At 68.0% G+C, this 54,818-nt stretch carries 50 protein-coding genes and 1 pseudogene (1 of these 51 cut by a window edge); 21 read left to right on the top strand and 30 right to left on the bottom strand.

The window, feature by feature from the left end; genetic code table 11:
- Positions 1-395: 395 nt before the first annotated feature.
- From V7060_RS10165 to V7060_RS10115, 11 genes are all read right to left on the bottom strand, one after another.
- Complete coding sequence (locus tag V7060_RS10165; RefSeq protein ID WP_334179113.1) at positions 396-809, bottom strand: hypothetical protein; 414 nt, start codon at positions 807-809, stop codon at positions 396-398.
- Positions 810-1,824: 1,015 nt separating this feature from the next.
- On the bottom strand, positions 1,825-5,292 hold the full coding sequence (locus V7060_RS10160) for a PAS domain-containing hybrid sensor histidine kinase/response regulator (protein WP_334179112.1): 3,468 nt from the start codon (positions 5,290-5,292) through the stop codon (positions 1,825-1,827).
- A gap of 63 nt (positions 5,293-5,355) precedes the next feature.
- Positions 5,356-6,753 carry an FAD/NAD(P)-binding protein gene (locus tag V7060_RS10155; protein WP_334179111.1) on the bottom strand — a complete coding sequence of 466 codons (1,398 nt, stop codon included), beginning with the start codon at positions 6,751-6,753 and terminating at the stop codon, positions 5,356-5,358.
- Between the two features lie 50 nt (positions 6,754-6,803).
- Positions 6,804-8,213, bottom strand: a complete 1,410-nt coding sequence (gene cls, locus V7060_RS10150) for a cardiolipin synthase (RefSeq protein ID WP_334179110.1) — start codon at positions 8,211-8,213, stop codon at positions 6,804-6,806.
- 289 nt (positions 8,214-8,502) lie between these two features.
- Positions 8,503-8,667: a 50S ribosomal protein L33 gene (gene rpmG, locus V7060_RS10145; RefSeq protein ID WP_027070918.1), complete on the bottom strand. Its 165-nt coding sequence runs from the start codon at positions 8,665-8,667 to the stop codon at positions 8,503-8,505.
- A gap of 13 nt (positions 8,668-8,680) precedes the next feature.
- Entirely contained in the window at positions 8,681-8,917 is a 237-nt protein-coding gene (gene rpmB, locus V7060_RS10140) for a 50S ribosomal protein L28 (RefSeq protein ID WP_062351567.1), read from the bottom strand.
- A 355-nt stretch (positions 8,918-9,272) separates the two neighbouring features.
- Positions 9,273-11,045 (bottom strand): DUF885 family protein, encoded by a 1,773-nt coding sequence (locus V7060_RS10135; RefSeq protein ID WP_334179109.1) that lies wholly within the window; start codon positions 11,043-11,045, stop codon positions 9,273-9,275.
- A 217-nt stretch (positions 11,046-11,262) separates the two neighbouring features.
- A complete protein-coding gene (locus tag V7060_RS10130; protein ID WP_334179108.1) occupies positions 11,263-12,159 on the bottom strand; it encodes a ParB/RepB/Spo0J family partition protein in 897 nt (298 codons plus the stop codon).
- Positions 12,159-12,956 (bottom strand): AAA family ATPase, encoded by a 798-nt coding sequence (locus tag V7060_RS10125; RefSeq protein ID WP_334179107.1) that lies wholly within the window; start codon positions 12,954-12,956, stop codon positions 12,159-12,161. Before V7060_RS10125 ends, V7060_RS10130 begins: the two co-directional genes overlap by 1 nt.
- A gap of 186 nt (positions 12,957-13,142) precedes the next feature.
- On the bottom strand, positions 13,143-13,799 hold the full coding sequence (gene rsmG, locus V7060_RS10120; protein WP_334179106.1) for a 16S rRNA (guanine(527)-N(7))-methyltransferase RsmG: 657 nt from the start codon (positions 13,797-13,799) through the stop codon (positions 13,143-13,145).
- Positions 13,796-14,425: a 4'-phosphopantetheinyl transferase superfamily protein gene (locus V7060_RS10115; protein WP_334179105.1), complete on the bottom strand. Its 630-nt coding sequence runs from the start codon at positions 14,423-14,425 to the stop codon at positions 13,796-13,798. The genes rsmG and V7060_RS10115 overlap by 4 nt, the downstream gene beginning before the upstream one ends.
- Before the next feature lie 174 nt (positions 14,426-14,599).
- Here V7060_RS10115 and V7060_RS10110 point away from each other — a divergent pair, with 174 nt between their 5' ends.
- Positions 14,600-14,857 carry a GlsB/YeaQ/YmgE family stress response membrane protein gene (locus tag V7060_RS10110; protein WP_334179104.1) on the top strand — a complete coding sequence of 86 codons (258 nt, stop codon included), beginning with the start codon at positions 14,600-14,602 and terminating at the stop codon, positions 14,855-14,857.
- A gap of 239 nt (positions 14,858-15,096) precedes the next feature.
- Here the strand turns inward: V7060_RS10110 and xth are convergent, their stop codons facing one another.
- Positions 15,097-15,867 (bottom strand): exodeoxyribonuclease III, encoded by a 771-nt coding sequence (gene xth / locus V7060_RS10105; RefSeq protein ID WP_334179103.1) that lies wholly within the window; start codon positions 15,865-15,867, stop codon positions 15,097-15,099.
- Positions 15,868-16,233: 366 nt separating this feature from the next.
- Here xth and V7060_RS10100 point away from each other — a divergent pair, with 366 nt between their 5' ends.
- Positions 16,234-17,631, top strand: a complete 1,398-nt coding sequence (locus V7060_RS10100; protein ID WP_334179102.1) for a hypothetical protein — start codon at positions 16,234-16,236, stop codon at positions 17,629-17,631.
- Here V7060_RS10100 and V7060_RS10095 read toward each other — a convergent pair whose 3' ends face one another.
- Positions 17,632-18,096: a hypothetical protein gene (locus V7060_RS10095; protein ID WP_334179101.1), complete on the bottom strand. Its 465-nt coding sequence runs from the start codon at positions 18,094-18,096 to the stop codon at positions 17,632-17,634.
- Positions 18,097-18,102: 6 nt separating this feature from the next.
- Positions 18,103-19,629, bottom strand: coding sequence for a coniferyl aldehyde dehydrogenase (locus tag V7060_RS10090; protein ID WP_334179100.1), 1,527 nt, complete (start codon positions 19,627-19,629; stop codon positions 18,103-18,105).
- Between the two features lie 61 nt (positions 19,630-19,690).
- On the opposite strand from V7060_RS10090, the gene V7060_RS10085 reads away from it, so the two are divergent.
- Both V7060_RS10085 and V7060_RS10080 read left to right on the top strand, forming a co-directional pair.
- Positions 19,691-20,239: a gamma carbonic anhydrase family protein gene (locus V7060_RS10085; protein ID WP_334179129.1), complete on the top strand. Its 549-nt coding sequence runs from the start codon at positions 19,691-19,693 to the stop codon at positions 20,237-20,239.
- Between the two features lie 38 nt (positions 20,240-20,277).
- Entirely contained in the window at positions 20,278-20,655 is a 378-nt protein-coding gene (locus V7060_RS10080) for a VOC family protein (RefSeq protein WP_334179099.1), read from the top strand.
- A 13-nt stretch (positions 20,656-20,668) separates the two neighbouring features.
- Here V7060_RS10080 and V7060_RS10075 read toward each other — a convergent pair whose 3' ends face one another.
- Entirely contained in the window at positions 20,669-20,992 is a 324-nt protein-coding gene (locus V7060_RS10075; RefSeq protein WP_334179098.1) for a YkgJ family cysteine cluster protein, read from the bottom strand.
- 99 nt (positions 20,993-21,091) lie between these two features.
- Between V7060_RS10075 and V7060_RS10070 the strand changes: the two genes are divergently transcribed.
- The 7 genes and pseudogenes from V7060_RS10070 to V7060_RS10040 all read left to right on the top strand — a co-directional run.
- Positions 21,092-21,772: an RDD family protein gene (locus tag V7060_RS10070; RefSeq protein ID WP_334179097.1), complete on the top strand. Its 681-nt coding sequence runs from the start codon at positions 21,092-21,094 to the stop codon at positions 21,770-21,772.
- Complete coding sequence (locus tag V7060_RS10065; protein ID WP_334179096.1) at positions 21,769-22,767, top strand: stage II sporulation protein M; 999 nt, start codon at positions 21,769-21,771, stop codon at positions 22,765-22,767. The genes V7060_RS10070 and V7060_RS10065 overlap by 4 nt, the downstream gene beginning before the upstream one ends.
- Complete coding sequence (locus tag V7060_RS10060; protein ID WP_334179095.1) at positions 22,757-24,328, top strand: DUF4129 domain-containing protein; 1,572 nt, start codon at positions 22,757-22,759, stop codon at positions 24,326-24,328. The genes V7060_RS10065 and V7060_RS10060 overlap by 11 nt, the downstream gene beginning before the upstream one ends.
- Positions 24,325-25,524, top strand: coding sequence for a DUF4350 domain-containing protein (locus tag V7060_RS10055; RefSeq protein ID WP_334179094.1), 1,200 nt, complete (start codon positions 24,325-24,327; stop codon positions 25,522-25,524). The genes V7060_RS10060 and V7060_RS10055 overlap by 4 nt, the downstream gene beginning before the upstream one ends.
- Complete coding sequence (locus V7060_RS10050) at positions 25,521-26,522, top strand: MoxR family ATPase (protein WP_334179093.1); 1,002 nt, start codon at positions 25,521-25,523, stop codon at positions 26,520-26,522. Before V7060_RS10055 ends, V7060_RS10050 begins: the two co-directional genes overlap by 4 nt.
- Before the next feature lie 1,047 nt (positions 26,523-27,569).
- Positions 27,570-28,868 carry a DUF58 domain-containing protein gene (locus V7060_RS10045; protein ID WP_334179128.1) on the top strand — a complete coding sequence of 433 codons (1,299 nt, stop codon included), beginning with the start codon at positions 27,570-27,572 and terminating at the stop codon, positions 28,866-28,868.
- A 134-nt stretch (positions 28,869-29,002) separates the two neighbouring features.
- Positions 29,003-29,740 (top strand): annotated as a pseudogene (locus tag V7060_RS10040) (DUF4380 domain-containing protein); the annotation flags it as partial.
- Positions 29,741-29,914: 174 nt separating this feature from the next.
- Here the strand turns inward: V7060_RS10040 and V7060_RS10035 are convergent.
- The 4 genes from V7060_RS10035 to aroE all read right to left on the bottom strand — a co-directional run bounded on the left by V7060_RS10035 (position 29,915) and on the right by aroE (position 32,454).
- Positions 29,915-30,688: a ThuA domain-containing protein gene (locus tag V7060_RS10035; RefSeq protein WP_334179092.1), complete on the bottom strand. Its 774-nt coding sequence runs from the start codon at positions 30,686-30,688 to the stop codon at positions 29,915-29,917.
- Between the two features lie 79 nt (positions 30,689-30,767).
- Positions 30,768-31,118, bottom strand: a complete 351-nt coding sequence (locus V7060_RS10030; protein ID WP_334179091.1) for a hypothetical protein — start codon at positions 31,116-31,118, stop codon at positions 30,768-30,770.
- A 122-nt stretch (positions 31,119-31,240) separates the two neighbouring features.
- Complete coding sequence (locus V7060_RS10025) at positions 31,241-31,600, bottom strand: hypothetical protein (RefSeq protein ID WP_334179090.1); 360 nt, start codon at positions 31,598-31,600, stop codon at positions 31,241-31,243.
- Positions 31,601-31,605: 5 nt separating this feature from the next.
- Positions 31,606-32,454, bottom strand: coding sequence for a shikimate dehydrogenase (gene aroE, locus V7060_RS10020; RefSeq protein WP_334179089.1), 849 nt, complete (start codon positions 32,452-32,454; stop codon positions 31,606-31,608).
- 314 nt (positions 32,455-32,768) lie between these two features.
- Between aroE and V7060_RS10015 the strand changes: the two genes are divergently transcribed.
- Positions 32,769-33,506 carry an outer membrane beta-barrel protein gene (locus V7060_RS10015; protein ID WP_334179088.1) on the top strand — a complete coding sequence of 246 codons (738 nt, stop codon included), beginning with the start codon at positions 32,769-32,771 and terminating at the stop codon, positions 33,504-33,506.
- A 61-nt stretch (positions 33,507-33,567) separates the two neighbouring features.
- On the opposite strand, the gene V7060_RS10010 is transcribed toward V7060_RS10015, so the two are convergent.
- The 4 genes from V7060_RS10010 to V7060_RS09995 all read right to left on the bottom strand — a co-directional run bounded on the left by V7060_RS10010 (position 33,568) and on the right by V7060_RS09995 (position 36,455).
- Positions 33,568-34,026: a GNAT family N-acetyltransferase gene (locus tag V7060_RS10010; RefSeq protein ID WP_334179087.1), complete on the bottom strand. Its 459-nt coding sequence runs from the start codon at positions 34,024-34,026 to the stop codon at positions 33,568-33,570.
- Between the two features lies 1 nt (position 34,027).
- Positions 34,028-35,017: a porphobilinogen synthase gene (gene hemB / locus V7060_RS10005; protein WP_334179086.1), complete on the bottom strand. Its 990-nt coding sequence runs from the start codon at positions 35,015-35,017 to the stop codon at positions 34,028-34,030.
- Between the two features lie 97 nt (positions 35,018-35,114).
- Positions 35,115-35,363 carry a hypothetical protein gene (locus tag V7060_RS10000; protein WP_334179085.1) on the bottom strand — a complete coding sequence of 83 codons (249 nt, stop codon included), beginning with the start codon at positions 35,361-35,363 and terminating at the stop codon, positions 35,115-35,117.
- Between the two features lie 72 nt (positions 35,364-35,435).
- Positions 35,436-36,455 carry a pteridine-dependent deoxygenase gene (locus V7060_RS09995; protein WP_334179084.1) on the bottom strand — a complete coding sequence of 340 codons (1,020 nt, stop codon included), beginning with the start codon at positions 36,453-36,455 and terminating at the stop codon, positions 35,436-35,438.
- Between the two features lie 124 nt (positions 36,456-36,579).
- Here V7060_RS09995 and V7060_RS09990 point away from each other — a divergent pair, with 124 nt between their 5' ends.
- Positions 36,580-37,041 carry a hypothetical protein gene (locus V7060_RS09990; protein ID WP_334179083.1) on the top strand — a complete coding sequence of 154 codons (462 nt, stop codon included), beginning with the start codon at positions 36,580-36,582 and terminating at the stop codon, positions 37,039-37,041.
- Positions 37,042-37,097: 56 nt separating this feature from the next.
- Here the strand turns inward: V7060_RS09990 and V7060_RS09985 are convergent, their stop codons facing one another.
- The 3 genes from V7060_RS09985 to V7060_RS09975 form a co-directional block, all read right to left on the bottom strand.
- The gene (locus V7060_RS09985; protein ID WP_334179082.1) at positions 37,098-37,532 is read right to left on the bottom strand and encodes a cytochrome c oxidase assembly factor Coa1 family protein; all 435 of its coding nucleotides are present in this window, start codon (positions 37,530-37,532) and stop codon (positions 37,098-37,100) included.
- A 19-nt stretch (positions 37,533-37,551) separates the two neighbouring features.
- Positions 37,552-39,822, bottom strand: coding sequence for a DPP IV N-terminal domain-containing protein (locus V7060_RS09980; protein WP_334179081.1), 2,271 nt, complete (start codon positions 39,820-39,822; stop codon positions 37,552-37,554).
- 150 nt (positions 39,823-39,972) lie between these two features.
- Entirely contained in the window at positions 39,973-40,674 is a 702-nt protein-coding gene (locus V7060_RS09975) for a glutathione binding-like protein (RefSeq protein WP_334179080.1), read from the bottom strand.
- Positions 40,675-40,783: 109 nt separating this feature from the next.
- Here V7060_RS09975 and V7060_RS09970 point away from each other — a divergent pair, with 109 nt between their 5' ends.
- From V7060_RS09970 to V7060_RS09955, 4 genes are all read left to right on the top strand, one after another.
- Positions 40,784-41,413, top strand: coding sequence for a TIGR00645 family protein (locus V7060_RS09970; protein ID WP_334179079.1), 630 nt, complete (start codon positions 40,784-40,786; stop codon positions 41,411-41,413).
- Between the two features lie 6 nt (positions 41,414-41,419).
- Positions 41,420-41,923, top strand: a complete 504-nt coding sequence (locus V7060_RS09965) for a GNAT family N-acetyltransferase (RefSeq protein ID WP_334179078.1) — start codon at positions 41,420-41,422, stop codon at positions 41,921-41,923.
- Positions 41,924-41,972: 49 nt separating this feature from the next.
- Entirely contained in the window at positions 41,973-44,174 is a 2,202-nt protein-coding gene (uvrD, locus tag V7060_RS09960; protein WP_334179077.1) for a DNA helicase II, read from the top strand.
- A gap of 80 nt (positions 44,175-44,254) precedes the next feature.
- The gene (locus V7060_RS09955; protein ID WP_334179076.1) at positions 44,255-44,701 is read left to right on the top strand and encodes a universal stress protein; all 447 of its coding nucleotides are present in this window, start codon (positions 44,255-44,257) and stop codon (positions 44,699-44,701) included.
- A gap of 10 nt (positions 44,702-44,711) precedes the next feature.
- Here V7060_RS09955 and V7060_RS09950 read toward each other — a convergent pair whose 3' ends face one another.
- On the bottom strand, positions 44,712-45,008 hold the full coding sequence (locus V7060_RS09950; protein WP_334179127.1) for a DUF2782 domain-containing protein: 297 nt from the start codon (positions 45,006-45,008) through the stop codon (positions 44,712-44,714).
- 106 nt (positions 45,009-45,114) lie between these two features.
- On the opposite strand from V7060_RS09950, the gene polA reads away from it, so the two are divergent.
- Positions 45,115-47,898 carry a DNA polymerase I gene (polA, locus tag V7060_RS09945; RefSeq protein WP_334179075.1) on the top strand — a complete coding sequence of 928 codons (2,784 nt, stop codon included), beginning with the start codon at positions 45,115-45,117 and terminating at the stop codon, positions 47,896-47,898.
- A gap of 367 nt (positions 47,899-48,265) precedes the next feature.
- Positions 48,266-48,778, top strand: coding sequence for a YetF domain-containing protein (locus tag V7060_RS09940; RefSeq protein WP_334179074.1), 513 nt, complete (start codon positions 48,266-48,268; stop codon positions 48,776-48,778).
- A 59-nt stretch (positions 48,779-48,837) separates the two neighbouring features.
- On the opposite strand, the gene hemF is transcribed toward V7060_RS09940, so the two are convergent.
- From hemF to V7060_RS09925, 3 genes are read right to left on the bottom strand one after another with little or no spacing between them, the layout of a single operon-like run.
- Positions 48,838-49,767 (bottom strand): oxygen-dependent coproporphyrinogen oxidase, encoded by a 930-nt coding sequence (hemF, locus tag V7060_RS09935; RefSeq protein ID WP_334179073.1) that lies wholly within the window; start codon positions 49,765-49,767, stop codon positions 48,838-48,840.
- 10 nt (positions 49,768-49,777) lie between these two features.
- Positions 49,778-50,347: a hypothetical protein gene (locus tag V7060_RS09930; RefSeq protein ID WP_334179072.1), complete on the bottom strand. Its 570-nt coding sequence runs from the start codon at positions 50,345-50,347 to the stop codon at positions 49,778-49,780.
- Positions 50,348-50,351: 4 nt separating this feature from the next.
- Positions 50,352-52,694: a S9 family peptidase gene (locus tag V7060_RS09925; protein ID WP_334179126.1), complete on the bottom strand. Its 2,343-nt coding sequence runs from the start codon at positions 52,692-52,694 to the stop codon at positions 50,352-50,354.
- Positions 52,695-52,880: 186 nt separating this feature from the next.
- On the opposite strand from V7060_RS09925, the gene V7060_RS09920 reads away from it, so the two are divergent.
- Both V7060_RS09920 and V7060_RS09915 read left to right on the top strand, forming a co-directional pair.
- On the top strand, positions 52,881-53,138 hold the full coding sequence (locus tag V7060_RS09920) for a YcgL domain-containing protein (RefSeq protein WP_334179071.1): 258 nt from the start codon (positions 52,881-52,883) through the stop codon (positions 53,136-53,138).
- Positions 53,131-54,818, top strand: partial view of an ankyrin repeat domain-containing protein gene (locus V7060_RS09915; protein ID WP_334179070.1) — the 5' portion only. Its footprint extends 1,609 nt past the window's final position; 1,688 of the gene's 3,297 nt are visible here — the first part of the coding sequence; the start codon lies at positions 53,131-53,133; its stop codon lies off the right edge, out of view. Before V7060_RS09920 ends, V7060_RS09915 begins: the two co-directional genes overlap by 8 nt.

Here is a 54,818-nt window from a genome sequence, read left to right as displayed (position 1 = left end):
CCACGCATAACACCTTGAGTTAAGCCGACCCGCGAAGCGGGTTCGGCTTGAACGAACTGTTATGCAGCCTGGGTAATAGGTAGTCCGGGCTGTCGAGGCGATCTTAGCCGAGAAAGCCAGGCGAAGAGACCATCACTGGATGGAGTGGGGGCAACGAGTGGCCCGCGCTTTTGTGGCCGAAGCCAGGGGCGCCGCCGATCCGAAAGTCCTGAAGCCTTCCTCGTGCCGGGCGGCGCCAAAGCGATGCGTCCGAAGCCGAGCGGAAACGGAACCGAGAGCGTGGACTGCCAGAGTGCGTCAAGAACCGACCAACGCCGAAGCCAGCGATGCAGCGGAAGTCGGCGCATCACCGAAGCCGACAACACCAACACGCCAGCCCACGCATAACACCGGAATTAAGCCGACCCGCGAAGCGGGTTCGGCTTGAATGATTTGTTAGGCGCGAACTGCTTGCGGAACTCAAATACGATCACGCCATACACGAGAAGATACGCTAGACGCCCCTCAATGAAGCTGGCGTCCCGGATGATCTCCATGGGACTGGCAAAGGGTAGTGACCCAAAGAACGGCAACAGCCACAACGCAAGGAAGCTGATGGGGCCAGACCACCGAAGCCGCCAGAGTTGAACAGCAGAAGCAATGCATGAGAGGCCGGCCAACAATGAGACGGGCATAACCCATGCCGGTACGCCGTCGGTTCCGACGAAACCCTCGGTTGCGAGCCAGTAAGTCATAGCGCCGGCGACCGCCAGTCCCAAAAAGATCTGGATGGTCGAGAGAGCCGCAATGGGAAAAGGAGGTGCTTTCATCGCGCCTAACACCAGAATTAAGCCGACCCGCGAAGCGGGTTCGGCTTGAATGAATTGTTAGGTGTCTTGCCGACCATGTCTCAGCCCTCGCCAACCGAAACCGATGATAAGGGCGGAGCCGATAAGCACCGCGCCATAAATTACTGCTGCCTCCATGCCGTGAGCAGTGAATCCGTACTTGCTGGATGAGAACTGCAACGATCCCGCGGTGAATGACGTTACGGCTTGGTTGAGTGCCACAAGCATAGCTGCAGAGCCGCCTGCAATGCTCACCCAGCTCCAGAATTTGCTTGAACTGCCGGTGGCATTCATAGACACCTAACGCCTGAATTAAGCCGCGCCGCGAAGCGGCGTCGGCTTGAATGAATTGTTATACGCCACGGTAGCGCCGAAGCCAGGCGACGGCAACATGTCCGAAAAGGTCGGGGAACCGATTGTCACCAGATGCAAGCCAACGCCATGGAGGGGCCAGGAACCACCCGCCGAAGTCCGGTGCGCGCCGCAGACCGAAGACGGAAATGCCAAGGAACAGGTTGGCCGAACAATGCCGGTGACCTAAAGCCACAAGCGGCGCATCACGTTGCCGGAAGAATGCGCCGCAGAGGCGACGTTGCTGAGAAGCACAACGTGAGTGAACAGCGAAGATTGAAACAAATGCCGCCCACGTATAACGCCTAGTAGACCCCATTTCGGGGTGATAGCGCGGAGTATTCAGGTGGCGAGGGCGGGGCGTCAACAATGCGGGGGGCTTTCCAATCAATACCTTGTCGGGCTTCGCAGCGCCGGCGTTGTCCTCTCTCGTCTGAAATATCACCGCGAAAACAGGGTGGTGGCTGATTAGCAGGGCGGGCATGGGGCGATAGCGCCGCCAGGCTCTGATCGGAAGATAGCGGGGTGATCAGCGGTATTGAAGGGGAATCGCGGTGATCTGGACGATCCATCGCGATACGGGGATGGGACGGGGTGGCCAGGCCGTTCAGGCGTGGATGCGTGGGGTGCACGATGGAATGTCCGCTCAATCGGTCGTTGGGGATGGCGTCGGCACATGGTGCGCGGCGAGGAATGCGCGCAGCGAGGCGGGCTTCACCGGTTTGGTGAGCAGGCGGTAGCCGCGTTCGCGGGCTTCGCGTTTCAGCTCGTCGCGGCCGTCGGCGGTGAGCAAGGCGCCAGCGATGGGTCCGGGACTGGCGGCGCGCAGGGCGTCGAGCGTGGCCAGGCCGTCGAGGCGGTCGTGCAGGTGGTAGTCCACCAGCATCACCGCCGGGCCTTGGGCGATCTTCACCAGCGCCTCATCGACGGTGGTGGCGGTGATCACGTCCACCTGCCAGCGGCCGAGCAGCGCCTGCATGCCGTCGATGATCTCGCGGTCGTTGTCCACGCACAGCACGCGCAGGCCGGCCAGCGAGTCGATGGACAGGCTGCGGCGGGATGACGCGCGGCGCTCACTGATCATCGTGCCGCGCGGCACGATGATCGAGAACATGCTGCCGCGGTCGACCGTGCTGCGGGCATCCAGTTCGTGTTGCAGCAGGCGCGAAATGCGTTGGCAGATCGACAGGCCCAGGCCCAGGCCGCGCTCGCCCCAGTCGAAGGGCTGCTGGTAGCGGTGGAATTCGTCGTAGATCTGCCGCATGTGGTTCTCGGGAATGCCCGGGCCGGTGTCCCAGACCTGCAGCGCGATCCGCTCGCCGTGCGCGCGCATGCCGATCACGATGCGACCTTCGCGCGTGTAGCGGAGCGCATTCGCCAGGAAATTCTGCAGCACGCGGCGCAACAGGCGACGGTCGCTGCGCACCGGCACGGCGCGCGCATGCACGCGCAGCTTCAGCCCGCGTCCGGCGGCGACCGGTGCGTACTGGGCTGCGAGTTCGCGCAGCAGTTCGCCGACGTCGAAATCGCTGATCTGCGTCTGCAGTCCACCGGCATCCAGGCGCGACACGTCCAGCAGGCCATCCAGCAGTTCCTCGGCTGCACGCAGCGATGCGTCCACGCGCTCGGCCAGGTGCTGGCGTTCCTGCGCTTGCGCGTCGACCCCTTGTTCGCTGTCGCGCAACGCGCTGACGAACAGGCGCGCGGCGTTGAGCGGTTGCAGCACGTCGTGGCTGATCGCGGCCAGGAAGCGCGTACGCGACTGCTGCGCATGTTCGGCCGCTTCGCTGCGCTCGGCCACGCGCTGTTCCAGCGTTTCGTTGGTTTCGAGCAGCAGCGCCTCGGCGTGCTTGAAGTCGGTGATGTCGTTGTAGCTGGTGACATAACCGCCACCCGGCAGCGGCTGGCCGCGCATCTCGATCACCTGGCCATCGGCGCGCACGCGTTCGAAGATGTGCGGCGAACCGGCGCGCATGTAACGGATGCGTTTGTTGATCTGCGCGTCGATGTCGCCGTCGCCGAGTTCGCCGCGCTCGGCGTTGTAGCGGATCAGGTCGGCGACGGGGCGGCCGACGTACAGCATGCCGTCGGGATAGCCGAACATCTGCTGGTAGCGGCGGTTCCAGGCCACCAGGCGCATGTCCGGATCGACCACGCTGACGCCGGCGCTGATGTTCTCCAGCGTGGTGGACAGGATCTCGCGGTTGAAGCGCAGTTCCTGGCCGGCCTGGTCGAGCACGGCCACCACTTCGCCCAGTTCCATGCCGGAGCCGCGCAGCACGCTGGTCAGCACGATGCGTGCGGACGCCGCACCGATCGCGGCCGCGAGCAGGCGTTCGGTGAACTGCACCCAGGCGCGGTCGGCGGGAATGTTGAGCTGCAGTTCGCGCTCCAGCAGCTGTGCCTGCTCGGCGAATGCGCGACGCGCATGGCGCTCGCCGACCACGCGCTCGGCCAGTGTGCGCAGGTCGCCAACGCGCACGCTGCCGGGCCATTCGCCGGCCACGAGTGCGGGGCGCTGCGCATAGGGATCGAGGAATGGCGCGGCGCGGAGGCGCTCGTCGACCCCGGGGCGCGAGCGCGCGGAGACGATCATCATGGCGCCGGTATTGACCAGCAGCGACCAGAACGTGCCGTGGGTCAGCGTGTCCCAGCCGCTCAGGCCGAACAGCTGTTGCGGGCGCAGCCAGCGGATGCCGAACGGACCGTCGTGCAGCCACAGCAGGTCGAACCAGCCGGCCTGCGTCATCGTCGGCAGCAGCAGCGTGTAGATCCAGGTGGCGAAGCCGAGCACCATGCCGACTTCCACGCCGCGCCGGCTGGCGCCGCGCCAGTACAGGCCGCCGATCAGGCCGGGTGCGAACTGTGCGACCGCGGCGAACGCCATCAGGCCATACGATGCCAGTGTGCTGTCGTTGCTGCTGCTGCGGTAGTACGAGTACGCCGTCAGCGCCAGCAGCAGGATCGCCACGCGGCGGATCCACAGCACGCGCGAGGCGACGTCGGCTTCGGCGTGGTGTTCGGCCCAGCCGCGCCGCAGCAGCACTGGCATGACCAGGTCGTTGCTGACCATCGTCGCCAACGCGATGCTGGCCACGATCACCATGCCGGTGGCGGCGGAGAAGCCGCCGACGTAGGCGATGATCGCCAGCGCGGTGCGGCCTTCGGCCAGCGGCAGCGCGAGCACGTAGCTGTCGTCGGCCACGCTGGTACCGCCGAACAGCGCCGCGCCGGCGGCCGCGACCGGCACCACCATCAGCGAGAACAATGCCAGGTAGCCGCCGAACAGCCAGCGTGCCTTGCGGATGTCGCCCACGTCGCTGCATTCCACCACCGCCACGTGGAACTGGCGCGGCAGGCAGACGATGGCGAGGAAGCCGAGCAGCGTCTGCGCGATGAAGCCGACCGGCGGCGCGTTCTCGAACAGCGTGCGCGCCGAATCGGTGACGCGGAAGGCGTTGTCGTCCAGCCACAGGTAGGCGAACACGCCCACCGCGATCATCGCCACCAGCTTGACCACCGATTCCAGCGAGATCGCCAGCATCATGCCGTGGTGGTGTTCGGTGGCGTCCACCTGGCGCGTGCCGAACAGCGCGGCGAACAGCGCCATCAGCAGCGCCACGTACAGCGCGGGATCGGTGAAGAAGCCGTGCGTGCTGTCGCCGCCGTCGCCGCTGAGCACGCTCAGGCTCATCGCCACGGCCTTGTATTGCAGTGCCAGGTACGGCACCACGCCGATCAGCGCGATCACCGTGACCAGCGCGGCCAGCCGGCGCGAGCGGCCGTAGCGCGAGGAGATGAAGTCGGCGATGGAGACGGTGTTCTCGCTGCGCGCGATCAGCGCCAGCCGCTCGATGATGCGCCAGCCGAACAGCAGCAGCAGGACCGGGCCGAGGTAGATCGGCAGGTAGCCCAGGCCGTTGCGCACCGCGCTGCCGACCGCGCCGTAGAACGTCCACGACGAGCAATACACCGCCAGTGCCAGGCTGTAGACGACGGGGCGCAGCCAGGGGCGGTCGGGGTACATGGGGCGGCGGTCGCCCCACCACGCCACGCCGAACAGCAGCGCGGCATAGCCGACCGACACCAGCAGCAGGATCCAGCTCGAAACCAACGCCCTCTCCCGGCGCTCAACCCGTCGCCGAGTGTACCGGCTGCCGCGTGCCGCAACGGTGGGTCAGGGCGCCGGAATCGCCAGCAGTTCGCGCACGGCGGTTTCGGCCTGGCCGCGCAGCTCGGGGATGGCGATGCTCTCCCACACGCAGCCGATGCGCAGGCTGCCGAGGATGAACACGCGCGGCTGCGCGTGGCCCTCGGTATCGACCATGCGGCCGTCGCGCGCCGCCTTCAGGCCGATGCCGTGGGGTCCCGGTTGCGCGTTGCCCTTGCCGAGCAGGTCGTGCAGCAGCGGATTGCGCATGGTCTGCGCGCGCATCTCCACGCCGGTGGCGTTGACCACGTAGTCGACGTCGAACTCGTCGGTGCGGCCATCGCGCGTGTGCGTGGTCACGCGCAGGCGGCGACCTTCGTCCATCACCGTATCCAGGCGGCCGCGATGCAGGCGCAACTGGCCCCGGTCGAGCAGGGCCTGCAACGTGGCGTGCACCTCCGGCGCGATGCGGTGGCGATGCACGTCCCACTGGCGCACGACGTGGCGCAGGAAGCGGCGCTGGTCGGTGATCGACAGCGATTGCCACAGCGCCTGTCCGTGCGGACGGATGCGCTCCATCGCCGCCTGCCACGGCAGGCCGTCGGCGACGGCCTGCTTCGCGGCGGCGCGCAGGAAGCGCATGCGGCCGCGAAGATCCATCGCCTGCAATGGCGCAGCGTCGAATGTCGCCGCACCGCCGTGGCAATGCGGCAGCGGCAGCAGGGCGTGCCGCGACAGCACGTGGATCGTGCCGGTGTGGCCGTTGCTGGCCAGGCTGAGCACGGTATCGACCATGCTCAGGCCGGAGCCGACGATGCAGAGTTCGGCATCGACCGGCATCGCTTTCACCGCATCGAAATCCCATGCCGCCAGCGACCTGCCTTCCGGCAATTGCGGCGCGCCACGCGCCGGCAGCGGCTTCGGCGTGTTGCCGACGGCGAGCACGACGCCCCTGGCCTCGAGCGGCCCGTGTCCCGTCAAGTGCAGCGTGGCGCCGTCGCCGCGCGCGTCGAGTTCGGAGACGCTGTCCTGCACGACCTGCAGCGACGCGGGACTGGCGGCAATGGCCTCCTGCAGGCGCGTGCGCAGGTAGTCGCCATAACGTCGGCGTTCGATGAAAGCATGCGCCAGCGTCTCGCGGTCGGGACCGCCAACCGGTGTGGTGGCGACGACGTAGTCGAGGAAATCCGCGGGACGGTCGTCGAACGCGCTCATGCGCGCGGCAGGTACGTTGAGCACATGCTCGCCATGCGTCGTCGCATAGGCGACGCCCTGCGCCAGCACGTCGCGCGGTTCGATCATCACGATGCGCAGCGGCGTGGTGGCCAGGCGCAGCGCCTGCATGGCCGCCAGTACGCCACCGGCGCCGCCGCCGATGATCGCGAGGTCGCAGGGCGGCAGGGGCGTGGTGGTCACGTCGGTCATGCCGCCATTGTAGGCGAACGGGCGGTGGCGCCTCCTGCGACGGGATGCCGCTACATCAGCGAATCGGCCAGCCGCGCAACGCCTTCGCGGCTGCGCTGCCAGCCGGGGCGCCGGCGCCAGGCGTCGCCGTCGACATGGTCCGCGTGCGCCAGGTAGTCGGCCTCGATCGCGCGGATGCGCGCGACCACGCCGGCGTCGTAGCAGACCAGGCCGATCTCCGCGTTGAGCGCGAACGAGCGGATGTCGAGGTTGATCGAGCCGACCAGCGCGATGCTGTCGTCCACCGTCAGGTGCTTGGCATGCAGGAAGTACGGCCGGTAGAGCGCGATCTTCACCCCGCAGGCCAGCAGTTCCTCGTAGTACGACTGCTGCGCCCACGCGGTCAGCGTCTGGTTGTTGGTGGCCGACAGCACCAGTTGCACATCCACGCCGGACAGCGCCGCGATGCGCAGCGCGCTGAGGGTGGCGTCGTCGGGCACGAAGTACGGCGTGGTCAACACGACCTTGCGGCGCGCCAGGTGGATCAGCGCGTTGACGGTGTCGCGCGCGTTTTCGAACGGATACGCCGGTCCGCTCGGCAGCAACTGGGCGGCGACGTCCTGTGCCTGCACGCCGAGGTCCGGCTGCACGTCGAGCCGCTCGCCCGTCTCGATGTACCAGTCGCTGGCGAATACGCCTTCCAGGTGCGACACCGCCGGCCCCTGCACGCGCGCGACCAGTTCGCGGTTGGGATGCCCGGGTACGAACGTCGCGTTGGCCAGGTTCTGCGAACCGACATAGCCGACGCGGTTGTCGAGCACGGCGACCTTGCGGTGGTTGCGCAGGTCCATGCGCCCGCTGCGCCGCCACTGCAGGCCGCCCGGCAGCATGGCATGCACCTGCACGCCCGCCTTGCGCAGGCGCGCAGCGTAGGCACGCAGGCCGCGCTTGGCACCGACGGCGTCGAGCAGCAGGCGGCAGGTCACGCCACGCGTGGCGGCGCGGCAAAGCGCCGCGGTGACGGCTTCGCCTACCGCATCGTCGAACATCAGGTAGTACAGCAGGTGTACCTGCTGCGAAGCGGCGTCGATGTCGTCGAGCAGGGCGCGCAGCGAGGCGTCGTAATCGTCCAGCAGCGCCACCGCATTGCCGTGCGTCGGCATGAAGGCGCCCTGGCGTTCGATCAGCGGGGCCATTTCGGCGGCGGCGCCGTCGTGCGGGGTCCAGCGCAGCGCGCTGAGCGGGCGCTGCTCTTCGCGGATCAGGTCGGAGGCGCGCGCCTGCCGCTCGATGCGCTCACGCGACAGCCATGGATGCCCGAGCAGCAGGTACAGCGGCAGGCCCAGCAGCGGCACGAAACCGACCAGCAGCAGCCAGCTGCGCGCCGCCGCCGGCGAGGTGCGGCTGGGAATCCACCACAGCGCCGCCAGCCGGATCAGCCAATCGACGATCAGCAGAGCGGTGCCGTAGGACCAGTCCATGCGGTGCGTCCGTTGGAGGGGGATGGGTCGATTCTGCTGGTGCGGGCGGGTAAAAGAAAACCCGAGCCGGTGTGTCCTTCTCCCCGCAAAGCGGGGAGAAGGTGCCCGAAGGGCGGATGAGGGGCAGCTTTTTTGCGTTTCGTCGAAGTCCAAAAGCAAGAAACCCCGCCGAGGCGGGGTTTCCTGTAAGGCACTGGATGACCAGCCATTCGGCTGTTGAAAAGCGTTTCCCGCCTGCGCGGGGATGACCTAGCGGCAAAGGCGTTCGCTGTGCGAACGCGCCGCTAGGTCACTTGATCTTGCCTTCCTTGTAGATCACGTGCTTGCGCACGACCGGGTCGTACTTCTTGATTTCCATCTTGCCCGGGGTGTTCTTCTTGTTCTTGTCCGTCGTGTAGAAGTGGCCGGTGTTGGCCGAGGAGATCAGACGGATCTTGTCGCGCTTGGATGCCATGGTCGGTTACTCCTCAGATCTTCTCGCCGCGCGCACGCAGCTCGGCCAGGACGGAGTCGATGCCGTTCTTGTCGATGGTGCGCAGCGCGTGCGCGGAAACTTTCAGCTTGATCCAGCGGTTTTCGCTGGCGACCCAGAAGCGGCGCTCGTGCAGGTTGGGCAGGAAACGACGACGGGTCTTGTTGTTGGCGTGGCTGACGTTGTTACCCGTCATCACACGCTTGCCGGTCACTTGGCATACGCGGGACATACGCACCTCGATAAGTAATTGTGTCGCCCGTAGCCCGGGAAACGGCGGCCCGGCGAACGTCCTGCGGACAGGTCGGACACCACGCGATACGGCAGGAAAACCGCTGCTGACCCAAGCCGGAATCGCGCTTCCGGCCGCAGATCCGGTCATGCCGGACGCAGCGAGCCGCGCATTATGCCGAGGTTTCCCTTGCCCTGCAAGCACTTAGGGCGGATCGGGCGCCAGATCGCCGGGTCGGCGATGGGGTGGGCGGAGGCCCACCCTGCGGCGTAGGTCGGGCCTTGGCCCGACATCGCGGGCTTTCGGGGACCGGAAGGCCGGACGGGCAAGGTGGGCCGAGGCCCACCCTACGGGATCACGGCGCGGCGGCGGCGGGCTTGGCCGGGGCGGCCTTGCTCTCGGCGATGAAGGCGCGGATCTGGCTTTCCAGTACCGGCAGGGTCACCGAGCCCTGCTTCAGCACGGCGTCGTGGAAGGCCTTGAGGTCGAACTTCGCGCCCAGCGCCTGCTCGGCCTCGCCGCGCAGGCGAACGATGGCGATCTCGCCCAGCTTGTAGCTCAGCGCCTGGGCCGGCCAGGAGATATAGCGGTCCACCTCGGTGGTGACCTCGTGCTCGGACAGGGCGGTGTGGTCGCGCAGGTAGGCCAGGGCCTGGTCGCGGGTCCAGCCCTTGTGGTGCACGCCGGTGTCGATGACCAGGCGCGTGGCGCGCCACATCTCGTAGGTCAGGCGCCCGAAGTCCTCGTACGGCGTCTCGTAGATGCCCATCTCCTTGCCGAGCTTCTCGGTGTACAGCGCCCAGCCTTCGCCGTAGGCGGAGATGTAGTTCTCGCGGCGGAATGCCGGCTGCTCGCCCTGCTCCTGCGCCAGCGCGGCCTGCAGCGAATGGCCGGGCGAGGACTCATGCAGGGTCAGTGCCGGCAGGTTGTACAGCGGGCGCGAGGGCAGGTCGTAGGTGTTCAGCCAGTAGGTACCCAGGCCGCCGCGACCGGCGGTCCAGAACGGGGCGATGTCGGCCGGTACCTCGACGATGGTGAAGCGCCCGCGCGGCAACGTGCCGATGACCTTGCCGACCTCGCCGTCCACGCGCTTGGAAATCCACGCGGCGCGGTCGAGCAATTGTTGCGGCGTCTTCGCGTAGAACTGCGGGTCGGTGCGCAGGAAGGTCAGGAACTCGGCAAAGCTTCCCTTGAAGCCGGTCTGCTTGATGACCTCCCGCATCTCGGCCTGTATGCGGGCCACTTCTTTCAGGCCGATCTGGTGGATCTGCTCGGCGCTGAGGTCCAGCGTGGTGTATTCGCGGATCTGCTGCGCGTAGAAATCCTTGCCTCCCGGCATCGCCTCGGCGGCCAGCGTGGTGCGCGCCTGCGGCACGTACTCGCTGCGGAAGAACGTCAGCAGCGTGCCGAACGCCGGCACCACCTGTTCGCCGATCGCTGCGCGGACTTCCTTGCGCAGCGCTTCCTGTTCGGCGGCCGGGATGCTCGCCGGCATTTTCCTGTAGGGCGCATAGAACGTGGACTGTTCGGGATCCTTCAGGTCCGCGACCGCGGCGATCGACACGTCGCGCCCGTCCAGCACCGCGCGCGGCACGGTGAAGCCGCGCTTCAGGCCGCTGCGCATGTTGGCGATGTGCTGGTCGAAGTAGCGCGGCACGTCGCGCAGTCGCGCGGCATAGGCGCGGTAGTCGTTCGCCGTCTTCATCGGCCGGCGCGCCATGAACGACAGGTTCGACCAGAACGACGAGTCGGAATTGAACGGCATCTCGTACGCACCCAGGCGCACTTCGTCTGCCAGGTTCTCGACCTGCGGGCGGTAGATCGCCAGGTTGATGCGGTTCTCCGGCGACAGCGCGGTCGCGTCGATGCCGTCGAGGTCCTTCAGCACCTGCTCCCACACCTTCAGCCGGGCTTGCTGCGCGTCGGCGCCGACATCCGGCAGGCGCCGCTTGTCGCCGCTGGTGTCGGTGTCCTCGTCGGCCTGGCCGGTCTGTTCCTGCCGCCACTTCCATTCCTTCTCGTACAGCACCTGGAAGCGCTTGTCGGCGTCGGAGGGGGCGAAGGCGAGTGCGGGCAGCGGTGCACAGGCGAGCAGCAGGGCGGCGATGCGGAGGTTCAAGGCGGGCATCCGGTGGAAACGGAAACCGGATGGTAATGCAGGGGCGCGATCGGTGCTTTTCTGTAGGAGCGACGTAAGTCGCGACCGCGGGGCATCAACGCCGGGATACCTTTATCGACCACGACGGTGCGTGCGATACGCCCGCTTTTATTGCGTGTCTGGACTGGTTCGGCAGCGGGAGGCGTGGGGTCGCGACTTACGTCGCTCCTACAGGAAAGCGCGGGCCTCAGCCCTTCGGGCGCAGCCGCTCGAGCACGCCGTCCAGCGTGTCCAGGTCGGTGTACTGGATGATCAGCTTGCCCTTGCCGCCGCGGCCATGCGCGATGGTGACGCGGGTGCCGAGGGTTTCGGACAGCTCGGTTTCCAGCGAGGCGATGTCGGGCTGCGGCGCGGCCTTCACCGGCTTGGCCTTCTTGCCGGTGACCGGCACCTTGCCGGCGGCGAACTGCTGCGCGCGATGTTCGACTTCGCGCACCGACCAGCCCTGTTCGGCGGCGTCGGAGGCCAGCTTGCTGGCCAGCTCCGGCGACAGCGTCAGCAGGGCGCGCGCATGGCCCATTTCCAGCCGGCGCGCTTCCAGCAGGGCGCGGATCGCCGGCGGCAGTTCCAGCAGGCGCAGCAGGTTGGACACGGCGGCGCGTGAGCGGCCGACGGCCTCCGCCGCTTCGGCGTGGGTCAGTGCGAATTCGTTGATCAGGCGCTGCAGCGACTGCGCCTCTTCCAGCGGGTTGAGGTCTTCGCGCTGGATGTTCTCGATCAGCGCCATCGCGATGACGGTGCGGTCGTCCAGTTCGCGCACGACCACCGGCACTTCGGCCAGGCCGGCTTCCTGCGACGCGCGCCAGCGGCGTTCGCCGGCGACGATCTCGAACTTGCCGGGCGACAGCTCGCGCACCACGATCGGCTGGATCACGCCCTGCGCCTTGATCGATTCCGCCAGCTCGGTGAGCTTGGAGGCATCCATGTGCAGGCGCGGCTGGTACTTGCCCGGCTGCAGGTGCGCGACCGGCAGCGTGCGCAGCGCTTCTCCAGGCTGCGCTTCCGGCGGTGGCGTCTCGGCGGCCTTCGGGCCGAGCAGGGCTTCCAGTCCGCGACCCAGGCCGCGCTTCTTCGGGGCGCTCATCACGCGTGCTCCATTCGCTGCTGTTGCTTCTTGCGGTCGGCCGCGCGGCGCAGGATCTCGCCGGCCAGGCCCAGGTAGGCGACGCCGCCGCGCGAGGCGCGGTCGTAGCCCACGATGCTCTGTCCGTGGCTGGGCGCTTCGGCCACGCGCACGTTGCGCGGCACGATGGTGCGGAACACCTTGTCGCCGAAGTGCGTGGTCAGTTCGCCCGACACGGCGTTGGCCAGGTTGTTGCGGATGTCGAACATGGTGCGCAGCACGCCTTCGATCTCCAGGCCGGGATTCAGGCGCGCGCGCAGCGCATCGATGGTTTCCATCAGGGCCGACAGGCCTTCCAGCGCGTAGTACTCGCACTGCATCGGGACCAGCACCGAGTCGGCGGCGGTCAGTGCGTTGAGCGTCAGCAGCGACAGTGCCGGCGGGCAGTCGATGATGATGAAGTCGTAATCGCCGCGGATCGGCTGCAGCGCGGTCTTCAGGCGCTGCTCGCGGCCTTCCACGTCCATCAGCTGGATCTCGGCGGCGGTCAGGTCGATGTTGCCCGGCATCAGGTCGAAGCCTTCGGCGGTGGTCACCACCGCGGCCTTCGCCTCCACTTCGCCCAGCAGCACGTCGCAGGTGGAGGCCTCCACCTCGCGCTTGTCCACGCCGCTGCCCATCGTCGCGTTGCCCTGCGCATCCAGGTCGACCAGCAGCACCCGCTGCGGCGCGCGCGCCAGCGCGGCGGCCAGGTTCACGGCGGTGGTCGTCTTGCCGACTCCGCCTTTCTGGTTGGCGACGGCGATGATGCGGGCCATGCGAGGGCGCCTTATCGGATACGGGGGTGAAGGGGGATTATGCGGGGTCGGGCGTGGCCGTGCGAAATCAAAGGTACGCACATCGCGGCGATGCCCGGTCATGGGGTCGCATGGACCCGCACGACCAGGCAGGTGCGGCCAGTCTTTTCAACGGCTTACGTGCGGCTCCTGCGCCGGCGATGCCGCTCAGTCGCGACGCACGATGACCATGTGGCGCTCGCCGACCAGGCCCGGGACGGCCAACGCATGCAGCCCGGCCGACGACCAGCCGGCCGGCAGGGCCGCGATCTCGTCGTCCGGTCGCACGCCCTTCATCGCCAGCAGCGTGCCGCCGGGTTTCAGCAGGTGGCCACCGACCTCGATGATGCCGGCCAGCACGTCGAGCGCACGCGCGGTGAGCGCGTCGTATGCCTGCGGTTCGTCCAGCGCTTCCGCGCGCGATTCGGCCACGCGGGCGTTGTCGAGTTTCAGCGTGCGCACGGCTTCGCGCAGGAAACGCGCCTTCTTGCCGTTGCTCTCCACCAGCGTCACGCGCAGGCCGGGCTTGGCGATCGCCAGCGGAATGCCGGGCAGGCCGGGACCGGTGCCGAGGTCCGCCAGCGCGCCACCGCGGGCAGCGAGTCCGTCGACGAACGGATGCATCGCCAACGAATCCAGCAGGTGGCGCGTGACCATCTCGCGCGGGTCGCGGATGGCGGTGAGGTTGTACGTCCTGTTCCAGCGATCGAGCAGCGCCAGGTAGGCGAGCAGGCGCGGCGACAGCGCATCGGCATCCAGGCCGAGGGCGGACAGTCCACGGTGCAGCGTGTCGCGCAGGTCGGCGGGCAAGGCGGTGTCGTTCATGCCGACATTATCGCAGGCCGCCACGCCGTGCCGCGCGGATGCCACGCCAGCGCAGCGCGGTAATCGCCGTGCGGCGCCCACTCGTGCAGGTGCCAGTCGTCCACGCGACCCAGTGCCGGATCGCACCACGCCAGTCGCGCGCCGTCGTCGTCGAGCCGGACATGGAACCGGTGCAGGCCGAACGAGATGCCCTGGCCGTGCGCCTTCAGGATCGCTTCCTTGGCGCACCACAGCCGCACGAAGGCGAGCATGCGTGCGTCGTCGCCGGCGAGCGACCGCAGCCAGGCGGTCTCGTCGGGATGGTAGAAGCGCCGTGCCAGTTCCATGGCGCGTGGGCGCGGGCGCAGCTTCTCCACATCGACGCCCAGTTCGACGTCCTCGCCCAGCGCCAGCAGCAGCGCCTCGCCACTGTGGCTCCAGCCGGTTTCCAGCCGGTGCAGCGGCGCGATGAAGTGGGGACGTCCCTGCGGATCGCGGGTGATCGGCAGCGCATGCGGCGCGATGTCCAGCACGCGGGCGAGGTGCTCGCGTGCCGCAGGCTCCCCGCGCTGCCGCGGCGCATGCGGCAGCAGCCACAGCGCGATGCCGTCGTGCCGCCAGTGCGCGGCGGCGTCCCGCCAGCTCACCGTTCCACTTCCATGCCGTGGTGCGGCACAGCGTGCAAGCCCGCGGCGATGGCGCTATCAAACACGGGCACGGAGGCTTCCCCCACGGAGTTAACGACGGTTTCACGCAGTGCGTTGGAGATTGAAGCGTGCCCCGCGCCAAGGGGTCCTGTCCATCGAGGGAGAAGCGACGAAATGAATTTTCTCATCTATCTGATCGTGGGTGGTATCGCCGGTTGGCTGGCCAGCATCGTGATGAAGCGCGATGCGTCGCAAGGCATCATCCTGAATGTCGTGGTCGGCATCATCGGCGGCTTCCTGGGCGGCTGGCTGCTGCCGACGCTGGGCCTTGGCCTGGGAGGCGGCTGGGTCGGCTTCCTCATCACGGCCTTCATCGGCGCGGTGGTGCTGCTGCTGATCGTCAATCTGTTCACGCGTGGCCGAGCCACCTAGCGGTTCCGCTGCGGCCGCGTGCGCGTTCGAGACGCACCCAAGGCCCGTGGCAACGCAAAGGCCCGGCATCTGCCGGGCCTTTGCTCATCTGTTATGTGTAGGAGGGGCTGACCAGCCATTCGGCTGTTGAAAGCCAGCCCAGACATGATTCCCGCGTGTCCGGGAAGGCGGCGTAGCGCTGGGTGGCTGCAGGCTGGCAGTTGCGGTCGGGGCTGAAGCCCCCCTCCTACAGGGTGACGTCAGCCGCCCAGTCGCACCCACGCGGGCGCGTGGTCGCTCGGACGGTCCCAGGTGCGCGGCTCGCGGTCGATGCCGGATTCCACCGCATTCGCGCGCAGCGCGTCGGACACCAGCGTCAGGTCGATGCGCAGGCCCAGGTTGCGGCGCAGGCCGCCCATCCGGTAGTCCCACCAGCTGTAGACGTTGGCCTCGTCGCTGTGCAGGCGGAACGCATCGTGCAGGCCCAGCGCATACAGCCGTTGCAGCGCCGCGCGCTCGGCGGTGGAGGTCAGGATGTGGTCGTCGTTCCACACCTTGGGATCGAACACGTCGCGGTCGTCCGGCGCGATGTTGAAGTCGCCCATCACCACCAGCCTGGGGTGCGCCTGCAGTTCGGCGGCGATCCAGTCGTGTACCGCGTCCAGCCAGCGCAGCTTGTAGGCGTACTTGTCGGTGCCGACATCCTGCCCGTTGACCACGTACAGATTGATGACGCGGACGTCACCGACGGTGGCGGCGATCACGCGCTTCTGTTCGTCCTCGAAGCCGGGAATCCCGACCTGCACGTCGCCGATCGGTTCGCGCGACAGCAACGCCACGCCGTTGTAGGTCTTCTGCCCGGCGAACACGCTGCGGTAGCCCAGCTCCGCCAGCGCGGTGTCGGGGAACCGGTGGTCTTCCAGCTTCGTTTCCTGCAGGCCGACGACATCCGGCGCGAACGCGCCCAGCCACTGCGTGAGGTGCGGCAGACGCACGTTGAGCGAATTGACGTTCCAGCTGGCGATTTTCATGATCGCGATATTCAGTTGATTTAATTGGATTTCGTGTCAGGTAACTGGTTCAGACACCGTCGCCCGTACCCCCAACTCGATTCGGTAGGAGGCGAATGTCCATGACGAACGGTGTGTCGTGTCCACTTCCGGAAGGGAGCCAAGCCACCCCATTCTAGTCCAGACGCTTACAAGAGCGATCAGAAAAACCATATGGATTCGACAGCGATGATCTTTACTGTCATCACCGCAGCTTGGGGATTGGCTTCGACAGCGATCCAGGCTCCCCTAGCCATTTTGGCAGTGATGATTGGTCCTGAGCGTTAGCGAATCCAGAAGCGGTGACTCGCGGTATCGTTGGCGATACGGGGCAAGGGGAGTGCTGCAATGGAGTGGATCAAGGCTGGCAAGGCTGTATTCAAGGGGGCAGCTGATGCCACGTTCGACGTTGCGAAGTTCGTCGGCAAGCACCAGGACAAGATTTCAGCCGCAACGCGAACTGCGGTCGAAGTGACTGGATCGACCGTGGCTGCTGCGGGATCGGTGACCGCCAAGGTGGGCCGCGCCGCTACAAAGGGGATGAAAGCTCAAGCCGCAAAGTCCGACAATGCCTTGGTCAAGACCGCCGCACAGGCAGCTGCCTTGCTCGGAAAAGGGGTGGAACTGACTGGTGGCGGTGTTCGAGCGACCGGCGACCTGACGGCAAGGGCGGGGTCGGCGGTAGGTGTGGCGACCGGAGGCTTTGCGCTTGGCGGCGCATCGATCGCTTCCGAACTCCTGGATAGCGTGGCGTTGGGTCAGCGGGACATTGATGATCTCCGGAATGAGATTGGCCAGTACGGCGAGCGGATCCGTGCGGAATCCGAACGGCTCGAGCAACGCATCGAATCTGCACAGAATGGACGACGGCGAGCAGAGGTGCTTGATCTGTGGGTGGTCGGAGGCGTTTCGTTGGCGTATGTCCTGGATCATCCCGAGGATGTGCCACCCGAAGTGTTGCGGGCATTCAATTTGGCGTATCCGGATCTTGCTGCACACGAAAGCTTCGCTGATGTAGTGGAGCGCCTACCCACGGATAGCCTCCCAGGCTTTGTTTCGGGAGTGAAGGGCAAGCTATTCGAGATTGAATTGGTCGAACACTTCAATCACGGCGGCCTGCCGGATGGCCTGCACGCCGATCTGGCTGGAGCCGCGAACCAGCCAGGCTGGGATATCCGAATCCTTGACGACCATGGACAGGTCGTAGACGTACTACAAGCCAAGGCGACCGAATCGGCCCAGTACGTCATCGACGCGCTTCATCGCTACCCGGGCATCGACATCGTCTCCACCAGCGAAGTACACGCGCAGCTTCTGGCGATGGGCATGGCCGAACATGTGACGAACAGTGGCATTAACGAGGTCTCGCTCCAGGCAGCCGTGGATCATGCGGCCAATGGACTCGGTGCGCATTTCAGCGCCAGCGACCTGATGCCATCAGCGTTGGGCTTGGCAGTGATCAGCTTGTCCTTGATGCTTGACAAGAACATGAGCTGGACCGAGCGCGCAAGCCAACTGGGTTCGAGGGGCGCGCGTGCAGGCGCTGCGGGCGCGGTTGCAAAGGTTGCCATGGTCGTGGCGCAGACCTGGTGGATCGGGTTGGTGGCAGGTGTTGGCTCACACTGGTTGGCCACGAAGGGTAGGGTCAGGCGCGAGCAGTATGAAGCGCTTCGAGAGGCTGCCGATCTACTGCGTCGGCGCTATCACGGTAGTGAGGGCGTACAGGCGCTGTCTGCGCCGGCTTGACTATTGCTGATGCGAGTCGTGGTCGCGGGTGCGCTGCAGGGCAGCGTAGGGGACACTGCATTCGGACGGGAAGTGCGACAGCGTGCCGTCATGGCGGTACGGGAAGATGCGGTCGGCGTTCTCCTCCGGACGTTGAACGCGGATGCGCGCGATGTCGTCCAGCGCGATGGCGTGCTCGCCAGATCCCATCGCGTTATCCCACCACCACAGCGTGCGCGCTTGGATGTCCAAGCGGCTGCCCCAGTTGCGCGCATGTACCAGCATCGCCAGCGCGGAGCCGGCGAGCGCGACGCCCATGAAGAAGGCCGCAGGTACCAGCCACGGGGCGCATTGCCGGCCGCTGGCATCGCAGTTGCTGGCCGGATCGATGGTCAGTCCCGCATACACGAACATCGCACCGACCAGCAGCATGCCGTACACGCGGAGGTCGCGACGGCTGTTGCTGGCCTGCCGGAGCTTGCGCATGCGGCGCTAGCGGATGATGAAGTCGATGAAGCGCGCGACCTTCGAGTACGGCGGCTTCAGCAGGTCGCTGCCCGCGCGGCGCGGCTGCCACAGCACCGGCAGCGCCTTGCTCATCGCATCGAAGCCCGCGCGGCCGTGGTAGGCGCCCATGCCGCTGGGGCCGATGCCGCCGAACGGCAGCGCGTTGATGCCGAAATGCAGCACCGTGTCGTTGACGGTGACGCCACCGGCCAGCGTGCTGCGCAGGATCGTCTCCACCTGCGTGCGTTCGTGGCTGAAGGGATACAGCGCCAGCGGCCGGTCGTGCGCGTTGATGTAGGCGATGGCCTCGTCCAGCGAATCGACGGTGCGGACCGGCAGGATGGGGCCGAAGATCTCGTCCTGCATCACCTTCGCGTCGTCGCCCGGTTCGATGATGACCGTCGGTGCGAACAGGCGCTGCGCGCGGTCGTGTGTCGGCGCCAGTGGGACGACCTCGTGGCCGCGCTGGCGGGCATCGTCCAGATAGCCTTCCAGCCGCGCGAACTGGCCATCGTTGATGATGCGGGTGAAGTCGTCGGCGTCGGACAGGTCGCCATAGCGTGCCGCGACCTGGTCGCGCAACGCCTGCACCAGGGCATCGCGGCGCTGGCGGCCGACCAGCAGCACGTAGTCCGGCGCGATGCAGGTCTGCCCGCCGTTGAACCACTTGCCGGTCGCCAATCGCGCCGCCGCCTGCTCCACCGGGAAGTTGTCGCAGACGATGGCGGGGGACTTGCCGCCGAGTTCCAGCGTCAACGGCGTCAGGTTCGGCGCGGCGGCCGCCATCACCTTGCGGCCCACCGCGGTGGAACCGGTGAAGACCAGGTGGTCGAACGGCAATGCGGCGAACGCGCCCGCCACCTCGGCACCGCCGGCGGCGACGGCCACGCGTTCCGGCGGGAACACCTCCGCCAGCAGCGACCGCAGGAACGCGGTCGTGCGCGGCGTGTGCTCCGACGGCTTCAGGTAGACATGGTTGCCGGCGGCGATGGCGGTGGCCAGCGGGATCAGCGCCAGGTTGACCGGGTAATTCCATGGCGAGATTACGCCCACCACGCCGACGGGTTCCTGCCGGATCTCCGCGCGCGCCGGCCAGAAGCGCCAGCCCACGCCGACGCGCCTGGGCTTCATCCAGCGGCGCAGATGCGAGGCCAGGTGGTCGATCTCGTTGAGCACCGTCATGCCATCGGCGATCAGCGACTCGTGCCGCGAGCGATGGCCGAAGTCGGCGGCGATGGTGTCGGCCATCTGCGGCAGTCGCCGCTTCAGCGCGTCGCGCAGCCGCCGCAGGTCATCGCGGCGTTGCGCGTACGCCGGCTTGCGTGCCTGCCAGGCCTGGCGCAACCGGTGCAGCGCCGGGGCCAGCTCGGCGACCGGCGTATCGCCATCGGGAACGGGCGCATCGTTGCCCGGGGCGGTGGCGGAATCCACGTTTGCCGCCGTGATCACGGCATTGGCAGCGGTGATGGCCGCGTTGGCGGCGGTCGTGGCGGCATGCGGGAAGGTCGTCATGGCCCGAGTGTATGCCTTCGTCCCGGGGCGGGCGCTCTACAATGCCGGCATGGACACGAATCTGACCGCGCTGCGCCCCTACCTTGACCGCTTTCCCGTCCTCGGGCCGCGCGTCTACGTCGATCCCGCCGCCACGGTCATCGGCGACGTCGAACTGGCCGAGGACGTTTCCGTCTGGCCGGGCACCATCCTGCGCGGCGACGTCAACTTCATCCGTGTCGGCGCGCGCACCAACGTGCAGGACGGCACCATCGTCCACGTCAGCCACCACAGCCCGTACAACAAGGCCGGTCATCCCACCCTGATCGGTGCCGACGTCACCATCGGCCACGGCACCATCATCCACGCGTGCACCATCGAGGACCTGTGCCTGATCGGCATGGGCGCCTGCATCCTCGATGGCGCGACGGTGAAGAAGTACGGCTTCCTCGGCGCGGGCGCGATCCTGGGGCCGGGCAAAGTGGTCGGCGAAGCGGAACTCTGGCTTGGCAATCCTGCGCGCCTCGTGCGCACGCTCACCGACAAGGAGATCGAGAGCCTGCATTACTCCGCCAGCCACTACGTGAAGCTGAAAGACCGTTACCTGCAGCCGACACCGCCGGCGGCATGATGGCGGTCGGCGCAACCGGCGCCGCATGGGAGACCCGCATGGCCTGGAAACCGGATGGCTACACCTCGGTGGCCCCGTATCTCGTCGTCGATGGTGCGCAGTGCACGATCGACTTCCTCGTCGCCGTTTTCGATGCGCAGCCGTTGCGCATGCATCCCGTGGGCGATCGCCTGGGCCATGCCGAAGTCCGCATCGACGACACCGTACTGATGCTCGCCGATGGCATGGCTGGCTGGCCGGCCATCGCCAGCCATGTGCATCTCTACGTGCCCGATGTGGATGCGGCGTGGTCGCGCGCGCTGGCGGCCGGCGCCGAACCGGTGCAGGCACCGGAAGAGAAAGGCGATGGCGACCGGCGTGGCGGTTTCCGCGATGCCGGCGGCACGACCTGGTGGATATCCACGCAGGTGGCATGACGGCGGCGCGCCGTCAGGGCGTCGTCGCGTGTTCCATCGCGGCCAGCAAGGCCATCGCTTCGGCGCGGCTGGCGCCGCACATGTCGGCGCCGGGTTTCAGCGTGCCGCAGAACGCAGGTCGCTCGGGCCTGCCGAACAGGCGGCAGCGCAGTGCTTCGTCCAACTGCACGCACGCCACGCCGGCGGGCTTGCCCTGCGGCATGCCGGGGATCGGCGAGGTGATCGACGGCGCGGTGCAGCAGGCGGCGCAACCCGGTCGGCAGGAGAAGGCGGTATCCACGATGGCGCGCAGTGTAGCTGTGCAAGGGTCGCGTTCGCCGCTAAAGTCGCCGGGCATGGGGAAGGCGCATGGACAGCGGGACACGCAGGTTCCACCACATCGATCCGGTTGCGGCCATCGCGTTGCCAGGGGAACGTCGCCCGTGGTGAGCGCGTGATGCTGGATACCTATCGCGAAGTGGTGACGCCCGAAGGCGTGGGCCTGCACCTGCCGGCGGCGGGTCCGGTGCCGCGCGCGCTGGCCTGGGGCATTGACCTGGCCATCCGGCTCTGCATCGTGCTGGTCATGGCGATGCTGCTGACCCTGCTCGGCAAGGTAGGTGGCGGCCTGTACCTGATCGTGATGTTCCTCGTGTTCTGGGCGTATCCGATCGTGCTCGAATCGGCCTGGCGCGGACAGACGCCAGGCAAGAAAGCGCTGGGGCTACGCGTGGTGTCGGCCGATGGCGCACCGGTCGGCTGGCTGGCCGCGATCACGCGCAACCTGCTGCGCACCGTCGACATGCTGCCGTTCGGCTATGCCACCGGACTCGTCGCCTGCCTGGCCGATCGGCATGCGCGCCGTCTCGGCGACATGGTCGCCGGTACGCTGGTGGTGCACGTCGGCGGCGAGCGTGGCCACGCGCCGGCACCGGTCAATTCGGTGTTCGTGCCACCGGCCCAACTGCTGCCCGAGGAGCAGGGGGCGATCGTCGCATTCGGCGAGCGGGCGCCGCAGTTGACCGTGTCGCGCCAGGAGGAACTGGCCAATCTCGCCCAGCCCATCACGGCTGCGCAGGGGCAGGCCGGCGTGCAGCGGCTCTACGGCATGGCCAACTGGCTGCTGGGCCGCCGATGAGACAGGAGCAGTTCGTCGCCCGGCACCAATCCGAGTGGCTCGCGTTCGACGCGTGGCTGCGTGGGCGTGGTGCCAGTGCGCGGCGAGCGCGTGGCGAGCGCAACACCGGCGAGTTGACCGACGAGGACATGCCGGCACGCTACCGCCGCATCTGCCAGCACCTGGCGCTGGCGCGCCGGCGCGGCTACAGCCCGGTGGTGGTGGATCGCCTGCAGGCGCTGATGCAGCGGGGCCATGGCGTGCTGTACCGGACGCCGCCGCCGCGCTGGCAGCGTGCGGTGCGGTTCCTGCTGGCCGGGTTTCCCCGCCTGGTGCGCAGCGAAGCCGGCTGCATGTGGGTGGCGGCGGCGGTGTTCGTGTTTCCGCTGGCGCTGATGTTCGTGCTGCTGCAGGTCCGCCCGGAACTGGTGTACAGCATCGCTTCGCCGGAACAGGTGGCGATGTACGAACGCATGTACGACCCCAGCGACCCCAGCCATGCGCTGGGCCGCGAGAGCGGCACCGACTGGCAGATGTTCGGCCACTACATCTGGAACAACATCAGCATCGGCCTGCGCACGTTCGCCGGTGGACTGGTGGCGGGCGTGGGTGCGCTGTTCGTGCTGCTCGTCAATGGCATCGGCATCGGCACGGTGTTCGGCCATCTCCACCAGATCGGATACGGCGATCCGCTGTGGCGTTTCGTCTGCGGGCATGCGCCGTTCGAACTCACGGCCATTGTGCTGGCCGGCGGCGCCGGCCTGAGGCTGGGCTTGAGTTTGATCGCGTCAGGCCGGCACCGGCGCATCGACGCGTTGGCGCGTGCGGGCGCGAAGGGTGCGCGCCTGTGCCTGGGCGTGGCGTTCATGCTGCTGGTGGCGGCCTTCATCGAGGCGTTCTGGTCATCGACGCAATCCATTCCCGCCGCGGTGAAGTACGGCGTGTCGGGCGTGCTGTGGACGCTGGTGGCGCTGTGGCTCGGCGTCGGCGGACGCGGGGTGTCCGATGAGGATTGAGCAGCTGACGGTGCGCCTGCGCGCGCGCTCCGACTGGGAGGCCATCGAGCTGGGCATGGCCCTGGTGCGCCGGCATGCCGGCGCCATCTGGACGCCCTGGCTCTGGCTGACGCTGCCGGTGTTCGCGCTGCTCAATCTCGGTGCATGGTGGATCGACCAGTTCTGGCTCGCCGCGTTGCTGATGTGGTGGCTGAAGCCTGCGTTCGACCGCATCCCGCTCTACGTCATTTCGCGGGCGGTGTTCGGCAGCGTGCCGGGCACGTCGGACACGCTGCGTGCGCAGCTCGGATGGGGCACGCGCGTGCTGCCGCACCTGCTCACGTGGCGCCGCTTCAGCCCGGTGCGTGCGTTGTACATGCCGATCGACCTGCTGGAGGGCGTGCAGGGCGAGCGCCTGCGCCAGCGGCGCCGCGTGCTGGGCGGGCAGGCCTACGGCACCGCCATCCTGCTGACCTGGATCTGCCTGCTGTTCCAGGGCGTGCTGGTGCTGGGCGGCGTGGTCGGCGTGGTGATGTACCTGCCGCAGGACCTGCTGCCGGACAGCGTGCAGGCTGCTTTCCGCATCGCCACCATCGAATGGAGCAGCGGGTTCAAGCTGGCGTGGAATGCGCTGGCGTGGGCGGCGATCAGCGTGATCGAACCGTTCTATGTCGGTGCCGGTTTCGGCCTCTACCTCAACCGCCGCACGCAGATTGAGGCCTGGGACCTGGAGATCGTGTTCCGCAAGCTGCGCGCGCGCCTGGCCGCGGCGGCACCGATGGTGCTGGTCGCGCTGTTGTGGACCGGCATGGCGGGCAATGCCGGTGCACAGGAGCGCCATGGTGCGTCGCCAGCCACGTCCGCACCGCCCGCGGCGCAGGCGGATGGGCGGAAGCCCACGCCGCCGACCCTGCCGATCGTGTTCGGCGACCAGCGCGTGGACGACCGCGCCTTCCGCAAGGCGGCCGACCAGGCGTACCGCGATCCGCTGCTCGGCCGCACCCACGTGCAGTCCGGCTGGGAACGTCGCAAGCCCGAGCAGAAGACGCCCGCCGAGGCGCGGGACATGGACAACAAGGCCTGGCTGTCCGGCATCGGCACCGTGATGGCCTTCATCGGTGAGTGGGGGCTGTGGCTGGTCGTCGGCGTACTCGTGCTGGCACTGCTGGCGACGGTGCGTTACTGGTGGCCATGGATGCGCGGCATCGCGCGGCCGCCGGTCGCGGTACCGGAGGCGCCGCAGACCGAGGCGCTGGTGGTGCCGGACGTCCTGCCTGACGACATCGCCACGGTGGCGCGCAGGCTGTGGCGAGAGGGTCGCCCACGCCATGCCCTGGCGCTGCTCTACCGGGCCAGCGTGGACAGCATGAGCCAGCGCGTCGACATCGTGCTGCCGCCGGGCGCTACCGAGGCCGAATGCCTGCGCGCGTCGCGGCGCCTGCCGCAGCTGGAAGACCGACGGGCGTTCGCCGACATCGTGCGCACCTGGCAATACGCCGCCTACGCCGAACGCCTTCCGGTCGACGAGACGTTCGATGCGCTGGTCGGCGAACTGCAGTTGCGCTTCGGGTGGGTGACATGAGCACCGCGCGCCGCAATGGCCGTGTCGTCGGCGCGACCCTGGTCGTCGTCCTGGTGGTGCTGGCGTTGCTGGGCCTGTGGTTCCGGCACACCTTCCATCGCGTCGAGAAGACGCTCCACCTGCCGCCCTCCGGCGAGGCCGCCTACAACCCGCTGTATGCGCTGGCGAAAACGCTGGAAGCCGATGGCCTGAAGGTCAATGCGCGCCAGCGCCTGATGCTGGACGACAATCCGCTGGCGCGCAGCGACACCCTGCTGCTGTTCAACGATCCGCGCGCGCTGTCGCCGTCCGAGGCCGAACGCCTGCTGGCGTGGGTGGAAGGCGGTGGCCACCTGCTGATCCGCACGCCGCTGTACTCGCCGGGCGACGACACCAGCGGCCCGAACGCGCCCCAGGCCGTCATGCTCGACCTGCTGTCGGCCTGGCTGGTGGACGAAACGCCATCGTGCGAAGACTTCCAGGTGGAAGGCGAAGGCCACCACGTCGAGTTCTGCCGCGGGCGCCGCTTCGCCTTCGAGGACGCCGTGCCCGAACTCGCGTGGGGCGACCTGCAGAACGGCTATGTCTACGCCCGCCTGGCGGTTGGCAAAGGCCATGTGGATGTACTGGCCGACTTCGATTTCCTGGCCAACACCGCCGCGCGCGGTTTCATGCAGGAAGCGCTCGATGCGCCGCCCGACGGCGGCCTGCGCGACGGTCCGCACCGCGCGCTGGCGCGGCAGGTGCTGGCGCCGAACTACCGCCAGGGCACCATGCACCTGGTCTATGCGGCTGAAATGCCATCGCTGTGGCGCACGCTGTTCCTGCAGGGCTGGATGGTGTGGGCGCCGTTGTTGCTTGCCCTGGCGGCGTGGCTGTGGATGCGCATGCAGCGCTTCGGTCCGCCGGTGCCGTCGCCCGCCGGCGAACGCCGGTCGCTGCTCGAACACGTGCGCGCCAGCGGCGAGCACCTCTATCGTTATGGCCGCGGCGTGATGCTGTACGCCGCCGTCCGGCAGGCGTTCCTCGCGCGCCTGCGCCGCCGCGATCCGGTCGCCGCCGCCCTCACCGGCGAGCCGCAGGTCGCCGCCATCGCCGAGCGCACCGGCCAGCCCGCCGAGCGCATCCGCACCGCCCTCAACGTTCCTGCCTCGCACGACCGGCAGGCCTTCCGCGACCGCATTTCCCTGCTGATCCAACTGAGAAACCGCCTATGAACGACGAGACCGCCGCTGCGCCGCCCGCGCTCCCGACGCCGCCGCGCAACGCCCTGTCGGAACGCGTCGAGGCCGTACGCGAGGAGGTGTCCAAGGCCTTCATCGGCCAGCCCGACGTGCTGGACCAGATCCTGATCGCGCTGCTCGCCGGCGGACACGTGCTGATCGAAGGCGTGCCCGGACTCGGCAAGACGCTGCTGGTGCGCGCGCTGGCGCAGGCGCTGGAGCTGACCTACGCGCGCGTGCAGTTCACGCCCGACCTGATGCCGAGCGATGTCAGCGGCCATGCCGTCTACGATCCGAAGACCGAGAGTTTCCAGATCCGTCGCGGACCGGTGTTCACCCACATCCTGCTGGCCGACGAGATCAACCGCGCACCCGCCAAGACCCAGTCCGCGCTGCTGGAAGTGATGCAGGAAGGGCAGGTCACCATCGAAGGCACGTCGTTCGCACTGTCGCCACCCTTCATCGCGCTCGCCACCCAGAATCCGGTCGAGCAGGAAGGCACGTACCCGCTGCCGGAAGCGCAGCTCGACCGCTTCCTGCTGAAGGTGCTGATCGACTATCCGGCGCTGGAGGACGAGAAGCGCATGGTCGATGCCATCACCACCGGCCGCACCGCCGCCGACTTCGACCTGTCGCAGGTGAAGCGCGTGCTCGGCGCCGCCGACATCGCCGCGATGCAGCGCGAGACCGCGGCCGTGCGCGTGGATCCTGAGGTCATCGACTACGCGGTCCGCATCGCCGCCGCCACCCGCAAGTGGCCCGGCATCGCACTGGGTGCAGGCCCGCGCGGGAGCCTCGCGCTGGTGCGCGCAGCGCGTGCGCAGGCGGTGCTGCAGGGCCGCGATTTCGTCACCCCGGACGACGTGCGCGACATCGCCCGTCCCGCGCTGCGCCATCGCATCACCCTCGCCCCCGAACTGCAGATCGAAGGTCAGTCGCCGGACGATGCGCTGCGCGCGCTGCTGGCCAAGGTGGATGCACCGCGCAAATGAGCGCCCGCACTGTCTCGACCATCCTCCCGATCTGCCCCCTCCTCCGCTTGCGGGGGAGGGCTGGGGTGGGGGCGCGCGACCAACCTTGCGGCTTGCAGATGTATCCGGTCTTCCTTTGCCCCCATCCCAACCTTCCCCCGCGTGCGGGGGAAGGGGCATGTCCATGAGGCCTGCACCGCTGCCGGCCCTGCCTATCGGGAATGGACCCGCCCGGCCCACGATCGTGTACGTGGTCTCGATCGACTCCGCGATCCGCTCCCTCCCCCGCATGCGGGGGAGGGCTGGGGTGGGGGCGCGCGACCAGCCTTGCGGCTTGCAGATGTATCCGGTCTTCGGTTGCCCCCATCCCAACCTTCCCCCGCATGCGGGGGAAGGGGTGCGTCCATGAGGCTTGCACCACCGCTGAGCCTGCCTATCAGACGTGGACGCGCCCCGCCCATGATCGTCCGCGCTGTCCCGACCGATCCCGTGATCCGCTCCCTCCCCCGCAGGCGGGGGAGGGCTGGGGTGGGGGTGCGCGACCAACCTTCTGGTTTGCAGATGTATCCGGTCTTCGGTTGCCCCCATCCCAACCTTCCCCCGCAGGCGGGGGAAGGGGCATGTCCATGAGGCCGGCACGACCGCTGAGCCTGCCGATCGGACTTGGACGCGCCTCGCCCATGATCGTCCGCGCTGTCCCGACCGATCCCGCGATCCGCTCCCTCCCCCGCAGGCGGGGGAGGGCTGGGGTGGGGGCGCGCGACCAACCTTGCGGCTTGCAGATGTATCCGGTCTTCCTTTGCCCCCATCCCAACCTTCCCCCGCGTGCGGGGGAAGGGGCATGTCCATGAGGCCTGCACCGCTGCCGGCCCTGCCTATCGGGAATGGACCCGCCCGGCCCACGATCGTGTACGTGGTCTCGATCGACTCCGCGATCCGCTCCCTCCCCCGCATGCGGGGGAGGGCTGGGGTGGGGGCGCGCGACCAACTTGATGGCTTGCCGACGCATCCGTCCTCCGTTCGCCCCCATCCCGGCCTTCCCCCGCATGCGGGGGAAGGGGCATGTCCATGAGGCCCGCGCCACTGCTGGTCGCACTGATCGCCTGCTGGGGACTGGCCGGCCTCGCCGTGCCGTTCCTCGGCTGGCCGCTGTGGCAGTGGCAGCTGGCGGGCGCGGTGTTGCTGGTGGTCGCGGCACTGGATGGATGGTGGCTGCGACGCCGGCCGACGCCGGAAACCGTGCGCGAAATCCCCGATGCACTGTCGCTGGGCGTCGAGCGCGATGTCGCGCTTTCGTTCGAGTCGAGGGTGAAGCAGCGCGTGGAGGTGTTCGACCTGCATCCGGGCGACTGGGCATCGACCGGCCTGCCGCGCCGGCTGACACTGGCGCCGATGTCGGCCACCCGCATCAGCTACCGCCTGCGTCCTGCGGTGCGTGGCGACGCGCACTTCGAGGGTGTGCAGCTGCGCCTGCGTTCGGCACTGGCGCTGTGGCGGCAGTCGCGCGTTGCCGGCGCGCCGCAGCGGGTGCGCGTGTACCCGAACTTCGCGCCGCTGACGCGCTTCGCGCTGTTCAGTGCCGAACAGGCCTCGCGCCTGGTGGGCGCGCACCTGAAGCGCCGGCGTGGCGAAGGCACGGACTTCCACCAGATGCGCGAATACCGCGTCGGCGACAGCCTGCGCCAGGTCGACTGGAAGGCCACCGCGCGTGCGCGCAAGCTGATCTCGCGCGAGTACCAGGACGAGAAGAACCAGCAGTTGGTGATGCTGATCGACACCGGCCGCAGGATGATGGCGCGCGAGGACGAACTGGGCCACTTCGACCACGTGCTCAACGCATCCCTGGTCGTGTCCTACCTGGCGCTGCGGCAGGGCGATGGCGTGGGCCTGTTCGCCGCCGGCGGCGACAGCCGCTGGGTCGCGCCGCAGCGCGGCATGGCCGCCATCGACACGCTGCTGCGCGCCAGCTACGACCTGCAACCGCGCGCGGTCGCAACCGACTACCTGGCGGCCGCCACCGAACTCAGCCTGCGCCAGCGCCGCCGCGCGCTGGTGATGCTGGTCACCAACGTGCGCGACGAGGACATCGACGATCTGCTGGCCGCCGTGCGCCTGCTGCAGAAGCGGCACCTCGTCTGCGTGGCCAGCCTGCGCGAGACCTCGCTGGACGACGCGCTGGACAGCGACGTGCACGACCTGCAGGGCGCGATCCACGCCGGCGCCGTCGCGCGCTACCTGGAACAGCGCACGGCCGCCCACGATGCGTTGCGCAGCCATCGGATGATGGTGCTGGACGTCACCGCCGACGAACTGCCGGGCGCGCTGGTGGAGCGCTATCTGGCGGTGAAGCGCGACGGTGTGCTGTAGTGGCGCGCATGCGCACGCTCGCCACGCCGCTCGTCCTCGTCTTGCTGTGCCTCGGTGCCGGACCATCGCATGCCGCGGATGTCGAACGCATCCGCCTGCAGTCGACCGAGGTGGTCGTCGAGATCACGCCGGCATTGGGCGGCCGTGTGCTGCATGCCGGGCGCGTCGATCGTCCCAACCTGATCAAGATCGGCGAGCCCGTCGCGTCGCAACCGACGCCAGCCGTCTCGGCGGACGCGGACGACATCGGCTATCTCGGCCATGACGTCTGGCTCGGACCACAGAGCGGCTGGTGGTCCGACCAGGAGGCGAACCCTGGCCGGCGCGCGGCCAAGGCGGTGTGGCCGCCGGACCCGTACCTGGCGTTCGCGGAGACGCACGTGGTCGCGCGCTCGCCCGAGCGGCTGGTGCTGGAGGGCATCGACAGCCCCGTCAGCGGCGTGCGGCTGCTGAAGTCGTTCGCGTTCGATCCGTCCGATCCGTCCACCGTCATCGTGACGGCGACCGCACGCAACATCCGCGGACGTCCTGTCGCGCGCGACCTGTGGTTCAACACGCGCACGTCCGCCGCCACCCGCGTGTACGTGCCCGTTACCGACGCGCGCGACGTGCGCGTCGAAGGCGAGGACGGTGCCGTGCCTGCGTGGCGCATCGAGGGCGGCGTATTCTCGTTTCTGCCCGCATCGCCGGACCTACCGATGCGCCGCGGCAAGGCGCTCCTGCAGCCGTCCGCAGGCTGGATGGCGGGCTTCGCCAGCGGACAGGCGCTGGTGATCCGCTTCGACCACCAGCCCCGCGCCGCCATCCATCCCGAGCAGGGCCAGGTCGAGCTCTACCTGGACCATGCCGGCGACGTCCAGGCCGGCCTGCTGGAGATGGAAGTGCACGCGCCGTTCCGCACCCTCGCCGCCGGCGAGGCGAGGCGATGCAGGCGCAGGAGCACTGGACCCTGCTGGCTTACGACGGACCGGAGACACAGGAGGCGCAGGTCGCCTTCCTGTGTGAACGCCTGGCGCTCTGCGTCGCGAACGACTGACCGCCGCGCGTCAGCGCGATGCGTCGATGCCCTTGCCCGTCGCCGTCCACCAGAGGCCGCCGTACAGGTGTGCCAGGTACGACGGGTCGTCGTACAGCGCCGGCGTGTGTCCCAGCGCGGTGACGAACACGCGGCCGCCGTCGTAGGCGTGGTACCAGGCGACCGGGTGGTCCTTGCCCATGCCGCGGGCGGTCTGGCCGGGCCAAATGCGGGTGGGGTCGTAGCTGGATTCGTCCACGCTGAGCACGGTGCGCAGGCCGCGCGTGACCGGGGCGTTGAACTCGTACCACTCGTCCGTCCATACCCAGCGCGACGGCAGGCCGAACGTGGCGGGGAACGCCGGATCCTCAACGCGCACGGTGGCGGTCTGCACCATCGGATGGATGCGGAACGTCCGCCCGATCAGGCGCTCGAACCACGGCCAGTCGCCGGGTGGATTGAAGATCAGCGCGCGGTGCACGGCCATCACGCCACCGCCGGCGCGGACGTACGCTTCCAGCGTCGCGCGCTGTGCACCCTTGAACTCGTCACCCGGAGTATTGAGCAGCACGATGGCGGCATACGGCGACAGGTCGCTATCAAACGGCGTGCTGTTCCACGACCATGTGAGATCGAAGCCATGCACATGCGCCATGCGTTCGAACTGCGGCTTGGCGACCACGGCATAGTCGTGGTGGTAGCGGTTGGGGATGGCGACTACGAGCACCTTGAACTGGCCCTGCGCGAACGCGGAGGGCGCCAGGGAGGCGAGGCAGAGGAGCGTCAGCAGCAGGAAGCGTTTCATCCCGCGATGCTAGCCGGCTCGCCTGCTGCCAGGCGTCGCCGCGCTATTCCGTTTTCAGCGACGTCTATGCGGATATCGCCTAGGCCGTGCGCGTGGCCTGCATCGCCTTGCAGGCGCCCCAGGCCAGCATCACCAGGCCGGCTGCGGACACGACGCCGATCAGCATGCCGAAGGCGCTGAACAGGCCCATCATGCTGCTCACCGAGGCATAGCCGTCGGTGGCGTTGTTGATCACCCATGCCTGCCACACGCTCATCACGCCGCGCAGCAGGGTGGTCAGCAGCATCAGCGAAATGCCGGCCAGCGCCAGCTTGCGACCCGGCGCCGGCGGCGCCCACATCGCCAGCATCGCGGCGCCGGCCACGCAGGCCAGCAGTTCGGGCAACTGGTAGCCGAGCATCGTCAGCATCTGGGTAGGGAATCCGTCCATGCGCAGTTCCATCTTGAAGGAGTAACCAATCTACCGTACTGCCCGGGCGATCCCGTAACGGTGATGGCGCTCAGCGGCATCGCCATCGCAGCGTGATCCTTCTCCAAGGACCCGTGTCGATCTTAGCCAGCCGCACGCCGCCTGGGTATGGATATCACGGCAAGCAGGCATGACACGCAAAACCAGACATGGAACGCGATGCCGACGGCCTCGCGCGGCCGCGCCTCGCTATCGACGGCTTCGAATGTATCCAGGGCTTCGCGCGCATTCATCCCGGTGCCTATCGGGGGGACGTCGACCACGACAGCCGTGGTCGGGATGGCCGGCGCGCTCAGGGTCCACAGCACGATCGCAGCCAGTGCTAGCAGCATCGACAGGCTGGCACGGTTGCGCAGGCGCACGTGCAACACGACACACGTGATCACCAGCAGGAGCAGATTGACGGTTTCCGCGACTGCCGGAATGTCTGACATTGCATCCATGCCCCTCAATCCGCCGTCACCAGCACCTTGTCCTTGCCGCGCAGCGTGGCATAGACGGCATCCGTTTCCGGTCGCACGCCATGCCAGTGCTCGAACGCTTCGGCGGCCTGCTCCACCAGCATGCCGAGTCCGTCCACCGCATCGTGGCAGCCGGCGGCGCGGGCCCAGGCGAGGAAAGGAATCGCCGCTTCGCCGTAGTTGAGGTCGACCGCCAGCGTGCGCGGCGTGGCCAGGGTGAAGGGCAAGGTGAAGGCGCCCTGGTCCTGGCGTGCGGCCGAGGTCGCGTTGACGATCAGCGAGAAGTCGCCGAGGTTTCGCAGATCGTCCCAGTAGCGCGAGTGCGCGCGGTCGGGTTCGCACAGCGCATCGGCCAGTGCGTCGGCGCGATCCGGCGTGCGGTTGACGATGATCAGTTCGCTGATGCCGGCATCCAGCAGTGCGGGCGCCACGCCGCGTGCGGCGCCACCGGCACCGAGCAGCAGGGCGCGGCGTGCGCGCAGGTCCAGTCCGTGGCGTCCCGTGAGATCGCGCACAAGGCCGGCGCCGTCGGTGTTGTCGCCGTGCCATTGGCCGTCATGGCGCGTCAGCGTGTTGACCGCGCCGGCACGCCGTGCGCGGTCGCTGGCCTGCGCGCAGATCGCGAAGGCGGCTTCCTTCAGGGGCAGCGTGACGTTGGCGCCCGCGCCGCCCTCGCCGGCGAACCGGTCCAGTGCGGCGACGAAGTCGTGCGGCGCGGTGTCGATGGCCGTGTACTCCAGCGTGATGCCGCCCTGCTGCGCGAACGCGGCGTGGATGCGTGGCGACAGCGAATGGGCGACGGGATGGCCGAAGACGGCGTAGCGGTGGCTCGACATGGCGCGGTACCCCGTCTGCTGGTGTTCGCCGAAGTCTACCGTGCGCCAGCGTCGTCTTGACAGGCGCCGGCGTGCGTTTCAATGTGCCGCCGCCGAAGGGGACGCCAGGGATCGAGGCGACAGGCAGGCCGGGCTGGGGAGTCCGACCGCCTTCGATGGAACTCTGCCACTGCGACGACGCGCATCGACCGGGAACGGCGCGACGCGCACGCCAGCGCATGCCTCCCCATCGGCATCCACGCGCACCACACCGATCCACCCGCCGGTACCGCAAGGACGCGGGGGATTCCATCACCACCGAAAGGGGAAACACCATGAAACCGATGTTCCGTTACCTGCCGCTCGCACTGGCGGCCTTTGCCCTGCATGCGCAGGCGCAGTCCATCTCGCCGGCGTACGAAGCGTTCCGCAACAAGGAAGCGCCGCAGCCCACCCCCAACCAGCCCGCGACGCCGACGGCACAGCAGGCGGTTCCCGCGCCGGCGGCGCCGGCACTTGCGCCGGCCTATGCCGCGCCCGCACCTGCGCCGTACGTCGCGCCTGCGGCCGCGCGCGAGGAACGGGAGAACGGCGGCTTCTTCGTCGGCCTGCAGGCCGGTCAGGGCTGGATCTACGAGGACGTCGAACAGGATGCCGTGGCCGTCAGCGCGGGTTACCGCTGGCAGGCGGGTCCGTGGGCGCAGGTCGGTGTGGAGCTGTCTGGTGGTCGGTTGGACAGCGCGGACTACCGCGGCGACCCGGTGGCGAAGGCGACCTATCAGGCGATCGGCGCCAATGCCCGCTTCAACTTCGGAAACAGTCCGTGGTTTGCGGCGGTACGCGGCGGCTATTTCGATGCGGAGCAGGAATACTCCGACAGCGTCTTCTCGACCGATGGCGGCTACGCCGGCATCGCCGTCGGCGTGGATATCGGTCGCCACTTCAACGTCAGTCTTGGCTACACCGGATTCATCTATGCCAGCAGCTACGACGATGACTGCGGCGACTACGATTACGATTGCGACTTCAACCGTGCCGACACGGTGATGCTGGGTATCGAAGCCCGCTTCTGACGCCGGAATGGAAACGGGAGCCGACAGGCTCCCGTTTTCTCGGCAGCGCGCCGGTAGCCGCTCAGCTGTCCACGGGGCGTACCAGTGGGCGAACGTAAACATGCTGCGTCTTCGCCAGCGTGAAGCCGACCGACGGGTAGAACGCGTGCGATTCCGGTCGCAGCACGTTGGAGCGCAGGAAAACGTCGGTGCCTCCCTGTTGCCGGATCCAGTCGCAGGTCGCATCGACCAGCTTTCGTCCCACGCCCATGCGTCGCGCACGCGGATCGACGATCAGCGCGGTGATCTCCGCACGGCCACCGAACTCGATCATCAGCCGCCACTCGGCGGCGACCACGCCGAACAGCGAACCGTTGTCCGCCGCCGCGGCGACTATCACGGCATGCGTCGACGACGCGAGCAGCGCCTGCAGACGCTTCGCCATCGCGGCGTCATCGACCGGATAGTCGAGCAGCGTGCACAGGCGCGCCAGCTCGCCCGCATCGTCATGCCGCGCATCGCGGATGACGACGGACGCCATGTCAGCCGTCCCGCAACCAGCGCGCGGCATCCAGCGCGAAGTAGGTCAGCACGCCATCGGCGCCGGCGCGCTTGAACGCGGTCAGCGCTTCCAGCGCACAGGCCTTCTCGTCCAGCCAGCCGTTGGCGGCGGCCGCCTTGATCATCGCGTACTCGCCGCTGACCTGGTAGGCGAACGTCGGCACGCCGAACTCGTCTTTCACACGGCGGATCACGTCGAGATACGGCAGGCCGGGCTTGACCATCACCATGTCCGCGCCTTCCTCCAGGTCCAGCGCGATCTCGTGCAGCGCTTCGTTGGAGTTGGCCGGGTCCATCTGGTAGGTGAACTTGTTGCCCTTGCCGAGGTTGCCGGCGCTGCCGACCGCGCTGCGGAACGGCCCGTAGAACGCGCTGGCGTACTTGGCGGCGTACGACATGATGCGGGTGTTGATGTAGCCGGCCTTCTCCAGTGCTTCGCGGATCGCGCCGATGCGGCCGTCCATCATGTCGCTGGGCGACAGGATGTCCACGCCCGCAGCAGCGTGCGCCAGCGATTGCTTCACCAGCGCCTCGATGGTCTCGTCGTTGAGGATGTAGCCGGTGTCGTCGATCAGGCCGTCCTGGCCGTGCGTGGTGTACGGGTCCAGCGCCTGGTCGCTCATCACGCCAAGTTCGGGGAAGCGCGCTTTCAGCGCGCGGATCGCGCGCGGGATGATGCCGTCCTCGTCCCAGGCGATGCGGCCGTCGGCGGTCTTCGCCGCTGGATCGGGCACGCCGAACAGGTCCAGCACCGGCACGCCCAGCTCCAGCGCTTCCTCGCCGACGCGCAGCAGTTCGTCGATCGACAGCCGTTCCACGCCGGGCATCGAGGCCACCGGCGAGCGACCTGTTTCCTCGTGCACGAACACGGGGTAGATCAGGTCGTTGGTGGTCAGCACATGCTCGCGCATCAGGCGACGGGAAAAGTCGTCGCGGCGCATGCGGCGGGGGCGGATGTGGGGGTAGGCCATCACGGACTCCTGGCAGAGCGGCGAATGATACGCCGGTGGTCCGTGCACCGGCCTGCGACAGGCGGTCGCAGCGCGGAACGCGGCGACCGGCCGGAGGTCAGATGATGCCGCCGCCCAGCGACAGGCGGACGATACCGACGACGATGACGATGCCGTTGAGCACCAGCCCGGTCTTCGCGCGTCCGCGATGCTGGGTGCGGGTGAACAGGATGCCGATGGCGGCGATGATCGCGCCGACCGCCGCGAACGGGATCAGGAACCAGTTGCCCCATCCCAGCAACGGAATCAGCGCCAGCACCATCCACAGCATCGCCACGACGCCCCACAGCAGGCTGATCAGTCCCATCGAACGTTCTCCAAAGCGTGGCGCGCGGTGCGGCGCCTCATGGCACCACTATGCGGATGCGCGACAGGCGCTTCAAGCACCGACGCCGTGCATGCCCTCGATCTCGACCAGCAACTCGCGACGGCAGACGTCGGCGTGCAGCATCAGCCACGGCACGCGCGTGCCGAGGCGCGCTTCGAGTTGTGCCGCCACGGCCTCGGCGTCGTCCGCATCGCTGACGTAGACCTTGAGGCGCGAACTCGGGTCCAGGTGCGGCGGCAGCCCCGGCGCATGCGTGCGCGCCGCCCCGAGCAGGCTGTCGAGGTTGGTCAACGTTTCGTCGAGCTGCGCGCGCAACGAGTCCGCATGCTGCGACGCGTGGCCGACGATGCTGGCCGTGCCCGACAACAGCAACGGCACGTGCAACGAAGGCGGCAGCAGGGCGCGCGCGAAACTCGGCGACTGCGGGCCGTATTCGCGCGGATAACGGTACGCGCTGACCTGGCGCGGATTCTCCAACGGCAGGCCGGGTTCGCGCGAGGCCAGCCAGTACACCTGCAATATGCGGCGTCCGTCGCGGCTGCCGATGGCGGTCGCCGCCGGCAACACGCGCGTGTCGACATCGCCCAGTCCCTGCACGCGGCCGACGCAGAACTGCCGATAGCGCTCGGTATCGCCGTCGCCCTCGGTGATCGCGTCGAAGTAGTTCCAGATGCGCAGCAGGTGCGGATAGCCGCTGTCGCGCCAGAAGGCCGCCATCGCCGCGTAGGCATGCGCGCTGGCATGCAGGATGCCGCCCTCGGGTTCTTCCCATTCGACCGCGCCGAACAGCAGCGTGCCGTCGTGGCTGTAGCGCACCGCGCCGTCGCGACCCGTCACGACCGGGCCGGAGGCGCGCCAGACTTCGTAGGGGGCGGCGGCTTCACGCAACGGCGACAGCGGAACGCGCAAATAGCGGGGATCGTCGATCGCGGACGTGGCCGGCGCCAGCGCGCCGAAGCCGAGTACCGCCAGGGTCTCCGGCAGGCCCAGCAGCGCCTGCGGCGAGGGGGCATGGATGTAGTCGACCGCCAGCCGCTGTGGTGCGGATGGGTGGTCGGGAGGGGAACTCATCGTGCGGGAAGCGGATGCATGGTCAGGGCGAAATGATAACCCGCCGGCTTTCGCCCGCCCCGGGATGTGCCAGTATTCAGCCGCAGCGGCGGAAGATCGCCTCACGCCAACGGGAGAAGCCGTCATGTCGTTCCGCATCGCCACCGTCGTGTTCGCCGCCCTGCTGGCCAGCGGGTGCGCCAGCAGTTCCAAGGTCATGCTGGGGCAGGCCCGCGCACCGGTCGACCCGGCCCAGGTCCAGGTCTACCGCACTCCGCCCGCAGGCTCGCAGGAGATCGCGCAGCTGGAATCGAAAAGCGGTGTCGGCTTCGGCACCCAGGGCCAGACCGATGCGGCCGTGGCCCGCCTCAAGCGCGAAGCCGCCGCCCTCGGCGCCAATGGCGTGGTGTTGCTGGGCGTAGGCTCCAGCGGCTCGCCCGTCGGCATGTCGGTCGGTGCCGGCAGTTACGGCCGGCACTCCGGCGGTGGCCTCAGCATGGGTATCCCCACCACGCAGAAGCAGGCCGCCGGCGTAGCCATCTATGTCCCGCCCGGCACCATCGTCGATCCGGCGCTGGTCGTGCCGGATCCCTCGCCGAAGCGCTGAGCGCGCCACGCGCGATGTCCCCGAAGGCGGCCCATGGCCGCCTTCGTCGTCCAGATTCAGGGCGATGTCGTTGCGGCGTTGTCTTCCAGCACGATGCGGTCGCCGCCGTCCACGTTGATCGCCAGCGTTTCGTAGCGCCATTCGCCTGCGCGCTTTTCCGCCACGACGTACAGCGTGCCGTCGGTGCGTGCACCGTCGAGCGGGATCGCCAGGTCGGCCTTGCCGCTTGCGCCATTGACGTTGATGTTGCCTTGCACGAACCAGCCGGCGTGGATCGGTTCGCCCAGCGCAGCGATCACGGCGGGATCCGACTGCGCGCGCGTGACGGCATGCTGGTACGGGCCGGAGGACCGGATGGCGCCGAAGACGAGCGCCACGATGCCGAAGGCGAACGCAGCGAACAGCGCCAGCAGCAGCGTCGCCAGCACGGGGACGCACCACTTCCAGTTGCGTTGCCACCAGCCGGGCTGGACAGGGGCGTGCATGGACATCGGGGTGCTCCCGGTCGGGTCAGGGCTTCAGGCAGCGGGCGAAGAAATCCCCGGTCAGCCGGTAGCGATGCAGCAGGTCGCTGCCACGCAGGCCGTGCTTGGCGCCGGGATAGGTCATCAGCTCGAACGGCGTGCCGCGCTTCTGCAGGTCGCTCATCAGCTGCGTCGAGTTGGTGAACAGCACGTTGTCGTCGGCCATGCCATGGATCAGCAGCAGCTTCGAACGCAGGCCGCCCAGATGGGTGAACACGCTGGCCTCGCGGTAGCCGGCCTCGTTCGCCCTCGGCAGGTCCATGTAGCGCTCGGTGTAGTGGGTGTCGTACAGCGCCCAGTCGGTGACCGGTGCGCCGGCCACGCCGCATGCATAGGCCTCGCTGTGCCTGGCCAGCAGCATCAGCGTCATGTAGCCGCCGTTCGACCAGCCATGCACGCCGATGCGCGCCGGATCGACGAAGGGCTGCGACTTCAGCCATTCGACGCCGCGCAGCTGGTCGTCCACTTCCACCGTGCCCTGCTTGCCGTACAGCGCGCCACCGAACGCGGCGCCCCTGCGCGGCGTGCCGCGGTTGTCCAGCGAGAACACCACGTAGCCCTGCTGGGCCAGGTACTGGTTGAAGAACGCGTCGCTGCGGCCGGGCCAGGCACGGGTGACGGTCTGCGCGGCGGGGCCGCCGTAGACGAACACCACGACCGGGTACTTCTTCTTGGGGTCGAAGCCGGCCGGTTTGATCAGGCTGTAGTGCAACGGCGTGGTGCCGTCGGCCGCGGTCAGCGTGCCGAACGTGGTGGCTTGGTGAGCAGCCAGATACTTTGCGTAAGGGTGTGAAGGATCGTTGGGATCATTCACCAGCAGCGTCGCCAACTCGGTGCCGTCGGCCTTGAAAAGTTTGATCTGAGGCAAGGTAAGGTCGCTGGACCAGCTGTCCACATACACGCTGGCGTTACTTGCGAAGCTGGCGGCATGCATGCCGGGTGCCTTCGACAACTGCTGAAGGTTACCGCCACCCAGGGATACCGAGTAGACGTGGCTCACTTTGGGGTCGGCGCCTACGGCCATGGGATCCATGGTTTTGCTGACGATCTGGGATCGACGGCCGGCACTGAAATAGACCAAACCCTTGTCATCGTCGACAGCTAAGACTCCATCTACAGGCCAATCGCCGTGGGTCAATTGCGACAGCTCCGCGCCGTCTTCGGAGACCAGGTAGAGGTGCTCGAACCCGCTGCGCTCCGACGACCACAGGAAACGTCCATCCTTCAGAAACCGCAGGTCGTTGTGCAGCGGCACCCACGTCTTCGACGTTTCGGTCACCAGCGTGCGCTGCTTGCCGGTCGCCAGCGTGGTTTCGATCAGCTCCAGTGTCTTCTGGTCACGCGACTGGCGCTGGAACGTCAGGCGCTGCGGATCGCGCCAGTCCACCCGGGCCAGGTAGATGTCCTGCTCGGCACCGAGGTCGATCCAGCGCGGCTTGGCGCCGGCCTTCGGCGCGATCACGCCGAGCTGCACCAGCACGTTGCGGTCGCCTGCCGCCGGATAGCGCTGCTCGACCACTTCCGTGCGGTCGGGATAGACCTCGTAGCGCTTCACCAGCGGCACCGGCGTCTCGTCGATGCGCGCGAAGGCGATGGCCGAATCGTCCGGCGCCCACCAGTAACCGGTGTGGCGGTCCATTTCCTCGTCGGCGACGAACTCGGCCACGCCGTTGCCGATGGTGTCGCTGCCGTCGCGGGTCAGCTGTGCTTCCTTGCCGCTGGCCAGATCGACGATCCACAGGTTGCGGCCCCGGATGAAGCTGACGAAGCCGCCTTTCGGCGAGATCTTCGGGTCGGTGGCGAAGCCGCCGCCGTCCGTCAGCTTGCGCACTGCGTCCTTGCCGGACCTGGACAGGTCGTAGAAATACAGCTCGCCGCCCAGCGGGAACAACAGCGCCTTGCCGTCCGGCGACCACTGGTAATCGACGATCCCCGATAGCGCGGCAATGCGCTGGCGCTCGCGGCGTGCCTTTTCTTCGTCGCTCAGCACTTCTTCGCCAGGCAACACCACCGATGAATCCACCAGCAGGCGCGTCTGCCTGCTGGCGATGTCGTATTCCCACAGGTCCAGCCGGTTGCGGTCGCTGTCCTTGCCGCGCAGGAAGGTCACCCGTGACCCGTCCGGCGCCACCTGCGGTTTGGTCAGCGTGGGGCCGGACAGCGGCGCGCTGCCGGTGATGGCTTCCAGCGTGAGTTTTTCGGCGTGGGCGGGCAGGGCGGTGGCGAAGGTCATCAGGGCGAACAGGGCAAGGCGCATCGGATTTCTCGGGCGGCAGGGCCGGTCAGGCCCCGATTATTGCACCCGTCACCGTAGCGTGCGCCGCGCGCACGACCTCCGGATCCGACACCGCGCGTCGCACGCACAGCGCGCGATATAGGGGGCAGGGGGTCGTGCGCATGGCGCACGCTACTTGCCGAACAGGTGCTTGCGTTCCTCGTCGGTGAGCGGCTTGCCGGCGTTGGGATTGACCTGTGCCTTCAGCGCATACGCGCGCTGCACGGCGGGACGCGCGGCGATCTCCGCCTGCCAGCGCAGCAGGTGCGGGTACGGTGAAAGATCCAGCGGGGCCTTGTCGTAGGCGTTGATCCACGGGTGGATCGCCATGTCGGCGATGCCGTAGTCGTCGCCCGCCACGTACGCATGCTTCGCGAGCTGCGTGTCCAGCACGCCGAGCAGGCGCTGCACCTCGCGCGTGTAGCGGTCGATGGCGTAGGGGATCTTCTCCGGCGCATACACGGTGAAGTGGCCGTACTGTCCCGTCATCGGTCCCAGGCCACCCATCTGCCACATCAACCACTGGTTGACGGCGACCTTCTGGCGCGTGTCCGTGCCGAAGAAGCGACCGGCCTTGTTGGCCAGGTACAGCAGGATGGCGCCGGATTCGAACACGCTGATCGGTTCGCCGCCATCGGCGGGCGCGTGGTCGATGATCGCCGGCATCTTGTTGTTCGGCGAGAACGCCAGGTAGTCGGGCTTGAACTGGTCGCCCTTGCCGATGTCCACCGGCACGATGCGGTAGTCGAGCTTGCTGCCGGCCTCGGCCAGCTCTTCCAGCAGCAGGGTGATCTTGTGGCCGTTGGGGGTGGGCCAGTAATAGAGGTCGATCATGGCGTCGTCCGCAGCAGGGGTAGGCGACCGAGTCTAGCGGCCCGGGCCGACTTGGCAGCGTCAAATCCGGCCGGTACCCTGCGCCATCCTTGGAAAAGACCGTTCCGACATGACCGACCCCAAATCCGCGCGCCTGGGCCCGTTGCCGGCCCTGATCTTCAGTTCGCGCTGGCTACAGCTGCCGCTGTACCTGGGCCTGATCGTCGCGCAGGGCGTGTACGTGGTCCTGTTCCTGAAGGAACTGTGGCACCTGGTCCACGGCGCGACCAGCCTCAGCGAACAGGACATCATGCTGCTGGTGCTGGGTCTGATCGACGTGGTGATGATCTCGAACCTGCTGATGATGGTCATCGTCGGCGGCTACGAAACCTTCGTCTCGCGCATGGGACTGGAGAAGCATCCCGACCAGCCGGAGTGGCTGAGCCACGTCAACGCCAGCGTGCTGAAAGTGAAGCTGGCCATGGCGATCATCGGCATTTCATCCATCCACCTGCTGAAGACCTTCATCGGCGCCAGCACGCTGGGTGGCCTGCCGTTGTGTGGCACGCCTGAAGCGTTTGCGGCGGCGGAAGCCGCAAGGACGGCAGGCTGGCTGGCGAAGACGTGCAGCGATTTCACGTCGACGGGCGTCATGTGGCAGACGATCATCCATGCCATCTTCATCCTGTCGGCCATCGGCATCGCCTACACGGATCGTTTGATGAACAACGGAGCGCCCGCCAAACAGGCGGCACACTGACCCGCCATGCGGGGCGATGGCCCGGTCATTCGTGACGCGAATGATGGCGACACCGCCGCCATCGTCGGCCTGAACCTCGCCGAGGTCCGGCACACCAGCCCGATGGATGCGGACAGGCTGCGCCAGTTGGCGTCCCTGTCCGCCTATCACCGCGTGGCGACGCAGGAAGGCCGCGTCGTCGCCTTCCTGCTGACGATGCACGCGGGCGCGGACTACCGCAACGACAACTTCGTCTGGTTCGCCGAACGCTTCCCCGATTTCCTGTACGTGGACCGCATCGTGGTGGATGCCGCCGCGCAGGGCCATCGGTTGGGATCGGCGCTGTACGGCGATCTGTTCGCCTTCGCCCGTGAACGCGGCATCCCGCGCATCACCTGCGAGTTCAACGTGGTGCCACCGAACGAGCCGTCGCGCCTGTTCCATGCGCGCCACGGTTTCGTCGAAGCCGGCCGGCAGTGGCTGGACGAGGGCCGCAAGCAGGTCTCGATGCAGGTCGCCGATCTGGCCTGAACACGCTGCGTCTCAGGGCGTGGGCCGCCGCAGGCCGTAAAATGCGCGGATGGATGTCTCCCACCTGCTCGATGATCTGAATCCCGCCCAGCGCGACGCCGTCTCCGCCGAACCCGGGCACTACCTGGTCCTGGCCGGTGCCGGCTCCGGCAAGACCCGCGTGCTGACCCACCGCATCGCCTGGCTCAACGAAGTCCATGGCGTGCCGACCCACGGCATCTTGGCGGTGACCTTCACCAACAAGGCCGCCGGCGAGATGCGCGCGCGCGCCGACGTGCAACTGCGCAACGGCAGCCGCGGCATGTGGGTCGGCACCTTCCACGGCCTGGCGCACCGCCTGCTGCGCCTGCACTGGCAGGAGGCGAAGCTGCCCGAGACCTTCCAGGTGCTCGACAGCGATGACCAGCAGCGGCTGGTCAAGCGCGTGGTGCAGGCGATGGAGCTGGACGAAGGCAAGTACCCGCCGAAGCAGCTCACCTGGTGGATCAACGAGCAGAAGGACGAAGGGCGTCGGCCGGAACACATCCAGCCGGCACCCAACGACGACTGGCTGGATGTGCGCCGGCAGGTCTATGCCGGCTACCAGGAGCGCTGCGACCGCGCCGGCCTGGTCGACTTCGCCGAACTGCTGCTGCGCGCGCACGAAGTGCTGCGCGATACGCCGGCGCTGCTGGCGCACTACCGCACGCGCTTCCGGCAGATCCTGGTGGACGAGTTCCAGGACACCAACGCCATCCAGTACGCCTTCATCCGCGTGCTGGCGGGCGACACCGGCCATGTCTTCGTGGTGGGCGACGACGACCAGAGCATCTACGGCTGGCGAGGGGCGAAGGTCGAGAACATGCAGCAGTTCCTGCGCGACTATCCGTCGGCGCGGACCATCCGGCTGGAGCAGAACTACCGGTCCAGCGCCAACATCCTGGGCGCCGCCAATGCGGTCATCGCGCACAACCCGGGGCGCATCGGCAAGCAGCTGTGGACCGACACCGGCGATGGCGAGCCGATCGACCTGTACGCCGCGTACAACGAGATGGACGAAGCGCGCTTCGTCGTCGAGCGCATCCGCCAGTGGGTGCGCGATGGCGGTAGCCTGGGCGATGCCGCCATCCTCTACCGCAGCAACGCGCAGTCGCGTGCGTTCGAAGAGGCGTTGCTGTCCGAGCAAGTGCCTTACCGCGTCTACGGCGGCATGCGCTTCTTCGAGCGTGCCGAAATCAAGGACGCGCTGGCCTACCTGCGCCTGATGGCCAACCGTGCCGACGACGCCGCGTTCGAGCGTGTGGTCAACACGCCGACGCGTGGCATCGGCGAGCGCACGCTGGACGAAGTGCGCCGGCTGGCGCGCGGTGCGCGCGTGTCGCTGTGGGGCGCGGCGATGCTGGCGGCACAGGGCAGCGGCCTGGCGGGTCGTGCGCGCAATGCGCTGGCGGCGTTCACCGCCCTGGTCGACCAACTGGCGGAAGAAACCGCGGAGATGACGCTGGCCGAGCGCGTCGACCATGTGCTCGCGCGCTCCGGCCTGCGTGAGCACTGGGCACGCGAGAGCCGTGGCGGGCTGGATTCCGAATCCCGCACCGAGAACCTCGACGAACTGGTGTCGGTCGCGTCCCGCTTCGTGCGTCGCGAAGACATTGCGGCCGAGGAAGACGTCCAGGAAGGCATGAGCGAACTGGTCGCCTTCCTGTCCTACGCTGCGCTGGAAGCGGGCGAGGGCCAGGTCGAAGCAGGCGAGGACGGCGTGCAGCTGATGACGCTGCATTCGGCCAAGGGCCTGGAGTTCCCGCTGGTGTTCCTGGCGGGGCTGGAGGAAGGGCTGTTCCCCAGCAACCGCTCGCTGGACGAGAGCGGGCGGCTGGAAGAAGAGCGGCGGCTTGCCTATGTAGGCATCACCCGCGCGCGCCAGAAGCTGGTGCTGAGCTATGCCGAAGCGCGGCGCCTGCACGGGCAGGACATGTACGGCATTCCGTCGCGCTTCCTGCGCGAGATCCCGGCCAACCTGCTCAACGAGGTGCGTCCGCGCGTGCAGGTCAGCCGGCCCGCCTCCGGCTTCGCCACGCGCGTCACGCCCGGCCATGCCAGCCTGGAGACGCCGGGTCTCAAGCTGGGCCAGACCGTCAGCCATGCCAAGTTCGGTCCCGGCGTGGTCACCGATTACGAGGGCAGCGGCGCGCACGCGCGCGTGCAGGTGAATTTCGACAGCGAAGGCAGCAAGTGGCTGGTGCTGGCCTATGCGAACCTCCAGGCGGTGTAGCCGTCGCAATTGATCCAGATCACGGCGCCCTACGCAGACCGGGCGTGTAATGGCCGCACCCCATCACCACGAGGTGCGGCATGTACCGGCATATCCTGATTGCGACCGACGGTTCCGACCTGGCAGGCAAGGGCGTGCAGCATGGCCTTGCCCTCGCTTTGCAGCTGCAGGCCAAGGCGACCGTGCTGACGGTCAGCGAGCCGATCAACACGGGCTTCGACGATGCCCTGGGCTGGAGCGCGGTGGCGACCTCGTTGCCCGACTTCCAGAAGGCCCGCGAGGAGGCTGCGCGCAAGGTGCTGGATGCCGCCGCTGCGCAGGCCGAACAGGCCGGCGTGACGCCGACGCTGCTGCACGTGGCGGACCGCTACGCGGCCGAGGCGATCGTCGACACGGCGGAAAGGCAGGGCTGCGACCTGATCGTCATGGCCTCGCATGGCCGGCGTGCGCTGGGTCGCCTGCTGCTGGGCAGCCAGACCAGCGAAGTCCTGGCGCGCTGCGGCGTACCGGTGCTGGTGATCCGATGAACGCGGGGTTTCACCAGCCGTAGAGCTTCCAGTACACCGGCGAGACGTCGCTGTTGTCCTTGCTCTTGTCCAGGCGGCCGTCGCCGTCGGAGTCGTACAGGTAATAGGGCGCGCCACGCGCCGGCGTGACCTTGACCATGCGCAGGTTGCCGGCCACGCGGTATTCCTCGATCGTGTCGCCGTTGGTCTCCGTACGCACGGCGACCTGGGCGTTGGCGAGATCCACGCCAGCAGGATTGCCGCCGCCGGTCGACGCACAGCCGGCCATGGCCAGCATGCAGGACAGCAGCAGGGTGCGGTTCGTCATGCGGGACATCGCGGACTCCTTGGCGCTCGGGTAGGGCGCGATTATGCGCCCACGACGGCCCTGTGCGCGTGACGCCGTGTACGGGAGCGCGGCGTAGAATGCCGCCATGACACGACTCGTACTGATCGACGGCTCCAGCTACCTGTTCCGCGCCTTCCACGCGTTGCCGCCACTGACCAATGCGGACGGCGAGCCTACCGGCGCGTTGTTCGGTGTGGTGAACATGCTGCGCTCGACGCTCAAGGAACGGCCGGATTTCGTTGCCTTCGTGCTCGATGCCAGCGGCCCCACCTTCCGCGATGAACTCTATCCGGCCTACAAGGCCCATCGCCCGCCGATGCCCGACGACCTGCGTGCGCAGGTGGAGCCGATGCGCCGCATCGTGCAGGCATTGGGTTTTCCGCTGCTGTGCGTGGAGGGCGTCGAGGCCGACGACGTGATCGGCACGCTCGCCGTGCAGGGTGCGGCGCAGGGCATGGAGGTCACCATTTCCACCAGCGACAAGGACTTCGCACAGCTGGTGAAGCCTGCGACGCCAGGTGCCGGCTCGATCGCGCTGGTCAATACGATGAGCGGCAGCCGGCTGGATACCGTCGACGCGGTGATGGAAAAGTTCGGCGTGCGACCGGACCAGATCGTCGATTTCCTCGCGTTGATGGGCGACACCGTCGACAACGTGCCGGGCGTGGAGAAGTGCGGTCCCAAGACCGCGGCAAAGTGGCTGGCCGAATACGGCACGCTCGATGCCATCCTCGAGAAGTCCGGCGAGATCAAGGGCAAGATCGGCGACAACCTGCGTGCCGCGCTGCCCCGCCTGCCGCTCAATCGCGATCTGGTCACCATCAAGACCGACGTGATGCTGGACGGTGGGCCGGAAACGCTGCCGCTGCGCGAGCGGCACGTCGATGAACTCCGCGAACTTTATGCGCGCTACGGGTTCCACCAGGCCCTGAAGGAACTGGACGGCGGCGTAGCCGGTGCGTCGACCATTGCCGAGAAGGAGCCGGGTCGTGCACGCGGCACCGGCCGCGTAGCGGCGGCCACCAGCGACGACGCGCCCGTCGATCCTGCGTTGGGCGTGGCCGGCGACTACATGGCGGTGACGGAACAGGCACAGCTCGACGCGCTGGTCGCCGAACTGCAGCAGGCCGACGAATTCGCCTTCGATACCGAAACCGACAGCCTCGACCCGATGCGGGCCAACCTGGTCGGCCTCAGCTTCGCCACCGAACCGGGCAAGGCTGCGTACGTGCCGGTGGGCCACGACTATCCTGGCGCGCCGCCGCAACTCGATCGGGCTTCCGTACTCGCTGCGCTGGCGCCGGTGTTGGCGGATGCAGGCAAGCGCAAGCTGGGACAGCACGGCAAGTACGACCTGCACGTCCTGTGCCGCCACGGTGTGGAGGTACAGGGCTACGCCGACGACACGATGCTGGAGAGCTTCGTGTTGAATGCCGGCAGCAACCGCCACGACATGGACAGCCTGGCCAAGCGCTGGCTGGGCTACGACACCATCAAGTACGAAGAGGTGGCCGGCAAGGGCGCCAAGCAGATCCTGTTCTCGCAGGTGGCCATCGACGACGCCACCCGCTACGCCGCCGAAGACGCGGACATCACGCTGCGCTTGCACCGTGCGCTGGCGCCGAAACTGGCGGCGGAAGCAGGGCTCGAGAGCGTCTACCGCGACATCGAGATGCCGCTGGTGCCGGTGCTGGCACGCGTTGAAGCCAATGGCGTGATGATCGATGGCGATGAACTGCGCCGGCAGAGCGCGGACCTGTCCAAGCGCATGCTGGCCGCGCAGCAGAAGGCCACGGAACTGGCGGGCCGTACCTTCAACCTCGATTCGCCGAAGCAGCTGCAGGCACTGCTGTTCGACGAACTCAAGCTGCCGGTGTTGGTGAAGACGCCGACTGGCCAGCCCAGCACCAACGAGGAAGCGCTGGAAGCCATCGCCGACCAGCACGAGTTGCCGCGCGTGATCCTGGAGTATCGCGGCCTGGCGAAGCTGCGCAGCACCTACACCGACAAGTTGCCGGAGATGGTCAATCCCGACACCGGCCGCGTGCACACCAGTTACCACCAGGCGGGCGCGGCGACCGGGCGGCTCTCGTCCACCGATCCCAACCTGCAGAACATCCCGATCCGCACCGACGATGGTCGCCGCATCCGCAAGGCCTTCGTCGCCCCGCCGGGCCGCAAGCTGGTGGCCTGCGACTACTCGCAGATCGAGCTGCGGATCATGGCGCACCTGTCGCAGGACCCCGGCCTGGTCCGCGCGTTCGAGTCCGGTGCCGACATCCACAAGGCGACCGCGGCGGAAGTGTTCGGCCGGAAGCTGGAAGACGTGACCGGCAACGAGCGCCGCGCTGCCAAGGCGATCAACTTCGGCCTGATGTACGGCATGAGCGCATTCGGGCTGGCGCGCCAGCTGGGGATCGCGCGCGGCGAGGCGCAGGACTACATCGCGCTGTATTTCAGTCGGTATCCCGGCGTGCGCGACTACATGGAACGCACGCGCGAGCAGGCTCGCGAACATGGCTATGTCGAAACGGTGTTCGGCCGCCGCCTGTACCTGGAGTACATCAACAAGGGCACACAGGGGCAGCGCGCCGGGGCCGAGCGCGCGGCGATCAACGCCCCCATGCAGGGCACTGCCGCGGACATCATCAAGCGCGCCATGATCGGCGTGGACGCCTGGCTGTCGGCGCACCGAGCACAGGCGCTGATGATCCTGCAGGTGCACGACGAACTGGTGTTCGAGGCGGACGCCGATTTCGTGCCGACGTTGCTGGAAGAGGCCACGGCCCGCATGGCCGCCGCGGCGCAGCTGAGCGTCCCGCTGGTGGTCGACAGCGGCATCGGCGACAACTGGGAAGAGGCCCATTGAGCAGGGCTGAAAACGGTTTCCCTTGCGGAACAGGCGCTTGCGGAATGTTCAGGAAAACCCTGTCAGGTATATTTGTATACCGACGAGTTCAATAAACTGAATTCCTCCTGAATCTTACGGATTTTTAACCGGAATCTTCACGAACTATCCATGTCCGGAGTGGTCATATAGCCCGTGACAGATGCAACGTCTGTCACTGATCTCTCCCATCCCCTGGAGCGATCTCCCCCGGAGCGACGACCCCTCCCCAGGTCCCGCTCCCCTGGCCCCGCCGATCTCCCCCTGGTCTGCGGGGCTTTTTATTGCCCGTCGTTTACCTGCGCAGCGTGCGCTACTTTGCGCGCAGACCTCCACCACCGGGTGATGCATGAGTGCGACGTTCTCCGAGATGTTCCAGATGGCCATGCCTTGGTGGGCGTTCGTACTGCGGGCCTGCATGGTGTACTTCATCCTGCTGGCGATGATCCGGATGACGGGCAAACGCACGATGGGACAGTTCACGCCCTTCGACATGCTGCTGGTCGTGCTGCTCGGCAATGCCGTGCAGAACGCGCTGCTCGGCGAGGACACGTCCGTGGGCGGCGGCCTGCTGCTCGCGGCCACGCTGATCGGCTTGAACTGGATCGTGGGCCTGGCGTCGGCGCGCTCGCCGAAGGTGGAGCGCTGGGTGGAAGGTTCGCCGGTGTTGCTTGCGCGCGACGGGCAGGTCTATCGCGATGTGTTGCGACGCGAGCTGATCAGCCGCGAGGACTTCGAAAAGGCCATGCGCGAGGCGGGATGCCTGGACATGGCCGACATCCGGCTGGCCGTGCTGGAGAACAATGGGCACATTACGGTGGTGGCAAGACAATCGGAGAACGCCGGCGTGGGAGCGACGTAAGTCGCGATCGTGATCCAGTTGCGCCATCGCGACGTACGTCGCTCCCACAAGACAACGGCTCAGGTCGGTTCAGCCAGCCAGTCGCGCGGCCTGAGGTAGTCGAGCAGCCGTTGTTCGTCGCTGCCGTCCTTCGGCGCGTAGCCGTATTCCCAGCGCACCAGCGGAGGCAGGCTCATCAGGATGGACTCGGCGCGCCCGCCGCTCTGCAGGCCGAACAGCGTGCCACGGTCGTACACCAGGTTGAACTCGACGTAGCGCCCACGACGATAGAGCTGGAACTGCCGCTCGCGTTCGCCGTACGGCGTGTCCTTGCGCCGATCCACGATCGGCAGGTAGGCATCCAGGAAACCGTCGCCGACGGCACGCAGGTAACCGAAGTCGCGGTCGAAGTCGTCGCTCAGGTCGTCGAAGAACAGGCCGCCGACGCCACGCGTCTCGTTGCGATGTTTGAGGAAGAAGTACTCGTCGCACCAGCGCTTGTGCGCGTCGTAACGCGCGTGGCCACCGAACGGTTCGCACAGGTCGCGCGCGGTCCGGTGCCAATGGCGGACATCTTCATCGACCGGATAGAACGGGGTCAGGTCGAAGCCGCCACCGAACCACCACGCCACGGTTTCGCCATCGCGTTCGGCGCGGAAATGGCGCACGTTGGCGTGCGTGGTGGGCAGGTGCGGATTGCGCGGATGGAACACCAGCGACACGCCGACGGCGCGCCAGGACGCGCCGGCCAGTTCCGGCCGGTGCGCGGACGCGGAGGGCGGCAGCCGGTCGCCGGACACATCGGAGAACCCGATGCCCGCCTGTTCGAACACGGCGCCATCGCGCAACACGCGCGTACGGCCGCCGCCGCGGATCGGCGAGGCGTCGCCGGCGGGCCGCGCCCACGCGTCCTCGCGGAAGCGCGCATGGCCGTCCGCCGCTTCGATGGCGGCGCAGATGCGGTCCTGCAGGTCGGTGAGGTAGTCGCGGACGGGTGTGAAGTCGTTCATGCCGCGCATTCTACCGGGGCGATGTAGCCATCCCGAATTCGGCGCGTACGGCCGGCCGGCTCAGCTGCCACACCACCAGTCCGTGCAGCACCGCGAATACGAACGCGCTGAGCCACAGCGTCGCCAGCGTCAGCAGGCGCAGCGCAGCGAGTTCCGCCTGCAGCCGCTCGATCCCCGGTTGAGGGGGCAAGGCCTGCACCCAGGAAAACGCGGCATCGACGGCCGCGATACCGGCGAAGTTGACGCCCGCGCCGGCCACCATGAAGAACACGAAACCCCACCAGCCCCATCTGCGACGGTGCAGCAGGCCGATCGACACCGCCAGGAACGCCGCAGAGACCAGCAGGAAGCCGGTGGCGAGCGTCGTGAGATGGGTGACTATCCATCGCACGGTCGCGGGAACGGCCTGCGTCGCGAGGAAGCCGAGCAGTGCATCGGTGTCCACCTGGCCTAGCAGGAGCCATGCCATGACGACCTGTATCGTGGCGTACAGCGTGGCGACGATGCCGATCGCGATCGACACCTTCGCCGTGACGGTGACGAAGGCCGACCCTGCGGCGCTGGCCTTCGCGGACTCCATCGCCTTACTTCAGGTTCTGCTCGAACAGCTTCAGCACGCGCTTGTACTCGTCCAGCCACGAGTCCGACCGCGTGAAGCCGTGGCGTTCCAGCGGATACGCCGCCAGTTCCCAGTTGTCCTTGCGCAGTTCGATCAGCTTCTGCGTCAGCACCACCGAATCCTTGAAGAACACGTTGTCGTCGATCATGCCGTGCGCGATCAGCAGGTGGTCCTGCAGGCCAGCGGCATATTCGATGGGCGACGAGGCGCGGTACGCCTCGGGGTCCAGCTCCGGCGTGTTGAGGATGTTGCTGGTATACTCGTGGTTGTACTGGGTCCAGTCCACCACCGGCCGCAGCGCGGCACCGGCCTTGAACTTGCCCGGCTCGCGGAACAGCGCCATGAAGGTCATGAAGCCGCCATAGCTGCCGCCGTAGATGCCGGCGCGGTCGCGGTCGCCCTGCTTCTGTTCGACCAGCCAGTCCAGGCCGTCCAGGTAGTCCTCAAGTTCCGGATGGCCCATGTTGCGGTAGATCGCCGTACGCCAGTCGCGGCCGTAGCCTTCGCTGGCGCGGTAGTCGAGGTCGAGCACGATGTAGCCGCGCTCCACCAGCAGGTGGTGGAACATCTGCTCGCGGAAGTAGTTGGGATAGCGCGCGGTGACGTTCTGCAGGTAACCCGCGCCGTGCACGAACATCACGATGGGATAGCGCTTGCCGGGTTCCATCGTCTTCGGGCCGTAGTACTTGCCCCACACCACGCCGGCGCCATGCTTCGACGGCACCTGCACGTACTGCGGTTCGATCCATTCACGGGCCTTGAAGGCAGCCGTGCGGGTGTCGGTGAGCGGTGTCGCCTGGCCGCCTTCCATGCCGACCACCGACAGTTGGGCCGGCGTGTAGCTGCGGGAATGCTGGACCAGCAGCCGGCGGCCGTCCGGTGATGCGCTGAAGCCTTCCACGCCGTCCAGTGCGGTGACTTCGCGCACTGCATTGCTGGCGAGGTCGAGCGCGCAGACTTCGTAGTCGCCCGGCCATGCGCGGTTGCAGAGGAACAGGAAGCCGTTGCCGTCGGGCGTTATCTCCGGCTCGGACACTTCCCATTTGCCCGTCGTGCGCGCGCGGAACTTCTCCGTGCCGGTCGCGGTGTAGAGATGCGAATAGCCGGATTCTTCCGACAGCAGCCACAGCGTGCGGTTGTCCGGCAACCAGCCGAATTCGTTGAAGCCCCAGTTGATCCATGCGGTGTCGGTCAGGCGATGGCGCGGCAACAGCCGCGCGCCCGCCAGGTCGACCGTGGCGATCCAGCGATCCTTGTTGTCGACGGCATGGACCTGCACGGCAACCTGCGCGCCGTCGTTCGTCCAGGCCACGGCATCGCCGCCGCGGCCACCTTCCACCCGCACGTCCCGGTTGCCCTTCAGCGGCTCCTTGCCGGCGGCCTTGCGCATCGCGGCCAGCGGATCCTTGTCGATGCCGGGCAGCGCGTCGAACGCGAGCGGCTTCACGCTGCCGTCGGCCAGGTCCACGCGCCACAGGGCGTGCGGCAAGGGCGCATTGCGGCCGACGCGGGTGCGCACGTCCTGGAATTCCTCGTAACCGGATTCGGTCACGTACTTGGGCATCTTGCCGCCCTGTCCGGCATCGGCACCTTTCCTGCGCGTCACCACCAGCAGCCAGCGGCCGTTCGGCGACAGCGAGCTGGATTCGATCTCCACCTCGGTGCCCAGGTAGATCGGTGCGGGTGCGCGGGTGGGATCGGCCTTGCGCCAGGTTTCCGCCTGCTTCTGCGCGGCTTCGCGCTGCGCGCGGTCGTCGGCGAGCGTGCGGATCGTGCGCAGCTGCTGTTCGCGCAGCGCATCGGCCTTCGGCGGGGCCAGCGGATCGCGCTCGGCCTTGAGTTCGGCGACCGTCGAGGTGCCCGTGCCGGCGGTCCAGCGGTACCACGTGTCGCCCGTGCGCCAGATCACTGCGCCGTCGTGGGCGAAGCGCGCCTGCTGCTCCGGTTCGTTGGTGCGCGTGAGCTGGGTCAATGCTCCGCTGCGCAGGTCGCGCACGAACAGGTCGCCGTTGCGGGATAGCAGCATGCGCTGCCGCGACGCGTCGTAGACCGGTCCCGCCGCATCCAGCCCCGCACGCTGGTCGTCGCCGACGCGGCGCGCAGCGCCACCATCGAGCGACTGCTCGAAGGTGTCGCGCACCAGGCTGTTGTCGCGCTTCAGTTCGTACTGCACCTGCTTGCCATCCCAGGTCCACCACGCACGTTCGACCGGTGGTCCGATCCAGTCCGGTTCGGCCATCGCCTGTTCGATCGTCAGTGGCGTGGACGCCTGGGCGTGCGCCGATGGAGCAAGGGCGAGCGGCAACAGCAGGGCGATCAGGGCGGGGCGCATCGGGCATCCGTTAGTGCGAGGTGAAGGGGCCAAGATTACCAGTCCCGGCGCGCGGTTCCGGCCGCCGATGGTCATGCCCGGCGTGAACGCGTGCGGGTTTCGCGCATACGGCATTTCCCGCACAATCCCCGCTTGTCCACACGCGGAGCGCGATACGCGCGGATGCACGCCTACGTCTACAAGAGCCAGCGCAAGGCCGACACGTTCGTCTACCTGGCGAAGCGCGATGAGTTCACCCTCGTGCCCGAGCCGCTGCGCACCCAGTTGGGCGAGTTGTCGTTCGTGCTGGAGGTGGCCTTGACCCCGGACCGGACCCTGGCGCGCGAGGATGCCGCCGTCGTCCGCGGGAACCTGTCGGCACGCGGCTTCCACGTCCAGTTCCCGCCGCCACCCGATCCGCGCGTCCGTGCCGATGCCTGAGCCGCGCCTGCAGACCCGTCCCGTTGCCGTGATCGCCCTGTTGGCCGGCTTGCTGCTGGCCGGCGTCGGCGGGTGGGCGGGTGGCGCAGTGGCGGCGCTCGCTGCCTGCCTCGCGCAGCCTGCGGTGGCGCTGGGCGTGTCGTGGCTGCGTGGCACGCGCGTCCTGGCGCCGGCCCGCGCGTGGCGCGAAGACCTGCCCGCCCTGCTGCTGGCCTGGACGGTCGCCTTCGCCGGCAGCGCCGCGTTGCTGGCCTGGCCGCTGGCATCCCTGCACGACAGTGGCAGCCTGCCGGCGGCGCTCGGCGTCAGTGCGGTGGTCGGCGCGATGATCGTCGGTCTGTGGCGCACATGGCCGCTGTGGCACGGACTGGAACGCGATGGCGGTGCGCTGTCCGCGCATTGGCGTGGCCTGGTCGAGCGCGACTTCCATGCCTGGCGTGGCCTGGCGGTGGCCTCGTTGCTGGCGCTCGCCATCGGTGGCGGGCTGGGCCTGGCGTGGCCGGGGCTGGTGCCGGAGGCGGCACGTGCCGGATGGGTGGTCGCCTATTTGCTGCTGCTGCCGGCGCTGCACTGGGGCATCCAGCGCCTGGATGGTGCCGGCGTGCTGCCGGTGGTCGAGATGCCGGACAGTGATGAAGCGGCGTTCGCAGCGCACGCCAGCGAGGCCTCCCCGCAGCAGGTGGTCGATCTGGAGCAGGCCCTGTTCGATGCCGCCCGCTCCGGCCGCGTGGATCGCGCGCTGGAGTTCATCGAAGCCGGCGCCGACACGCACGCGTTGCCGGCGGAAGGCGCACGCGACCAGCGCAGCCTGGGTGCCCTGGCGGCGGTGCTGCCCGACCTTCGCCTGCTGCGCACGCTGATCGCGCACGGCGTGGACCTCAACCATGCGCACGCCGGCGTCACTCCGTTGCTCGCGGCGACGCGCGACAGCTGGCACGGGCGGCCGGATGCCGTCACCACGCTGCTGGCCAATGGCGCCGATCCGCGCATCACCGATGCTGAGGGCAACACCCCGCTTCACCACGCCGCGCGCAGTTCCGATCCCGGCGTGGTCGCACTGCTGCGCGATGCCGCGGCGGAACTGGATGCGCTGAACCACGACGGCCTGACCCCGCTCGGCGTGGCCTGCGTGGCCGGCAACTGGCGGCTGGCGAAGTTCCTGCTGGAACGTGGTGCGCGTCCCGACCCGCAGGGCGGGCAGCCGGTGTTGCTGGCGGCCGCGTCGACGGAAGAAGACGACCCGGCCGGCGTGCAACTGCTGCTCAAGCACAAGGCCAAGGTCGATGCGCGCGACGCGCAGCGCCGCAGCGCGCTGCACGAGGCGGCGTTTGCAGGCCATGCCGAGATCACCACCACCCTGCTCGCCGCTGGCGCCGATGTGCACGCGCGCGACAACCAGCAGCGCACGCCCTGGCTGGAGGCGGCGCGTGGCGCGCACCTGGCTGTGCTGGAGAAACTGGCCGATGCCGGTGCCGACCGCGATGCGGTGGATGCCGAGCGCCGCACCGCACTGATGCTGGCCTGCACGGCCGAGCACGCATCACCGGCGATGGTTCGTCGCCTGCTGGAGTGGGGCGTCGATCCCGCCCTGATGGACGCGCATGAGCGCCGGGCCGTCGACGTGGCCGCCGAAGCCGGACGCTGGGCGCTGGTGTCGGCACTCGATCCCGCCTACGCGTT

It is taken from the genome of Pseudoxanthomonas sp. (assembly GCF_036845285.1).
GTDB lineage: Bacteria > Pseudomonadota > Gammaproteobacteria > Xanthomonadales > Xanthomonadaceae > Pseudoxanthomonas_A.
This window is presented reverse-complemented; position numbering and strand designations above follow the sequence as displayed.

Coding starts and splice junctions, on each gene's coding strand:
- V7060_RS10130 (WP_334179108.1), bottom strand. CDS start 12,159: ATGAGCGCCCCGAAGAAGCGCGGCCTGGGTCGCGGACTGGAAGCCCTG.
- V7060_RS09975 (WP_334179080.1), bottom strand. CDS start 40,674: ATGATCGACCTCTATTACTGGCCCACCCCCAACGGCCACAAGATCACC.
- V7060_RS09920 (WP_334179071.1), top strand. CDS start 52,881: ATGCACGCCTACGTCTACAAGAGCCAGCGCAAGGCCGACACGTTCGTC.
- aroE (WP_334179089.1), bottom strand. CDS start 32,454: ATGTCGAGCCACCGCTACGCCGTCTTCGGCCATCCCGTCGCCCATTCG.
- V7060_RS09970 (WP_334179079.1), top strand. CDS start 40,784: ATGACCGACCCCAAATCCGCGCGCCTGGGCCCGTTGCCGGCCCTGATC.
- V7060_RS09940 (WP_334179074.1), top strand. CDS start 48,266: ATGAGTGCGACGTTCTCCGAGATGTTCCAGATGGCCATGCCTTGGTGG.
- V7060_RS10075 (WP_334179098.1), bottom strand. CDS start 20,992: ATGCCCGGCGACTTTAGCGGCGAACGCGACCCTTGCACAGCTACACTG.
- xth (WP_334179103.1), bottom strand. CDS start 15,867: ATGAAAATCGCCAGCTGGAACGTCAATTCGCTCAACGTGCGTCTGCCG.
- V7060_RS10035 (WP_334179092.1), bottom strand. CDS start 30,688: ATGAAACGCTTCCTGCTGCTGACGCTCCTCTGCCTCGCCTCCCTGGCG.
- V7060_RS09955 (WP_334179076.1), top strand. CDS start 44,255: ATGTACCGGCATATCCTGATTGCGACCGACGGTTCCGACCTGGCAGGC.
- V7060_RS10165 (WP_334179113.1), bottom strand. CDS start 809: ATGAAAGCACCTCCTTTTCCCATTGCGGCTCTCTCGACCATCCAGATC.
- polA (WP_334179075.1), top strand. CDS start 45,115: ATGACACGACTCGTACTGATCGACGGCTCCAGCTACCTGTTCCGCGCC.
- V7060_RS10110 (WP_334179104.1), top strand. CDS start 14,600: ATGAATTTTCTCATCTATCTGATCGTGGGTGGTATCGCCGGTTGGCTG.
- V7060_RS10090 (WP_334179100.1), bottom strand. CDS start 19,629: ATGACGACCTTCCCGCATGCCGCCACGACCGCCGCCAACGCGGCCATC.
- V7060_RS10135 (WP_334179109.1), bottom strand. CDS start 11,045: ATGCCCGCCTTGAACCTCCGCATCGCCGCCCTGCTGCTCGCCTGTGCA.
- V7060_RS09950 (WP_334179127.1), bottom strand. CDS start 45,008: ATGACGAACCGCACCCTGCTGCTGTCCTGCATGCTGGCCATGGCCGGC.
- rpmB (WP_062351567.1), bottom strand. CDS start 8,917: ATGTCCCGCGTATGCCAAGTGACCGGCAAGCGTGTGATGACGGGTAAC.
- V7060_RS10010 (WP_334179087.1), bottom strand. CDS start 34,026: ATGGCGTCCGTCGTCATCCGCGATGCGCGGCATGACGATGCGGGCGAG.
- V7060_RS10070 (WP_334179097.1), top strand. CDS start 21,092: ATGCTGGATACCTATCGCGAAGTGGTGACGCCCGAAGGCGTGGGCCTG.
- V7060_RS10100 (WP_334179102.1), top strand. CDS start 16,234: ATGGAGTGGATCAAGGCTGGCAAGGCTGTATTCAAGGGGGCAGCTGAT.
- V7060_RS09995 (WP_334179084.1), bottom strand. CDS start 36,455: ATGAGTTCCCCTCCCGACCACCCATCCGCACCACAGCGGCTGGCGGTC.
- V7060_RS10025 (WP_334179090.1), bottom strand. CDS start 31,600: ATGGATGCAATGTCAGACATTCCGGCAGTCGCGGAAACCGTCAATCTG.
- V7060_RS10080 (WP_334179099.1), top strand. CDS start 20,278: ATGGCCTGGAAACCGGATGGCTACACCTCGGTGGCCCCGTATCTCGTC.
- V7060_RS10015 (WP_334179088.1), top strand. CDS start 32,769: ATGAAACCGATGTTCCGTTACCTGCCGCTCGCACTGGCGGCCTTTGCC.
- V7060_RS09985 (WP_334179082.1), bottom strand. CDS start 37,532: ATGTCCATGCACGCCCCTGTCCAGCCCGGCTGGTGGCAACGCAACTGG.
- uvrD (WP_334179077.1), top strand. CDS start 41,973: ATGGATGTCTCCCACCTGCTCGATGATCTGAATCCCGCCCAGCGCGAC.
- cls (WP_334179110.1), bottom strand. CDS start 8,213: ATGGACTGGTCCTACGGCACCGCTCTGCTGATCGTCGATTGGCTGATC.
- rsmG (WP_334179106.1), bottom strand. CDS start 13,799: ATGAACGACACCGCCTTGCCCGCCGACCTGCGCGACACGCTGCACCGT.
- hemF (WP_334179073.1), bottom strand. CDS start 49,767: ATGAACGACTTCACACCCGTCCGCGACTACCTCACCGACCTGCAGGAC.
- V7060_RS09990 (WP_334179083.1), top strand. CDS start 36,580: ATGTCGTTCCGCATCGCCACCGTCGTGTTCGCCGCCCTGCTGGCCAGC.
- V7060_RS10000 (WP_334179085.1), bottom strand. CDS start 35,363: ATGGGACTGATCAGCCTGCTGTGGGGCGTCGTGGCGATGCTGTGGATG.
- V7060_RS10095 (WP_334179101.1), bottom strand. CDS start 18,096: ATGCGCAAGCTCCGGCAGGCCAGCAACAGCCGTCGCGACCTCCGCGTG.
- V7060_RS10030 (WP_334179091.1), bottom strand. CDS start 31,118: ATGGACGGATTCCCTACCCAGATGCTGACGATGCTCGGCTACCAGTTG.
- V7060_RS09980 (WP_334179081.1), bottom strand. CDS start 39,822: ATGCGCCTTGCCCTGTTCGCCCTGATGACCTTCGCCACCGCCCTGCCC.
- V7060_RS10155 (WP_334179111.1), bottom strand. CDS start 6,753: ATGACCGACGTGACCACCACGCCCCTGCCGCCCTGCGACCTCGCGATC.
- V7060_RS10045 (WP_334179128.1), top strand. CDS start 27,570: ATGAGGCCCGCGCCACTGCTGGTCGCACTGATCGCCTGCTGGGGACTG.
- rpmG (WP_027070918.1), bottom strand. CDS start 8,667: ATGGCATCCAAGCGCGACAAGATCCGTCTGATCTCCTCGGCCAACACC.
- hemB (WP_334179086.1), bottom strand. CDS start 35,017: ATGGCCTACCCCCACATCCGCCCCCGCCGCATGCGCCGCGACGACTTT.
- V7060_RS10065 (WP_334179096.1), top strand. CDS start 21,769: ATGAGACAGGAGCAGTTCGTCGCCCGGCACCAATCCGAGTGGCTCGCG.
- V7060_RS09965 (WP_334179078.1), top strand. CDS start 41,420: ATGCGGGGCGATGGCCCGGTCATTCGTGACGCGAATGATGGCGACACC.
- V7060_RS09930 (WP_334179072.1), bottom strand. CDS start 50,347: ATGGAGTCCGCGAAGGCCAGCGCCGCAGGGTCGGCCTTCGTCACCGTC.
- V7060_RS10125 (WP_334179107.1), bottom strand. CDS start 12,956: ATGGCCCGCATCATCGCCGTCGCCAACCAGAAAGGCGGAGTCGGCAAG.
- V7060_RS10050 (WP_334179093.1), top strand. CDS start 25,521: ATGAACGACGAGACCGCCGCTGCGCCGCCCGCGCTCCCGACGCCGCCG.
- V7060_RS10055 (WP_334179094.1), top strand. CDS start 24,325: ATGAGCACCGCGCGCCGCAATGGCCGTGTCGTCGGCGCGACCCTGGTC.
- V7060_RS10060 (WP_334179095.1), top strand. CDS start 22,757: ATGAGGATTGAGCAGCTGACGGTGCGCCTGCGCGCGCGCTCCGACTGG.